Source organism: Bacillus sp. S2(2024) (genome assembly GCF_050474045.1).
Classification (GTDB): Bacteria; Bacillota; Bacilli; order Bacillales; family Bacillaceae_G; genus Bacillus_A; species Bacillus_A yunxiaonensis.
The window spans coordinates 3,307,914-3,365,584 of the sequence record NZ_JBFLUS010000003.1 but is presented as its reverse complement, the minus strand read 5'-3'; the positions used below and the strand labels follow the sequence as shown (position 1 = coordinate 3,365,584).

General features: G+C 36.6%; 59 protein-coding genes, 1 pseudogene and 2 other annotated features (2 of these 62 cut by a window edge). Of the genes and pseudogenes, 45 read left to right on the top strand and 15 right to left on the bottom strand.

The window, feature by feature from the left end:
• On the top strand, positions 1–1,524 hold the 3' portion of the coding sequence (locus AB1284_RS17080; RefSeq protein ID WP_429753775.1) for a peptidoglycan D,D-transpeptidase FtsI family protein. 231 nt of this gene lie to the left of the window's left edge; 1,524 of the gene's 1,755 nt are visible here — the last part of the coding sequence; its start codon lies off the left edge, out of view; its stop codon occupies positions 1,522–1,524.
• Positions 1,525–1,624: 100 nt separating this feature from the next.
• Positions 1,625–2,245: a YrrS family protein gene (locus tag AB1284_RS17075; protein ID WP_429753776.1), complete on the top strand. Its 621-nt coding sequence runs from the start codon at positions 1,625–1,627 to the stop codon at positions 2,243–2,245.
• Positions 2,246–2,277: 32 nt separating this feature from the next.
• Here AB1284_RS17075 and AB1284_RS17070 read toward each other — a convergent pair whose 3' ends face one another.
• Complete coding sequence (locus AB1284_RS17070; protein WP_429753777.1) at positions 2,278–2,493, bottom strand: YrzA family protein; 216 nt, start codon at positions 2,491–2,493, stop codon at positions 2,278–2,280.
• Positions 2,494–2,629: 136 nt separating this feature from the next.
• On the opposite strand from AB1284_RS17070, the gene AB1284_RS17065 reads away from it, so the two are divergent.
• From AB1284_RS17065 to AB1284_RS17040, 6 genes are all read left to right on the top strand, one after another.
• Entirely contained in the window at positions 2,630–3,268 is a 639-nt protein-coding gene (locus AB1284_RS17065) for a class I SAM-dependent DNA methyltransferase (RefSeq protein WP_429753778.1), read from the top strand.
• Between the two features lie 14 nt (positions 3,269–3,282).
• Complete coding sequence (gene mtnN, locus AB1284_RS17060; RefSeq protein WP_429753779.1) at positions 3,283–3,978, top strand: 5'-methylthioadenosine/S-adenosylhomocysteine nucleosidase; 696 nt, start codon at positions 3,283–3,285, stop codon at positions 3,976–3,978.
• 85 nt (positions 3,979–4,063) lie between these two features.
• The gene (locus AB1284_RS17055) at positions 4,064–4,987 is read left to right on the top strand and encodes an O-acetylserine dependent cystathionine beta-synthase (RefSeq protein WP_429753780.1); all 924 of its coding nucleotides are present in this window, start codon (positions 4,064–4,066) and stop codon (positions 4,985–4,987) included.
• Positions 4,988–4,989: 2 nt separating this feature from the next.
• A complete protein-coding gene (locus tag AB1284_RS17050; RefSeq protein WP_429753781.1) occupies positions 4,990–6,123 on the top strand; it encodes a bifunctional cystathionine gamma-lyase/homocysteine desulfhydrase in 1,134 nt (377 codons plus the stop codon).
• A gap of 263 nt (positions 6,124–6,386) precedes the next feature.
• Positions 6,387–8,990, top strand: coding sequence for a bifunctional acetaldehyde-CoA/alcohol dehydrogenase (gene adhE, locus AB1284_RS17045; RefSeq protein ID WP_429753782.1), 2,604 nt, complete (start codon positions 6,387–6,389; stop codon positions 8,988–8,990).
• A 125-nt stretch (positions 8,991–9,115) separates the two neighbouring features.
• Positions 9,116–9,352: a YrhC family protein gene (locus AB1284_RS17040; RefSeq protein ID WP_429753783.1), complete on the top strand. Its 237-nt coding sequence runs from the start codon at positions 9,116–9,118 to the stop codon at positions 9,350–9,352.
• 185 nt (positions 9,353–9,537) lie between these two features.
• On the opposite strand, the gene AB1284_RS17035 is transcribed toward AB1284_RS17040, so the two are convergent.
• Entirely contained in the window at positions 9,538–10,293 is a 756-nt protein-coding gene (locus AB1284_RS17035) for an HAD family hydrolase (RefSeq protein ID WP_429753784.1), read from the bottom strand.
• A gap of 106 nt (positions 10,294–10,399) precedes the next feature.
• Between AB1284_RS17035 and AB1284_RS17030 the strand changes: the two genes are divergently transcribed.
• Both AB1284_RS17030 and AB1284_RS17025 read left to right on the top strand, forming a co-directional pair.
• The gene (locus AB1284_RS17030; protein WP_429754436.1) at positions 10,400–11,407 is read left to right on the top strand and encodes a LacI family DNA-binding transcriptional regulator; all 1,008 of its coding nucleotides are present in this window, start codon (positions 10,400–10,402) and stop codon (positions 11,405–11,407) included.
• The gene (locus tag AB1284_RS17025; RefSeq protein ID WP_429753785.1) at positions 11,376–11,891 is read left to right on the top strand and encodes a GNAT family N-acetyltransferase; all 516 of its coding nucleotides are present in this window, start codon (positions 11,376–11,378) and stop codon (positions 11,889–11,891) included. Before AB1284_RS17030 ends, AB1284_RS17025 begins: the two co-directional genes overlap by 32 nt.
• 37 nt (positions 11,892–11,928) lie before the next feature.
• Here the strand turns inward: AB1284_RS17025 and AB1284_RS17020 are convergent, their stop codons facing one another.
• Both AB1284_RS17020 and AB1284_RS17015 read right to left on the bottom strand, forming a co-directional pair.
• Complete coding sequence (locus AB1284_RS17020; protein ID WP_429753786.1) at positions 11,929–12,399, bottom strand: CPBP family intramembrane glutamic endopeptidase; 471 nt, start codon at positions 12,397–12,399, stop codon at positions 11,929–11,931.
• Between the two features lie 423 nt (positions 12,400–12,822).
• A complete protein-coding gene (locus tag AB1284_RS17015; protein ID WP_429753787.1) occupies positions 12,823–13,368 on the bottom strand; it encodes a helix-turn-helix domain-containing protein in 546 nt (181 codons plus the stop codon).
• 157 nt (positions 13,369–13,525) lie between these two features.
• Between AB1284_RS17015 and AB1284_RS17010 the strand changes: the two genes are divergently transcribed.
• On the top strand, positions 13,526–13,930 hold the full coding sequence (locus AB1284_RS17010; RefSeq protein WP_429753788.1) for a DoxX family protein: 405 nt from the start codon (positions 13,526–13,528) through the stop codon (positions 13,928–13,930).
• Between the two features lie 389 nt (positions 13,931–14,319).
• Here the strand turns inward: AB1284_RS17010 and AB1284_RS17005 are convergent, their stop codons facing one another.
• Together AB1284_RS17005 and AB1284_RS17000 are read right to left on the bottom strand one after the other, a co-directional pair.
• Positions 14,320–14,628, bottom strand: coding sequence for a 4a-hydroxytetrahydrobiopterin dehydratase (locus tag AB1284_RS17005; RefSeq protein WP_429753789.1), 309 nt, complete (start codon positions 14,626–14,628; stop codon positions 14,320–14,322).
• On the bottom strand, positions 14,612–16,366 hold the full coding sequence (locus AB1284_RS17000; protein WP_429753790.1) for an aromatic amino acid hydroxylase: 1,755 nt from the start codon (positions 16,364–16,366) through the stop codon (positions 14,612–14,614). Before AB1284_RS17000 ends, AB1284_RS17005 begins: the two co-directional genes overlap by 17 nt.
• Before the next feature lie 160 nt (positions 16,367–16,526).
• Positions 16,527–16,752 (bottom strand) — a binding site (T-box leader).
• Positions 16,753–16,801: 49 nt separating this feature from the next.
• Positions 16,802–17,026: a binding site (T-box leader), on the bottom strand.
• 199 nt (positions 17,027–17,225) lie between these two features.
• On the opposite strand from AB1284_RS17000, the gene AB1284_RS16995 reads away from it, so the two are divergent.
• Together AB1284_RS16995 and AB1284_RS16990 are read left to right on the top strand one after the other, a co-directional pair.
• Positions 17,226–19,298: a peptidoglycan D,D-transpeptidase FtsI family protein gene (locus tag AB1284_RS16995; protein WP_429753791.1), complete on the top strand. Its 2,073-nt coding sequence runs from the start codon at positions 17,226–17,228 to the stop codon at positions 19,296–19,298.
• A 422-nt stretch (positions 19,299–19,720) separates the two neighbouring features.
• Complete coding sequence (locus AB1284_RS16990; protein WP_429753792.1) at positions 19,721–20,944, top strand: TolB family protein; 1,224 nt, start codon at positions 19,721–19,723, stop codon at positions 20,942–20,944.
• A 451-nt stretch (positions 20,945–21,395) separates the two neighbouring features.
• Here the strand turns inward: AB1284_RS16990 and AB1284_RS16985 are convergent, their stop codons facing one another.
• Entirely contained in the window at positions 21,396–21,890 is a 495-nt protein-coding gene (locus tag AB1284_RS16985) for an N-acetyltransferase family protein (RefSeq protein WP_429753793.1), read from the bottom strand.
• Between the two features lie 168 nt (positions 21,891–22,058).
• Between AB1284_RS16985 and AB1284_RS16980 the strand changes: the two genes are divergently transcribed.
• The 3 genes from AB1284_RS16980 (at position 22,059) to AB1284_RS16970 (ending at position 24,710) form a co-directional block, all read left to right on the top strand.
• Complete coding sequence (locus AB1284_RS16980; protein WP_429753794.1) at positions 22,059–23,126, top strand: aminoglycoside phosphotransferase family protein; 1,068 nt, start codon at positions 22,059–22,061, stop codon at positions 23,124–23,126.
• Between the two features lie 82 nt (positions 23,127–23,208).
• Positions 23,209–23,784, top strand: coding sequence for a histidine phosphatase family protein (locus tag AB1284_RS16975; protein WP_429753795.1), 576 nt, complete (start codon positions 23,209–23,211; stop codon positions 23,782–23,784).
• A gap of 425 nt (positions 23,785–24,209) precedes the next feature.
• On the top strand, positions 24,210–24,710 hold the full coding sequence (locus AB1284_RS16970) for a DoxX family protein (protein WP_429753796.1): 501 nt from the start codon (positions 24,210–24,212) through the stop codon (positions 24,708–24,710).
• An 86-nt stretch (positions 24,711–24,796) separates the two neighbouring features.
• Here AB1284_RS16970 and AB1284_RS16965 read toward each other — a convergent pair whose 3' ends face one another.
• The 3 genes from AB1284_RS16965 to AB1284_RS16955 all read right to left on the bottom strand — a co-directional run bounded on the left by AB1284_RS16965 (position 24,797) and on the right by AB1284_RS16955 (position 27,043).
• Entirely contained in the window at positions 24,797–25,243 is a 447-nt protein-coding gene (locus AB1284_RS16965) for a hypothetical protein (protein WP_429753797.1), read from the bottom strand.
• A gap of 66 nt (positions 25,244–25,309) precedes the next feature.
• Entirely contained in the window at positions 25,310–26,188 is an 879-nt protein-coding gene (locus tag AB1284_RS16960) for an alpha/beta fold hydrolase (RefSeq protein ID WP_429753798.1), read from the bottom strand.
• A gap of 15 nt (positions 26,189–26,203) precedes the next feature.
• Positions 26,204–27,043 carry a GNAT family N-acetyltransferase gene (locus AB1284_RS16955; protein ID WP_429753799.1) on the bottom strand — a complete coding sequence of 280 codons (840 nt, stop codon included), beginning with the start codon at positions 27,041–27,043 and terminating at the stop codon, positions 26,204–26,206.
• Positions 27,044–27,318: 275 nt separating this feature from the next.
• Between AB1284_RS16955 and AB1284_RS16950 the strand changes: the two genes are divergently transcribed.
• Positions 27,319–28,704 (top strand): alkaline phosphatase, encoded by a 1,386-nt coding sequence (locus tag AB1284_RS16950; protein ID WP_429753800.1) that lies wholly within the window; start codon positions 27,319–27,321, stop codon positions 28,702–28,704.
• 63 nt (positions 28,705–28,767) lie between these two features.
• Positions 28,768–29,235 (top strand): hypothetical protein, encoded by a 468-nt coding sequence (locus AB1284_RS16945; protein WP_429753801.1) that lies wholly within the window; start codon positions 28,768–28,770, stop codon positions 29,233–29,235.
• Between the two features lie 61 nt (positions 29,236–29,296).
• Here AB1284_RS16945 and AB1284_RS16940 read toward each other — a convergent pair whose 3' ends face one another.
• On the bottom strand, positions 29,297–29,947 hold the full coding sequence (locus AB1284_RS16940) for a GTP pyrophosphokinase (RefSeq protein ID WP_429753802.1): 651 nt from the start codon (positions 29,945–29,947) through the stop codon (positions 29,297–29,299).
• Positions 29,948–30,144: 197 nt separating this feature from the next.
• Between AB1284_RS16940 and AB1284_RS16935 the strand changes: the two genes are divergently transcribed.
• From AB1284_RS16935 to AB1284_RS16915, 5 genes are all read left to right on the top strand, one after another.
• On the top strand, positions 30,145–30,372 hold the full coding sequence (locus AB1284_RS16935; RefSeq protein ID WP_429753803.1) for a hypothetical protein: 228 nt from the start codon (positions 30,145–30,147) through the stop codon (positions 30,370–30,372).
• A 107-nt stretch (positions 30,373–30,479) separates the two neighbouring features.
• A complete protein-coding gene (rpmG, locus tag AB1284_RS16930; RefSeq protein WP_001265619.1) occupies positions 30,480–30,629 on the top strand; it encodes a 50S ribosomal protein L33 in 150 nt (49 codons plus the stop codon).
• A gap of 308 nt (positions 30,630–30,937) precedes the next feature.
• Positions 30,938–32,407 (top strand): YcdB/YcdC domain-containing protein, encoded by a 1,470-nt coding sequence (locus tag AB1284_RS16925; protein ID WP_429753804.1) that lies wholly within the window; start codon positions 30,938–30,940, stop codon positions 32,405–32,407.
• Between the two features lie 142 nt (positions 32,408–32,549).
• Complete coding sequence (sigK, locus tag AB1284_RS16920; RefSeq protein ID WP_230574839.1) at positions 32,550–33,263, top strand: RNA polymerase sporulation sigma factor SigK; 714 nt, start codon at positions 32,550–32,552, stop codon at positions 33,261–33,263.
• A 216-nt stretch (positions 33,264–33,479) separates the two neighbouring features.
• Positions 33,480–34,259: a phosphatidylserine decarboxylase gene (locus tag AB1284_RS16915; RefSeq protein ID WP_336481729.1), complete on the top strand. Its 780-nt coding sequence runs from the start codon at positions 33,480–33,482 to the stop codon at positions 34,257–34,259.
• A gap of 206 nt (positions 34,260–34,465) precedes the next feature.
• Here AB1284_RS16915 and AB1284_RS16910 read toward each other — a convergent pair whose 3' ends face one another.
• Positions 34,466–34,621, bottom strand: coding sequence for a sporulation histidine kinase inhibitor Sda (locus AB1284_RS16910; RefSeq protein ID WP_141524996.1), 156 nt, complete (start codon positions 34,619–34,621; stop codon positions 34,466–34,468).
• A 396-nt stretch (positions 34,622–35,017) separates the two neighbouring features.
• Between AB1284_RS16910 and AB1284_RS16905 the strand changes: the two genes are divergently transcribed.
• The 8 genes from AB1284_RS16905 to AB1284_RS16870 all read left to right on the top strand — a co-directional run bounded on the left by AB1284_RS16905 (position 35,018) and on the right by AB1284_RS16870 (position 40,123).
• The gene (locus AB1284_RS16905) at positions 35,018–35,530 is read left to right on the top strand and encodes a YqeG family HAD IIIA-type phosphatase (RefSeq protein ID WP_429753805.1); all 513 of its coding nucleotides are present in this window, start codon (positions 35,018–35,020) and stop codon (positions 35,528–35,530) included.
• A gap of 3 nt (positions 35,531–35,533) precedes the next feature.
• A complete protein-coding gene (gene yqeH / locus AB1284_RS16900) occupies positions 35,534–36,640 on the top strand; it encodes a ribosome biogenesis GTPase YqeH (protein ID WP_429753806.1) in 1,107 nt (368 codons plus the stop codon).
• 14 nt (positions 36,641–36,654) lie between these two features.
• Positions 36,655–37,488, top strand: a complete 834-nt coding sequence (gene aroE / locus AB1284_RS16895) for a shikimate dehydrogenase (RefSeq protein WP_429753807.1) — start codon at positions 36,655–36,657, stop codon at positions 37,486–37,488.
• Positions 37,489–37,492: 4 nt separating this feature from the next.
• Positions 37,493–37,792 (top strand): ribosome assembly RNA-binding protein YhbY, encoded by a 300-nt coding sequence (yhbY, locus tag AB1284_RS16890; protein WP_429753808.1) that lies wholly within the window; start codon positions 37,493–37,495, stop codon positions 37,790–37,792.
• 103 nt (positions 37,793–37,895) lie between these two features.
• Positions 37,896–38,465 carry a nicotinate-nucleotide adenylyltransferase gene (locus AB1284_RS16885; protein ID WP_429753809.1) on the top strand — a complete coding sequence of 190 codons (570 nt, stop codon included), beginning with the start codon at positions 37,896–37,898 and terminating at the stop codon, positions 38,463–38,465.
• The gene (gene yqeK / locus AB1284_RS16880) at positions 38,455–39,024 is read left to right on the top strand and encodes a bis(5'-nucleosyl)-tetraphosphatase (symmetrical) YqeK (RefSeq protein WP_429753810.1); all 570 of its coding nucleotides are present in this window, start codon (positions 38,455–38,457) and stop codon (positions 39,022–39,024) included. The genes AB1284_RS16885 and yqeK overlap by 11 nt, the downstream gene beginning before the upstream one ends.
• Positions 39,021–39,377 carry a ribosome silencing factor gene (gene rsfS, locus AB1284_RS16875; RefSeq protein ID WP_429753811.1) on the top strand — a complete coding sequence of 119 codons (357 nt, stop codon included), beginning with the start codon at positions 39,021–39,023 and terminating at the stop codon, positions 39,375–39,377. The genes yqeK and rsfS overlap by 4 nt, the downstream gene beginning before the upstream one ends.
• The gene (locus tag AB1284_RS16870; RefSeq protein ID WP_429753812.1) at positions 39,374–40,123 is read left to right on the top strand and encodes a class I SAM-dependent DNA methyltransferase; all 750 of its coding nucleotides are present in this window, start codon (positions 39,374–39,376) and stop codon (positions 40,121–40,123) included. The genes rsfS and AB1284_RS16870 overlap by 4 nt, the downstream gene beginning before the upstream one ends.
• Before the next feature lie 156 nt (positions 40,124–40,279).
• Here the strand turns inward: AB1284_RS16870 and comER are convergent, their stop codons facing one another.
• Entirely contained in the window at positions 40,280–41,104 is an 825-nt protein-coding gene (comER, locus tag AB1284_RS16865; protein ID WP_429753813.1) for a late competence protein ComER, read from the bottom strand.
• 79 nt (positions 41,105–41,183) lie between these two features.
• Here comER and AB1284_RS16860 point away from each other — a divergent pair, with 79 nt between their 5' ends.
• From AB1284_RS16860 to AB1284_RS16850, 3 genes are all read left to right on the top strand, one after another.
• Entirely contained in the window at positions 41,184–41,783 is a 600-nt protein-coding gene (locus AB1284_RS16860) for a helix-hairpin-helix domain-containing protein (RefSeq protein WP_429753814.1), read from the top strand.
• A gap of 64 nt (positions 41,784–41,847) precedes the next feature.
• Positions 41,848–42,405 (top strand): ComE operon protein 2, encoded by a 558-nt coding sequence (locus AB1284_RS16855; protein ID WP_429753815.1) that lies wholly within the window; start codon positions 41,848–41,850, stop codon positions 42,403–42,405.
• A 19-nt stretch (positions 42,406–42,424) separates the two neighbouring features.
• On the top strand, positions 42,425–44,788 hold the full coding sequence (locus AB1284_RS16850) for a DNA internalization-related competence protein ComEC/Rec2 (protein WP_429753816.1): 2,364 nt from the start codon (positions 42,425–42,427) through the stop codon (positions 44,786–44,788).
• Here the strand turns inward: AB1284_RS16850 and AB1284_RS16845 are convergent.
• The gene (locus AB1284_RS16845; protein ID WP_429753817.1) at positions 44,769–44,903 is read right to left on the bottom strand and encodes a YqzM family protein; all 135 of its coding nucleotides are present in this window, start codon (positions 44,901–44,903) and stop codon (positions 44,769–44,771) included. The genes AB1284_RS16850 and AB1284_RS16845 overlap by 20 nt on opposite strands.
• Before the next feature lie 410 nt (positions 44,904–45,313).
• On the opposite strand from AB1284_RS16845, the gene holA reads away from it, so the two are divergent.
• Positions 45,314–46,327: a DNA polymerase III subunit delta gene (gene holA / locus AB1284_RS16840; protein WP_429753818.1), complete on the top strand. Its 1,014-nt coding sequence runs from the start codon at positions 45,314–45,316 to the stop codon at positions 46,325–46,327.
• Positions 46,328–46,411: 84 nt separating this feature from the next.
• Here the strand turns inward: holA and rpsT are convergent, their stop codons facing one another.
• The gene (gene rpsT, locus AB1284_RS16835) at positions 46,412–46,669 is read right to left on the bottom strand and encodes a 30S ribosomal protein S20 (RefSeq protein ID WP_336481714.1); all 258 of its coding nucleotides are present in this window, start codon (positions 46,667–46,669) and stop codon (positions 46,412–46,414) included.
• A gap of 182 nt (positions 46,670–46,851) precedes the next feature.
• Here rpsT and gpr point away from each other — a divergent pair, with 182 nt between their 5' ends.
• The 10 genes and pseudogenes from gpr to prmA all read left to right on the top strand — a co-directional run.
• Complete coding sequence (gene gpr / locus AB1284_RS16830) at positions 46,852–47,955, top strand: GPR endopeptidase (RefSeq protein ID WP_336481713.1); 1,104 nt, start codon at positions 46,852–46,854, stop codon at positions 47,953–47,955.
• A 21-nt stretch (positions 47,956–47,976) separates the two neighbouring features.
• On the top strand, positions 47,977–48,318 hold the full coding sequence (locus AB1284_RS16825; protein ID WP_429753819.1) for a YqxA family protein: 342 nt from the start codon (positions 47,977–47,979) through the stop codon (positions 48,316–48,318).
• A 211-nt stretch (positions 48,319–48,529) separates the two neighbouring features.
• Positions 48,530–50,353: an elongation factor 4 gene (gene lepA, locus AB1284_RS16820; RefSeq protein WP_429753820.1), complete on the top strand. Its 1,824-nt coding sequence runs from the start codon at positions 48,530–48,532 to the stop codon at positions 50,351–50,353.
• A gap of 217 nt (positions 50,354–50,570) precedes the next feature.
• A pseudogene (locus tag AB1284_RS16815) lies at positions 50,571–50,912 on the top strand (winged helix-turn-helix transcriptional regulator).
• An 83-nt stretch (positions 50,913–50,995) separates the two neighbouring features.
• Positions 50,996–52,135, top strand: a complete 1,140-nt coding sequence (gene hemW, locus AB1284_RS16810; RefSeq protein WP_429753821.1) for a radical SAM family heme chaperone HemW — start codon at positions 50,996–50,998, stop codon at positions 52,133–52,135.
• A gap of 233 nt (positions 52,136–52,368) precedes the next feature.
• Positions 52,369–53,400 carry a heat-inducible transcriptional repressor HrcA gene (gene hrcA, locus AB1284_RS16805; protein WP_429753822.1) on the top strand — a complete coding sequence of 344 codons (1,032 nt, stop codon included), beginning with the start codon at positions 52,369–52,371 and terminating at the stop codon, positions 53,398–53,400.
• Between the two features lie 119 nt (positions 53,401–53,519).
• Positions 53,520–54,089, top strand: coding sequence for a nucleotide exchange factor GrpE (grpE, locus tag AB1284_RS16800; RefSeq protein WP_429753823.1), 570 nt, complete (start codon positions 53,520–53,522; stop codon positions 54,087–54,089).
• 25 nt (positions 54,090–54,114) lie between these two features.
• Positions 54,115–55,950, top strand: a complete 1,836-nt coding sequence (gene dnaK, locus AB1284_RS16795; RefSeq protein ID WP_429753824.1) for a chaperone protein DnaK — start codon at positions 54,115–54,117, stop codon at positions 55,948–55,950.
• Positions 55,951–56,165: 215 nt separating this feature from the next.
• On the top strand, positions 56,166–57,278 hold the full coding sequence (gene dnaJ / locus AB1284_RS16790; protein ID WP_429753825.1) for a molecular chaperone DnaJ: 1,113 nt from the start codon (positions 56,166–56,168) through the stop codon (positions 57,276–57,278).
• Positions 57,279–57,306: 28 nt separating this feature from the next.
• Positions 57,307–57,671: the start of a 50S ribosomal protein L11 methyltransferase gene (gene prmA / locus AB1284_RS16785; RefSeq protein ID WP_429753826.1), read on the top strand. 574 nt of this gene lie beyond the right edge of the window; 365 of the gene's 939 nt are visible here — the first part of the coding sequence; its start codon is at positions 57,307–57,309; the stop codon falls past the right edge of the window.

The following is a 57,671-nucleotide window of genomic DNA, read 5'->3' as shown; positions in this document are numbered from 1 at the left end:
ACGGTTTTAATTTTATTTCCATTATTGCGAAGTACGGACTGGCCGGTGCAAAAGATTGCCAATATCATTGGAGTACGAGAGAAGGAATTAGAGCAGCAAATACGAATAGCAAACAAGCCCGTTATATTTCAACAAGATGAAAAGCCGTTGAAATTAACGAAAGAACAAATGCAGCAAATTAATCATTTAAAGATTTCAGGTATTTTGGCAGTCCATGCAAGATTGAAGCAAAATGGGATTATAGCAGAACATCTCATCGGTATTACTGGGGAAAATGAGGAGCAGTTTGTAAAGCGGTATGGGGAAAAAGAAAAGAAGAAAACACCAATCGGTATTTCAGGGCTACAACGCTCGTTTGATGAGTTTTTATTATCAGATGGAGAAACAAAAATACTATATCATGTTGATGGGCAAGGAGAACCAATTTTCGGAAAAAAAGTTAAGTATACATATCCTGCTAATCCTTTTTATCCACTTGTTATAGAAACAACATTGGATAAAAGTTTACAAGTGAGAGCAGAGGAAGTTATCAATCAGTACAAACTTGTAAAAGGCGGTCTTATATTACTTGATATTCAAACAAATGAAATTTTAGCAATGGTGAGTAAGCCGTCTTTACATACAAACAACAAGGAAGCGTATAAGCAAGGTGCAAGTAATCAAATGCTTATTCCACATTTTCCAGGGTCTGTTTTTAAAACTGTCATTGCAGCTGCTGCTATTGAGGAAGGAATACTTACAGCAAAGCGAAGATTTGACTGCGATATGGATCTTTACGGAGAAGGGAAAGCAGATAGGCTGATGGGGAAGCTATCTTTTACAGAAAGCTTTGCTCGCAGCTGTAATCGCACGTTTGCAGTGCTTGGGCGTGAACTCTTACAAAAAGATAGAATGGTGATTGAGAAGTATGTAGACGCGTTAGGGGCAGCAAGCAGCGTTGGATGGAAAGGATCTATTTTTCATACATCTTCATTGCAGCAGCTCATAGAAGAAAAAGAGGGAACAATTTGGCGTGATGAAAGAGATAAAACCGTTCGAAAAGCAATTACACAAACTGCAATCGGTCAAAAAGATGTTCGGTTATCACCGCTAGCTGTCGCCAATATGATGGCAACAATTGCAAGAGGGGGCGAAAAGAAAGAAGTGAAAGCTGTGCGGAGCATTACATATAAAAATGGAACGAAATTATTTCATTTTGAAGATCATCTACTACGAGGGAAAACACTCAAAAAAAATACGATAAAGCAAATGCAGCAATTGTTAAGAGGTGTTGTAACGTCATCGAATGGTACAGGTTCCGCCTATCAATCATTACCATTTACAATAGCAGGGAAATCAGGAACTGCACAAACAGGGAAAGAGAATCGTGAAAATCGGTGGTTCGCTGGTTATTTTCCGTATGAAAACCCTCGCTATGCTTTAGTTGTTGTTGATTTAGAAACGAATAGGAAAGACAATATCGTAACACACATTTTTGCTGATTATGTGGAATCCATTGCTAAGTGGGAAAACAAGAGAAACTGATAAGAAATATTTTCATTTTGTGAAAAAGTAGCCCTACTCCTTCAACCTTTGTGCATTTGATGTTACAATAACAAGTATGAAAAATGTCATGGAGGTTTGAATGATGGCAGGAACTAGATTTCAACAAAAACAACAAAGGCGTCGTCAAAATGGTGTTTTGAATATTGCAATTGGTATCGTGTTATTAGCGGTAATAATTGTAGCATATCAATTATTCTTTACTTCTGATAAAACAGAGCAAGTTGCGTCTGGTGATAAAAAGGTAACGCAGCAAACTGAAAAAGAAAAAGAAGCAACAGCTAAGAAGAAAGAAGACGCGAAAGCAGCCGAGCAAAAGAAAAAAGACGAAGAAGCAAAGAAGAAAGCGGAAGAAGAAGCGAAAGCAAAAGAAAATGAAAAAGTATCCGCAGAGAAAACAATTGCAACAGCGACAGAAGCGTATACAAAGCCAGGTTGGAAGCCAGTTGGTACAGAGCAAGGTCAATCACCAGCAATGACATTCCAAAAAGGAAGTACTGATTGGAATGAGATGATAAAGGCGATTGCGTATGCAATTGATATCCCAGCAGATCAGTTGGTGCTTAACCGTATTGGAAATAATGGGAAACAGAAAGCATATGGTAAAGTAACAGATAAACAAACAGGTAAAAAATATCAGGTGAATATTGATTGGGTAGAAAATGAGGGCTGGAAACCAACGCTTGTTCAAACCCTAAATTAAAAAAGAGAGAGGTGATAAAGCCTCTCTCTTTTTTAGCGCAATTTTTTCAATTTAAAATGAACAACAGCGCTATAATATGGTCGTTTGCTTTCAGGATCCATAATCATTTGATGTGAAACGTGATGTACTTCCATCATAAGTGCCTTATTATTATCGATTTGTTCATGGATTTTCTTTTCTAGCGATGCTAAGCTAGCTGCTTCAAAAAATTCAACTTTATCTTCCATCATTTCAAATGTAAACGACATGAAGCACACCTCTTTCCGCATGTTCATAATTTAGTGTATCAAAGAAGGCTAAGAAATACCATGTGCATTTTTGTTGACTTTTTAGCGTATAAGGCATATTATACTGATAAATCCGATAAGAAAAAGGGGAATTTTTATGGGTACAGAATTTAATGAACTATTCGATGAATGGGCTCAAACGTATGATTCTTTCGTACAGGGCGAAGATATACAATATAAAGAAGTTTTCGCTCATTATGAGGAGATTTTGGAGGATGTAGTAAATAAATCTTTTGGAAATGTTTTGGAATTTGGTGTTGGTACTGGCAACTTAACAAATAGATTATTAGATGCCGGTTACAATGTTTATGGTATAGAACCGTCACAAGAAATGCGGGCGATTGCGAAACAAAAACTTCCGCAAGATGTATCGATTATAGAAGGTGATTTTCTAAACTTTGTTGCTCCTTCGCATGTTGATACGATTGTTAGCACGTATGCTTTTCACCACTTAACAGATGAAGAAAAAAATGTTGCAATTGCGAAGTATAGTCAATTGCTAAATAAAGGTGGTAAAATAGTGTTTGCTGACACGATATTTGTAGATCAAGAAGCATATGATAAAACTGTTGAATCTGCACAGGAGCAAGGATTTCATCAGTTAGCAAATGATTTACAAACGGAATATTATACACGTATTCCAGTCATGCAATCTATTTTTGAAAACAATGGCTTTCAAGTCACATTCACCCGTATGAATCATTTTGTTTGGGTAATGGAGGCAACGAAGCAATAGAAAGAGGGATTAGATTGAGAATTGCTGTAATCGGAGCAATGGAAGAAGAAGTACGTATTTTACGTGACAAGTTAGAGCAAGCAGAAACGGAAACAGTTGCAGGCTGCGAGTTTACGAAGGGTACACTAGCAGGTCATGAAGTGATTTTGCTGAAGTCTGGTATTGGTAAAGTAAATGCAGCAATGTCAACAACGATTTTATTAGAGCGTTATAAGCCTGAAAAAATTATTAATACAGGTTCAGCTGGTGGATTCCATCATTCTTTAAATGTAGGGGATGTTGTGATTTCAACAGAAGTTCGTCATCATGACGTAGATGTAACGGCATTTGACTATGAATATGGTCAAGTACCAGGAATGCCGGCAGGATTTCCAGCGGATGAAGAACTTGTTGCATTAGCTGAAAAATGTATGCAAACAGCAGATGGCATTCAAGTTGTAAAAGGTATGATTGCAACTGGAGATTCTTTCATGAGCGATCCAAGCCGTGTTGCATTTGTTCGTGAGAAATTTACTGATCTGTATGCAGTAGAAATGGAAGCAGCAGCAGTTGCACAAGTTTGTTATCAATATAAAGTGCCATTTGTAATCATTCGAGCACTTTCTGATATTGCTGGTAAGGAATCGGATATTTCGTTCGATCAATTTTTAGATCAAGCAGCTCTTCATTCTACAAACTTTATTGTAAAAGTATTAGAAGAGTTAAAGTAATGTAGCAAAAAGGCAACTGTTTCATATATAAGATATACATACAGTTGCCTTTTTCTTTTGAGGTATTAGGTAAGGAGGAAATACGATGAAAGTGTATCGCAGTGTTCATGACCTAATCGGACATACACCGCTTGTTGAAATTACGCACTTTTTACTTCCAGAAGGTGTTCGGCTTTTTGCGAAGCTTGAGTTCTATAACCCAGGAGGAAGTGTAAAAGATCGGTTAGGGCGAGAATTAATTGAGGATGCTCTTGCTAAAGGACTTGTTACGCCAGGTGGAACAATTATTGAACCGACAGCTGGCAATACAGGAATTGGACTGGCACTTGCAGCACTTGAGCATAATTTACATGTTATCGTTTGCGTTCCAGAGAAATTTAGTATTGAAAAACAAGAACTTATGAAAGCTCTTGGGGCAACGATTGTTCATACACCAACTTCAAAAGGTATGACAGGTGCGATTGCAAAAGCAGAAGAGCTTCTTAAAGAAATTCCAAATTCATATTCTCCATGTCAATTTGCTAATGAAGCAAATCCACGTGCATATTATAAAACATTAGGTCCTGAACTGTGGGAAGCACTAGACGGAAACATTAACATATTTGTCGCTGGTGCTGGTACTGGTGGAACATTTATGGGAACAGCGTCATATTTAAAAGAGCAAAGTCAACAGATTAAAACAGTAATTGTTGAACCAGAAGGCTCAATTTTAAATGGGGGCGAAGCCGGCTCTCATGAAACTGAAGGAATTGGACTTGAATTTATACCACCGTTTCTGAATCAATCATACTTTGATGCCGTTCATACAATTTCAGATCGTGATGCATTCTCACGTGTGAAACAATTGGCACAAAAAGAAGGACTTCTTGTTGGTAGTTCTTCGGGTGCAGCGCTTCACGCAAGTTTATTAGAAGCAGAGAAAGCAAAGCCAGGTACAAATATTGTAACAATTTTTCCAGATAGCAGTGAACGCTATTTGAGTAAGGACATATACAAAGGATGGGAATAAAAATGAGAAAAAAAACAAAATTAATTCATGGTATTCATATCGGAGAACCTTCAACTGGAGCTGTAACAGTACCAATTTATCAAACGAGTACGTACAAACAAGAAGGTGTAGGGAATCATAAAGGGTACGAATATTCACGTACGGGAAATCCAACTCGTGCAGCCCTTGAAGAAACAATTGCTGTTCTTGAAAATGGTCATGCAGGATTTGCATTTGGATCAGGTATGGCAGCAATTACAGCAGTGATGATGCTTTTCTCTAAAGGGGATCATGTTGTTTTAACAGATGATGTATACGGCGGAACATACCGTGTCATGTCAAAAGTATTAAATCGTTTTGGAATTGAACATACATTTGTTGATACAACAAACTTAGAAACGGTAAAAGAAGCAATTCTTCCAAATACAAAAGCAATTTATGTAGAAACACCGACGAATCCGCTTTTAAAAATTACAGATATTAAACAAATTGCAGCACTGGCTAAAGAACAAGGCTTATTAACAATTGTTGATAATACATTTATGACACCGTATTGGCAAACACCAATCTCCCTTGGTGCAGATATTGTACTTCATAGTGCAACAAAATATTTAGGTGGTCATAGTGATGTTGTCGCTGGAGTAGTAGCTGTAAATAGTGCAGAATTAGCAGAGGAGCTTCATTTCATACAAAATTCAACGGGTGGTATTTTAGGACCACAAGATAGCTTCTTATTACTACGTGGTTTAAAAACGTTAGGAGTACGCATGGAAGAGCATGAGGCAAATGCCCGTGAAATCGCCGAGTTCTTACAAAATCATCCGAAAGTAAACAAAGTGTATTATCCAGGACTTAGCAGTCACTATAATCATGACTTAGCAGCAGAGCAAGCAAATGGTTATGGCGCAATTATTTCATTTGATGTAGATAGTAAAGAAACATTAAACGCTGTCCTTGAGAAAGTACAGTACTTTACACTTGCTGAAAGTCTAGGTGCAGTAGAAAGCCTAATTTCAATTCCTTCTCAAATGACACATGCTTCTATTCCAGTAGAGCGCCGTGCAGAACTAGGAATTACAGATACATTAATTCGTATTTCAGTTGGAATTGAAGACGGAGAAGATTTAATTGAAGATTTAGCACGAGCATTAGCATAATGGAACAAGCACTACTGAATGAAGTAGTGCTTGTTTCTTATTATCGGCATTTGTGAAATATTTCACAAATCAGACACACACAAATAAAAATATCTCGTGTATAGTAAGAACATGAAACAAGATACTTTACACATATTTATGTGAAATATTTCACAAACAATGGGATTCATGTAGAAAAGGTAGTTCTATTTCTTTAGCTAACAGGGACGAATAAGGACTCTGAAGGGTGATTTTTGTCCAACAGCAAAATAGGAGGAAATTACATGGCAGTCAAAGAGAAAGTTGTAAATGAAATGCAAGACGTAACAGAGATGATTGAGGCGTTAGTAAAGAACGGTCAAAAAGCTTTACAAGCATTGGAAGGATTTACACAAGAACAAATTGACAACATTGTACACGAAATGGCACTTGCGGGTGTGGACCAACATATGCCACTAGCAAAAATGGCTGTTGAAGAAACGGGCCGCGGTGTGTATGAAGACAAATGTATCAAAAATATTTTTGCAACTGAATACATTTGGAATAGTATAAAAAACGATAAAACAGTGGGGATTATTCGTGAGGATCCACATGAGGAAGTTATAGAAATTGCAGAGCCGGTTGGTGTAGTTGCTGGGGTAACGCCAGTAACAAATCCAACTTCAACAACGATGTTTAAAGCAATCATTGCGATGAAAACGAGAAACCCAATTATTTTTGCATTCCATCCTTCAGCGCAGCAATGTTCTATCGCAGCTGCTAAAACAGTGCGTGATGCTGCAGTAAAAGCGGGAGCACCAGAGAATTGCATTCAATGGATCGAAAGACCTTCTGTTGAAGCGACAAAGCAACTTATGAATCATGAAGGGGTGGCACTTGTTCTAGCGACAGGAGGCGCAGGAATGGTGAAATCAGCATATTCAACTGGTAAACCAGCTTTAGGGGTAGGACCAGGTAACGTTCCTTGTTATATAGAAAAATCAGCACATGTGAAGCGAGCTGTAAATGATGTAATCTTATCGAAAACATTTGATAACGGTATGATTTGTGCTTCTGAACAAGCGATTATTGTAGATAAAGAAATCTATAATGATGTGAAACAAGAAATGATAGCGAACAATTGTTATTTTGTAACAGCAGAAGAACGAAAAAAATTAGAGAAACTTGTTATTAATGAAAATACATGTGCAGTAAATAGCGATATCGTAGGGAAATCCACTCATTATATTGCAGCTTTAGTTGGGATTACAGTACCTGAAGACACAAAGATTCTTGTAGCTGAAATTAAAGGAGTCGGCGCGGATTATCCGTTATCTCGTGAAAAATTAAGTCCAGTATTAGCTTGTATAAAAGCAAATTCATTAGAAGAAGGACTGCAGCATTGTGAAAATATGTTAGAGCTTGGCGGGTTAGGACATTCTGCAGTCATTCACTCTACAAATAAAGAAGTACAAAAACAGTTTGGACTACGTATGAAAGCATGTCGTCTTATTGTAAATGCTCCGTCAGCACACGGCGGAATTGGTGATGTATATAATGCTTTCATTCCATCACTTACACTTGGATGTGGATCATACGGAAAGAACTCTGTTTCTCAAAACGTAACGGCAACACATCTACTGAATATAAAAAGACTTGCAAACAGAAAAAAGAATATGCAGTGGTTCAAGCTGCCGCCAAAAATTTATTTTGAAAAACATGCAACGCAATATTTAGCAAAAATGCCGAACATTTCACGAGCATTTATTGTAACAGATCCTGGAATGGTGAAACTTGGATATGTTGATACAGTAACGCATTATTTACATCAACATATGAATGATGTAAAGGTAGAAGTATTTTTTGAAGTAGAGCCAGATCCATCAGATGAAACGGTATTTAAAGGAGCGGAAATGATGCGAAGCTTCAAGCCAGACGTGATTATTGCTCTTGGCGGTGGATCAGCGATGGATGCAGCAAAAGGAATGTGGCTATTTTATGAGCATCCAGAAACAGAATTCTTTGGCATTAAACAAAAGTTTTTAGACATTAGAAAACGTACATGTAAATATCCAAAACTAGGAACTAAAGCGCAGTTTGTTGCCATTCCGACAACATCTGGAACAGGGTCAGAAGTTACTCCATTTGCAGTTATTACAGATAAAAAGAACAATATCAAATATCCGCTAGCTGATTATGAATTAACACCAGATGTTGCAATCGTTGACCCGCAGTTTGTTATGACAGTACCGCCGCATGTGACTGCTGACACAGGAATGGACGTATTAACACATGCAATTGAAGCGTATGTATCTATTATGGCAAACGATTATACAGATGGATTAGCCTTAAAAGCAATTGATCTTGTATTTAAATATTTACCATGTGCATATAAAGATGGAAATGACGAAGAGGCGCGTGAAAAAATGCATAATGCTTCAGCAATTGCTGGGATGGCATTTGCCAATGCGTTTCTTGGTATTAACCATAGCTTAGCACATAAAATTGGACCGGAGTTTCATATTCCGCACGGACGTGCTAATGCAATCTTAATGCCGCATGTTATTCGCTATAACGCAATTAAACCGAGAAAACATGCGCTATTCCCTAAATATGAGTACTTTGTTGCAGATGAGCGTTATGCACATATCGCAAGAATGCTTGGCCTTCCAGCAAGCACAGTAGAAGAAGGTGTGGAATCATTAGTACAAGCCATTATCGCTCTTGGAAAAGAATTAAATATTAATATGAGCGTTGCTGGTCACGGTGTTGAAAAAGAAGCATTTGAAGCGGTTGTTGATGTACTTTCTGAACGAGCATTTGAAGATCAATGTACAACAGCAAATCCGAAATTACCGCTTATTTCAGAATTAAAAGAAGTATATATGCAAGCATATAAAGGTGTGTAATGAAAGAAAGAGCCGCGTGTATTGCGGCTCTTTTCCTTTTGGAAAACTTCTCCCTCATTGGTTGTATTTACTTGCCTACGAAACGATGAAAATATGATACAGTGAAAAGGAGGAGTGATTAAAGAATGAAAGAATTACAGCAAAAAATTGCTGATTATATTCGTTTCGGTCAAGTCATGTTAGCACTAAGTGCATTTTTGATGCTCGGTTTATTACTCCCAAATGGACACAAAGAAATGGTGCAAATGTTTGCCATGATGGGTGTGATTGCTGCTTTTTTAGGCGGTTCTTTTTATTTTTTCTACCGTGCAAAAGAGCTGCGTGACAAGTTAGAGGAGAACGAACATGAACAGATGTTATAGATAGAAAAGCTACTTAAAGAGTATATATCTTTAAGTAGCTTTTTTTGCTGAAAATATTGCGAAATGGGTGCTAAGTGTAACAAAGCTGGGAGCATATGAGCACTGTTTTTTACATTCTTTATTCTACATCGCCCGATTCGATTTCTATATATTAATTATGATATGAATGCAGTAGGCAGTTTTGTCTACTGCGTTTTTTTAGTTAAAACTTGAATGTCAGTGTAAGCTGTAATGATGAAATCAGCATATGGTGTTAATTCTTCTATTGCATGTTCGTGATTTGCAATCCCTACAGCAATACTGCCTGCATCTTTGGCCATTTTTACATCAACAACAGTATCACCAATCATAATGAGTTCATTTGTTTGAATCCCAAGTTGTTTACATGTTTTTATAATCATCTCCGGGTTCGGCTTCCCGTATGTTACATCTTCTGGAGTGAGAAGAAAATGCAGAGGTGATACGGGAAGAAGTTCTATACACTTTTTTGCTCGTAATTTAGTATCTGATGTTAAAATCCCTGTATAAATTCCTTCACTTTGCAAGAAATTTATGCAGTCAGCCGCTCCTTGAATCGGATGAAAAGCATTTTCAATGCATAACTCTTCATCGCTTTCTTTAAAAATAGCAGAAGCAAGTTCTTTACAGCGATGCCATGGATATTTTGTTATTTGATATAACAGGCTTGCCGTAACAATTATTTCATCCTCTTCAGGTGCAACTGCTATTAACCCTTTAAAATCAACTTGATCAGGATGTACGAAGCCAACTGCTTTTTCCCAAAGCGATTCGTATCCTTCGCCAACAATTTGTAAAAATTTATATTTTCGTAGTCTATCAATTTCATACCAAAAAGGGATAGCTTGAAATAACGTACCATCCTTATCAAAGGCAACTGCTTTTGCATTAATAGTTTCTCCTAAAATTTGAATTTTTCCCATATTTAAGGTCACCTCATTTATAATAGATATATAACTTACTATATACTGTACATTCTGAAATGCGTTACAGGTCAAGGGGGGATTTACGATTTTTACAATTGAAGATATCGCTAAATTAGCTGGAGTTTCTAAAGCGACCGTTTCCCGTGTACTCAATCATCATCCGTATGTTCGTACAGAATTAAGAGAAAGAGTGCAAGCGATTATTGATGAAAAGAATTATGTTCCCGTGGCAGTAGCAAAAGATTTACGGCGTCTGCAAACAAATTTAATCGGTGTAGTAGTACCAAATTTACATCATCCATTCTTTAGCCAACTTATTCAAGAAATAAGTGATATTTTAAAAGAAGATCGTTATGATGTTGTGATATTACAATCAAATTATGATATGAAAAGGGAAAGAGAGTTTATACAGTACGTAAGAACGAAGAAGTTAGATGGGCTTATTTTTACTACACTTTCTTTACCAATAGAGGAGATAGAGTGCGCAATAACTTCAGGCACAATTGTTATATGCAATGAGCATGTAGAAACAGAATTGATATCAACGGTTCAATTTGATGAAGAACAGGCAGGGTATTTAGGAACAAGGCATCTTTTAGAAAAAGGATATACACGCATTGGATTTTGTTACGATACATTAAAAAGTAAGGCGCAGCGGAAAAGATACCAAGGATATAAAAAAGCTTTATGTGAGTACAAACTATCGTTGCAACAGGAATGGGTATTTCCGAATTGTTATGGATTAAAGGATGGGAAACGCATTGTACATACTATGCAATCCATGAAAAATGCTCCTGATGCAGTTTTTACAGGTAGTGACGAAATAGCTGCAGGGGTGATTATGGAAGCGCAGCGAATGGGAATTTGTGTTCCAAAAGATTTTGGTGTGATTGGATTCGATAATCAGGAAATTTCGATGATGATGAATCCTAATATAACGACCATCCATACCTCGATTGCAAGTATGGCGAAGAATGCTATCATTTTATTGCATAAACAATCAACAGGAGAACGTGTGCAACGAATACAATTACCTATTTCAGTTATAGAAAGAGAATCGACAAGAAAGGGGGAAGACCGTGTTTCACACGAACCGTTTACAAATTCGTAAATATACAATGGATGATTTAGATTTTTATGCTTCTTTATGGGGAAACGAACAAGTGATTCGCTACATTGGGAAAGGAACTCCCAAAACGTATGAACAATGCAAAAAAAGTCTTGAAAGCTGGGTTCTTCCAGGATATGAGCGTGGACTTGGCTTATTCATGATGTTACATAGAGAGACAGGAGAACCAATCGGTCATGCAGGACTTGTTCGTCAGCGTGTCGATAGAAAAAAAGAAATTGAAATTGGATATTGGCTTCTTCCCAAGTATTGGGGAAACGGATATGCGAAAGAAGCTGCAGCTGCTTTTCGTGATTACGGCTTTCAAGTACTTCAACTTCAGAAACTTATTTCTCTTATTAATCCCAATCATCCAGCTTCTATTTTTGTGGCAAGAAAAACAGGGATGGTTTATGAGAAGACGGTGTTATTTCATGATATGGATGTTCTCGTTTATTCAATGAGAAGAGCAGGGATAGGAAAATAATAACCTGCTCCTTTTTATTCTAGTATATAAAAGATAGTTATAAAATCATCCCGCTGCATACCATTAATAGATTCAGAGCAATGTGCCATATAACAGCTGGAAGGATACTATTAGCTTTTACGGTAATTCCTCCATAAAAAAATCCACCTATACTAAAGCTAATACAAACAATCCAAGGAAAACCTAGAGAATAATGTTGTAAGCCGAATCCGACGCTGGTTAGGACAACAGCCCACTTTTCTCCCGTTTGTTTTGTGAAATTTGTAAGTAAAATTCCTCTCCAAATCCATTCTTCTAAAACCGCATTTATAATAGAAAATAAAATAGCAAACAGAAAAACATGTTGAATATAGGGTAGTCCTTTTAAAAATAGAAATGGTATAAAAACAATAATATTGATGCTGGTAGCAATGATGAGAAACAGTTGTATTGTGATTTCTTGAGGACCTCTCCATATAAATGGAGCGTAAAGTGTATTTTTCCATTTTGGTTTTTGCCAATATGACATGAATGTCTGTTTATATCGACGTGAAGCAGTGAGAAATGGAATAAAGACAAGCAGTAGACAAAGACGTCTTATTAAGATTGTTGTTTCTTTAGAGGGAAATGAAATCGTATGCATTGCAAATAAGTATAGAGCAAAACCAAGGGCAAATAATATATTTGTTACTGCAAATGATTGATATGCTTTTTTTCATAGTAAAACAAGTGTAGATCCTATCCATATAGCAACAAGTACAGGATTTTGTAGTTGCAGTGTAATGACAAGAAGTACGAACGAAGCGAGGGATATAAAATAGTACATATTCTGTATTCTCCTATCTTTAAAATCCAAATTTATCCTTATGAGGAATATTATACGAGAACATAGAAGAGAGAAATATGTTTATTTCATAAAGAAAGCACTGCAAACAAATTTGTTCACAATGCTTCAATAAATGCGTTTTCGATCTTCAGCATGACTTGAAATAAGAAGTAAAGCTGGTTCTTCACTAATATTACGAACGATATGCGGTACACAAGCACTCCAAGAAAACGAATCTCCTTCTTCTACAATGGCAATATCTTCTCCATGTTGAACCTCTAATTTTCCGCGCAAGACAAGATGACATTCTTCCCCTTCATGAGCATTCGGTGTGTTTTCTTTCGGAAAGCCGGGAGGAATTTCTACTAATGATAAACGCAGTCCTCCTTGTTCAGATACATGCTCAATTTTTTGTTGATCTTTTCCGTAAATACTATATTTCCGTTCTTCTTTTTTTACAATTTTCATGCGATCTTTTTTCTCTAACAATAAATAAGGGAGAGGAACATTTAAAAAATGAGCGATTGTTTCTAGAGTAGAAATAGATGGAGATGTTTTATTGTTCTCCACTTGGCTCATAAATCCTTTAGAAAGCCCTGTTCCTTCACAAATTTGCGCAATTGTAATGCCTTTGCGCTGCCGAATTTCACGTATTGTCGAACCAATATTCATAATGCTCGATCTCCTTTTTCCAAACAGATATTTGTATCATAGCAAATCTTTTTTACTTTTTCTCAATAAAAATCAATTGACGAATAAAAAATTTTATTGTATGTTTTGTATTGTAAATAAAAGTTTCATATAACAAAACAATAAAGGAGAACGAACGATGAATCAATATATTGGTAATTTAATTATTCGAATTGTGTTAGGAGTTACGTTTTTTGCTCATGGTTTAGCAAAGTTCCAAGCAGGAATCGATAACATAGCAGGTTGGTTTACAAGTATTGGTTTACCAGGTGGTCTTGCATATGGCGTTGCGACAGTAGAATTAGTTGGTGGTATTTGTTTAATTATCGGTTTAGGTGTAAGATATGTCGGACTATTATTTGCACTTATTTTAGTTGGAGCAATTGTAAAAGTGAAATGGTCAGCTGGTTTATTAGGAGACGGAAAAAATCCTGGATATGAAATAGATCTTGCATTATTAGCAATGGGCCTTTACTTATTTGTTGTAAAAGCAGAAGGATTTGTAGATCGTTTCTTAAAAGCAACAGTATTGAAAAAAGACTAGTACTACTTCACAACAATTGATTTGAAATAGTTCATGATTGGAACATCTGTTATGTAGGAAAATGAAGTGTATCATATTCATTCTCGTGTGAGATAGAAAAAGGAAGCCTAAATAGTGGCTTCTTTTTTGTCTTTTTCTAATGTAATAAGCAATAAGCAGAAGTACGAGATGTTATCCCTTATTCTTTCCGATTTGATACCCAGAAATTGCACCTAGTATGAAAAGAAATAAACTACCCGAATTGTAATTGTTTGTGAAGAAACTAATGATTAGTCAAGCAACAAAGGAACCGAGTAAAAGTTGAATGAGGTGTTTCAATTATGTTCCTCCTACATGTTTAGTTATATGAAATGAACCAGCAGAAAAGTTTCTGGCTGGTTCATTTCATGTTATCTTACAATTGCTTTTTCATTTTGCAAAAACATCTCATCAAACTGTTTTGCCATTTCAAAATCAAGTTTTGTCAAACCTTTTGCATTCCATGATGACAACGTGATAATAACTGCTTTATACTGGATAAGGATAAATGGATGGTGATTGTGTTCTTCTGATAGTTTGGCCGCTTCAGAAACAAATTCGACACCTTTTAAGTAGTCGGAGAACATGTATTTTCGTTCAATCCATTTTTCGTCTTTTATTGTCCATTTATCCAACTTCATTAACTCTTCTTGTACTTCTTCGTTAGTTAATCGTTGCATTGTTTGTCACATCCTTTATTGGGAGTAAGGCAAGCCCGTTATTGATTAAACGCTGAACTTCTTCATTATTTTTAAAGGAAGAAAGTTGTTGAAACAATGCTGCACGTTCTGGAATCTCCACTTTATACTCCAGTAATAATTCTAAAATTTCAAGGCGCAGTAGCCATTCCTTTTCATAAAACTTATCTAATACGTGATGGATTGCTACAAGCTGTTCTATAAGCTGTTCGTGTAATGAACCTTCGCTGCGAATATCGCGAACAGTTTCGTACATTTTTTCAAGCTCTGTTCGTGTGCGCGGTGCAGGTATAACTTCTTCTTCTTCTGCTATTGGGAAGAATGCTGCTGGATCAGCTGCACCAGGGAAAACAGAAGGAATTGCTGAACCAACTGCCATATCAAATGTACCCCATGCTGTATCGAATAATAAGCGATCTTTTAAAGTGACTGTACAATTTGTAAATGAAATGACGGCGACTTTTTCCTCATTTCTAATAATGTCGGTTACTGTTCCTGTCACATGTACACCGCTTGTAAAGGTAAGCTCAGCTTTGTTACCAACAGAGATTCCTAATGTACTTAATTCTTCGTCTGTGCAAGACTCTAATGCGACATTATTTTGTAACAACCCAATTGGCGTACCAAACCCATCTTGGTGCACAGTTGTAGAATGATTTGGTAATTGTGTATGATTGATAGCTAGTGCAGTTGGACTGCCTGTTTTTATATAAATAGCCTCACCGCTTTCATCTTTTACTACTTCAACTAGTGTTCCTGTAATTTGTAATCCGCTGTTTAAAGTAACTGTCGCTGTATTTTCAGAACGCAGTGCTTTATCTAAACCTTTTGTACCGCCTGATTTGAATGCCATTGTTTCTGAGAATTTTTCAAGCGCTTCAATCAGTTCTTCGAAAGAGCCGCATACAAAAAGCTGAGGCTGCATTTTTGTTACATCGTAGCTCGTTTGAATACATGATTCAATGGAGAACGGTACTTTTTTGACAGCGTCAGTTAAACAATGCTTGCTTTCACCTACAGAGGAAAGTAGTCCAGCACCGTAAATTTTCGGATTTTGTATATCGCCAATCAATCCGTATTCCACTGTCCACCAGAAAAGACGGGAAATTTGTTCGGCTTCTGATAGGCCAGAAACATGTTTTTGTTTTTCTTCCACTTCTTTCTCTGCAGCAATAATTTCTTCTGGAGTAGATGTACGGCTTTCTTTTACAATCGTTAATTGACGAACTGCTTCAAACAATTCGTGTTCTTCTTTTGTAGAAAAAGCTTTTGCTCCAATCTTTCCGAACAACTTTACATATTTTGCATATGTAGGGTCGAGTAAAATTGGGGCATGACCAGCTGCTTCATGAACGATATCCGGAGCTGGTGTATATTCAATATTTTCCACTTTGCGAATATCTGTCGCAATTGGCAGGAGACCATGTCCTTGGAAATCAAAGAATGCTACGCCAGGAATCAATCCGTCAATTGTAACAGCCCCCCAACCGCTCGGTGCTAAACAATCGTTCATTTCTTCCACTTTTGGAATGGCATCTATATTAATACCGGAAGATTGCAATCCGTTTACGTATGCTGGATGTGCAACGTCTTTTAAAAAGTTATGATTTTGTCTCATAATGTAGCGCCATACAGCGTGATCAATGGGTGTGTATTGGTCGTAATGCTGCTTTGATACATAAGGTTTTAAATGTGATGGAATTTCTGTTGATCTTGTCATATAGATATCCTCCTTTTATGTAAAAAAATGCTATGTGTTATTTTTTTATGTGCATCACTCCTTTCAAAAAATGTAAGCGCTTCTAAAATTTTATCATAAAATTCAGAATTATTTAACGCTTGTTTTACTGCAAATAGAAAAAATCCCTATCGGATTTTCCGATAGGGACGATAAAAATCGCGGTACCACCCTACTTGTAAACAAAAAACTGTTTACCACTCTCTTAAGATAACGGAAGGATCCGTCTTTCCCTTCATGAAAGATTCACTACGAGAAAGAAGCTCCAGAATTGTAATTCATGTTTATATATGTACTGATTTGCACTAATCATCAGCTCTCTGAAACAGGGATATAAGCCACTACTATTATTCTATCAACGCGTATATATGAAATTGTTTAAAGGGGGGAACGCAAAAAAGCCCCTATCGGAAATCCGATAGGGGCGATAAAAATCGCGGTACCACCCTACTTGTAAACAAAAAACTGTTTACCACTCTCTTAAGATAACGGAAAGATCCGTCTTTCCCTTCATGAAAGGTTCACTACGAGAAAGAAGCTCTGGAATTGTAATTCGTGTTTATATATGTACTGATTTCCACCAACCATCAGCTCTCTGAGACAGGGATATAACTACTACTATGATTCCTTCAATGCCTATATGTTTCGTCCAAATAAACTTTATTTTGTATTATAAAACTACCACTTCGAAATTGTCAACAATAATTATAGTGGAAATATACAAAAAGTAAAATTTGAAAATTATTATTTTCTAGAATTGTAAAAAAATGTTGTTTGGGAAACATTTATATTTTATTATATTATATGGATGTTCTTGTCGTAAAAGAAAAGGGTGAGAGGGATGGCAAAGAAGGAAAAGAAAAATTATACGCACCTCAGACTGAATCTTCTGTTTTTTGTGGTGTTTATAGCGTTTTCAACACTTATTTTTCGTTTAGGTTTTTTACAGATTATTAAGGGGGAGAGCTATAAGCAAGAAGTGGCGAGAGTAGAAAATGTAACGACAAATGTTTCTGTACCACGGGGAAAAATATATGATCGTTATCATCGTGTTATTGTAGAAAATAAGCCGCTGCGAACAATTAGTTATACGAGATCTAAAAGTTCCAAAAAGGAAGATCGTTTAGAAGTTGCAAGGAATTTAGCGAAGTTAATTGAAATGCCAATAGATAAAGTTACAGAGCGTGATAAAAAGGATTTTTGGATAGAGCTGAATCCAAAGCAAGCTGAAAAGAAAATAACAAAAGAAGATTTACAATTACTAAAAGACAAAAAAATTAGTGATAAAGATCTTTATAAGAGACAGTTAGAACGTATTACGGAAGAAGAGTTATCAAAGTTTACTCCAGAAGACATTGAGGTTTTGGCAATTAAGCGTCAAATGGAAGGTGGACATGTTTTAACTCCTCAAACAATAAAAAATCAAGGGGTGACTGATCAAGAATATGCAATTGTAAGCGAAAGGTTAGCAGAACTTCCCGGAGTAGATATTACAAGTGATTGGGATCGCAGCTATCCATATGAAAATACGTTTCGAACGGTACTTGGCAGTGTTACAAATAGTAATGAAGGGTTACCGAAAGAGAGACTGGATTATTACCTTGCCCGGGGATATAACCGGACGGATCGAGTAGGAAAAAGCTATATTGAGCAAGTACATGAAGATGTCCTTCAGGGTAAAAAATCGCAAGTGAAAAATGTGACAGATGAAAACGGTGCTATTATGGAAACGATATATCTTTCTAAAGGTGAACGTGGCAAAGATTTGTCTTTAACAATTGATATGGAATTGCAAAAGCAAGTAGAGAAAATTATAGAAGAAGAATTACAGGCTGCGAAGCGAAATGGGGAACATCTCATTGACCGAGCGTTTGTCGTTATGATGAATCCGAAGAATGGTGAGATTTTGTCTATGGCGGGAAAACAGTTTGTCGAAAATGAGGAGCAAATACAAGACTTCGCACTTGGAACAATGACGAGCTCTTATCCAATGGGGTCTGTTGTAAAAGGGGCAACATTATTTACAGGGTATCAAGAAGGTGTCATTCAACCTGGTACGTCATTGTTAGATGAGGAGATTTTAATTTATAAAACACCAGTTAAAAAGTCGTATAAAGTATTTGGGAACATTACGGATTTACAAGCATTACAAGTATCGTCCAATGCGTATATGTTTAAAACAGCAATGAAAATTGCCGGGACTGATTATAAAGCAAATATGAAGTTGAATGTAAAAGAAGAGGCATTTCGCAAGATGAGAAGTTCATTTGGTCAGTTTGGGCTTGGTGTTCCAACTGGTATTGATTTACCGAATGAAGCAAGTGGTTTAAAAGGGCTTGCTGATAAACCAGGTTTTTTATTAGACCTTGCGATTGGTCAGTATGATACATATACGCCTCTGCAATTAGCGCAGTATGTTTCTACGATTGCAAACGGAGGATATCGATTAAAGCCACAATATGTGAAAGAAATTCGTAAACCAACAACGAAGGAAGGAGAAATAGGTGCTGTCGTTCAATCCAATGTACCAGTCGTATTAAACAGCATTGGTATGAAAGATAGCTCTTATCTCAAGCAAATACAAAAAGGATTTCGTATGGTAGTGGAAGCGCCTCCGGGAACAGGATATTCGAATTTTGGACAAGACAATCCTTATATGCCAGCAGCAAAGACAGGAACAGCCGAAATTTACTATGATGGTCCTAATAAGGAACTGCGAAAATCTGGTTCAGATGGAAAAAGTCCCAAATGCTACAACTTAACGTTTGTTGGGTATGCACCGTACGACAATCCAGAAATTGCATTTTCTGTTGTTGTACCATGGGTTGTGAATGATACAGAAAATCCGGTGAATAAAAAGATTGGAAAGCGCATTTTAGAAGCATATTTTGAATCACAGAAAGTGAAAAAATAAGAAAGAAGGCATAGAGTGTGCCTTCTTTTTATTTTTTACTTTTTGTATACTCTTTGGTTGAGTAGCGAAATGCTATAAGAAAAAGGTAGGAAGGAAAAGTTTATGGAAATGGAGCAAGGGATATTACCATTATTAATACACGGGGCAACAATCTTTTTATTGATTTCTTTTGTTATTGCTGCACTGCTATGGTAGAAAACAAAATGTGGTGTATATGGCTGTTTTTTAGTCATCTTATATTTCTAAGTTTTGGAATTGCAGCTTGGGTACATATTTTACAAGAGCCACCTGTTAGAGAGGGATTTGAGTCGGAATATAATTCGCTTTATATTGGAATTGCCAACTTATCGTGGGGAGTTAGCATGCTATTTTTCATAAAAGGAATGCAGAGAATTGCGAAGCTTGTAAAGTGAGGTGTTCATATGTTTAAGTTGTTCATATTTATTTGTTTTTTCTTTAGTGCAGTTTCAAGTAGTTATGCGGAAAATGTACCAATACAAGTTGCTTTTATTCGTAACCATAATCTCTGGATAAAAATAGATGGGAAAGAAAAGCAGATAACAAAAGGAGAACGTATTGTGAATCCAAAGTGGTCATATGATGGAATGTGGCTTGCTTATACAAAAGGAAAAGAAGCAAATCGGCTTGAATTATATCGAATTTCAGATGGGAAAAAGGTGACGCCTTTTCTAGCGGATGCAACAAACTATCAATGGTCACCAAAGCAAAACATCATCGCCTTTCAATTTGGTGAAGTTTTAAACATATACGATGTAGAGCACCCGCAAAAAGGTTTTGAGAATGTATCGGTTGGTGTGGGAGATTATGGATGGTATCCTGATGGAAAGAAATTTCTCGTTTCTTCTATGTCTCATTTACTGCCAACAGGATGGACAGGTGCTGAATTATTTCAAGTGCCACTTGATGCAAATTTAGATCGTAGTAAGATCAAACATTTTTACACCTTACCAAAAGAATCACCACAATTTTTTGCAATTGTAGCAAGTTTGTTCCAATGGTCACCTGACAGAAAATGGATTTCGTTTTTAGCAACGCCAACTGCCTCTTGGTCGATGGACAGTAACACATTATGTATAATTGGAGCAGATGGAAGCAGGTTTGAAGCAGTTGATCACATGTTGATTCAACCAAAATGGTTTCAATGGGCACCGTCAAAAAATATTCTTGCATACATAGAAGGAGAAGGACGCTTTACCGTCGAAAATAAACATTTAAAATTAAAAGAACTTCCTGTTTTTCAGCAAGCTACTTTCACTCCAAAAGGTTATGTTGATTGGGATTTCACTTGGAACAGTAATACGTTGATTACAATTTCTAGAGCAAAGGAAACGGAATGGTCCAATGATCCGAAGCAACGTCCGCAGCCCTCACTATATCAAATCAATGTTGCGAATTTACAGCAACGTCAAATGACAACCCCGCCAAAAGGGTACGGAGATTATTATCCGTACTATGTAAAACACACAAATCAACTTTTATGGATGCGCTCTAATCGAAAGCAAACCGATATGTGGATCGCAAATGCAGACGGTTCACAAGCGAGAAAATGGATTCAAAATATAGACGAAGCCGCAAATTATTATGAGAAACGAGATTGGGAGCATGTTGTATCCGTAAAGGAATAAAATATGCGTTCTCTGTTTGTAGAGACGCATATTAAAAGGGTGTATAGTTTGTGAGAGATTTTTCGGCATTTGTGCAGCGTTGTATCCATTGAACTTCATATTGTGAATGAAGTAAAATTCGATGCTGTAAATGACCGATATGAAAAATCTTTTCTGATAGACACCAATCTACACATAATTTATATAAGTCATAATGTAATGGATCATCATCCCAATAGACGGAAATCTCTTTTATATTTGCTTGCCAATATAAATATGCACGCGTATGACCATCTGTAAAAATATTTTATCGTCTAATTTTTTTACGGGTAATGGCGCGTGTAAAGCAAATGCAGATGGTAAAAAAGATTGTTGTAATCTCATCATTTTGTCATTGCTTAGAAACAATTGACTTGGCTGCACTTTAAATATATCGATAAAAAAAGAATTCATTTAGGATCCCCAAAATCTTTTATAAGATTTTTGCCATATAATATTCGTTTCTTGGTTGTCCATTAACAATCACACCATGCACTGCTTCACCTTCGATAACAAAACCTATCTTTTTATATAACGCAATGGCTCTTTCATTATGAGACATGACTGTTAATTCTAGACGCAGTAATTGTTGTTTGCGTGCCCATCGTTCAATTTCATGAAGTAATTGTTTGCCGATTCCTTGACCTGCATATTGCTGGAGCACCCCAATTGCTAAATATGCAGCGTGTTGCTTTCGTTTTACTGCTCCGCCGCGAGCTATTATGTAACCAACAAGTTGCTCATCTTTCTCCGCTACTAAAAGTGTTGAATTATGAGGAGAGAGAAGTGCTTGAATCATAGATTTTTGTTTCTCTATTGTAAAGTCTCGCTCATTAGGCTCAAACAACATAAAATCTGTTTCTTGATCAATTGTTTGACATAGCTTTAAAAACGGAGCTGCATCTGCTTCAGTAATTTCACGAACCATCATAATCACCTATTTCTATTTTTGTATAACATATGATATTCGTTATGTAGATGCTGAACTCCTGTAAGGAAAGGGTCATATTACTTTGTTTCCCCCTTAAATTTAAATATATGTGGATCCTCTCTTTTACATAAAGAGAGGATTTTTTTGTAAAGAAGAGAAGCTTCTATGATTGAGGGTTTGTTTATTGTCGTTATTGTAGAGGAGGAAACGATGGATAGTGTAGATATTTACAATCATGTGAAACAACTAATTCAAAAATATAATGGGATAGACACAGATATTGAAATGCATAATTTGAAAATGAACAAAGATGGTTTTAATAACAATATAGCTATGTTTCATCTTACATTGCTTAAAAGTGAAGAAACATTCTCTAAGGGTGTTGTCTTGAAGGATTTTTCAGGAGATCACAAAGAAGGACCTAAAAATACGAAATTTACAAAAGAAACAGCGCTATTGAGAAATGAGTCTATTAGAAAGTACATTGATATTCCAAAAGTATATTTTGTGGATGAAGAGAAGAGAATCATACTTATGGAAAAAATAGAGGGAGTGACACTCGATAAGCTTTACTTAACGAAACCAGAAAAAATGATATGGGCTTTTGAAAAATTTGGTGAGACACTTGCACATATCCACTCAATTGATATGAAAACTATTGAGATGTATTTTAGCGATAAGCATTTAGGAAAAGAGGAGTATTATAAGTCGTACATCAACAATCTAAAGAATAGAATAATAGAGTTCGAAGAGCCCGAATATTTGCATATTCTCGAGTCTATCTCAGAGAGATTTAAAGCTGTTGAATTTAATGAATCGCTTAATCATGGTGATTATCATTTTTGGAACGTCATATTAACAAATGAAGATAGATTATTCGTCTTAGATTGGGAAAAAGCTAGAATAGCTGATTATCGTTATGATATCGCAAACGCACTTATATTAGGTTATTCGTGGTTTGGAGTTCATCTCAAAAAGCATATGCTAGCTGCATATCAGCATGTTACTAAAAAAGAAATTGAACATCTTGATTGTTTTGAAGCGTTGTTAAGTTTTGACTCATTTACAAAAATGATTCCCTTAATACAAGGAGGAGATGATTCGTATATTCGGGATAAATCATTTAATTGGTTAAAGAGGCGATATGAATTATTCGTCATACATAATGGACATAGAATGAAGAAAGTTGAAGATTACTTAAATGCTAAAGGATTTTCAACATTAAATGTCTAGATGCTGTTAGATTGACCTTTATTTAATATGAACAACTGCACGTTAATGCGAAAAAAAAGAGAGAAAAGAAAGGAATTCTAATATGAAGCTTATTTTTGTCAGACATGGAGAAGGAGAGCATACAACAAATCTGCCGGATAGTTTACGGACGAATCATCCATATCTCACAAATAAGGGAAGAGAACAGGCATTATTACTGCAAGAAAACTTACCTCTACGTGAGAGCGATGTATTGATTGCAAGTCCAACGGTACGAACAATACAGACAGCTGCGTTATGGAGCGGGCAAGTTGCTTGTATGAAAGTGGTTCATCCGTATATTTCACCTCGCATTTTTCCATATCGAGAAGGAGCAAGAACGTTGCCTTGTGACAAAATGTTAGATCAAAAGAACATTCAGCAGTTATTCCCCCAATTTTTATTAGCAGAAAAACACAATGAAGAGTTATGGAGTAATGGGATCAATACGATTTCAGAGCCTGAATTTTGCACAGCTGCCTATAGTTTCATAGAATGGTGTAAACCGTTACAAGTTTCACGCGTAATGATCGTTTCTCATGATGGAACGATTACAGCATATAGGCAATATGTAATGAAACGAGTACTAACGAGGGAAGACTTTTTAGAGGAAACAGGAATGTATGAAATTCAATTATAGTAGAAATAAATATTGCATGAGTAAGAGGGAATAACTGTGTTTTATATAGGGATATTCTTATTCTAATGAGCAGACCTTCACCTGAAAATAGAGAGGGACCAAAAAAGACAGGTGGGGGGAGAAATGTCTATAAGAACCTGGTCGGCTATACTAATGATAAGTAGGGGTCTACTTATCTAAAAAGATAAAAATATGCTTTTAACATTGAGAAAATAAATTTTTTACAAATAGTAATGAAAATCATTATCATTTGTGTTATTATATGTTCAAGTTTTTATTTGCAAATAAAAGTGGTTATATAACGTACGTTTGAAGTATTTTGTGCAAAGTGATAAAAAGCATTCATAATGAATGAAACGAAAACCAGTTACGAATGCTTGATGTATTCATGTGATTTATTTAATTACAAAAATCAGGAGGAATGTATGGTTATTCAGTTTTTAAGAGAGAACAAAGCAGTTTCCTTTTTACTAGCAGCGGTGCGTATTTATATTGGATATACGTGGCTTATGGCAGGGGTGAAAAAACTAACAGGTGGCGGATTTGACGCAACAGGTTTTTTAAAAGGAGCAATTGAACAAGCATCAGGATCTCACCCAACAGTGCAATCATGGTGGGCATCCTTTTTAAAAGAAGTAGCAATTCCAAATGTAGAGCTATTTAATTTTTTAGTTACATGGGGAGAAATTTTAGTTGGAATAGGGTTAATTGTTGGGTGTTTAACGAAAACAGCTGTATTTTTTGGTCTTGTAATGAACTTTTCCTATATGTTTAGTGGTTCAACTGGCGTGAATCCACAATTAGTAATCTTGTCTATGTTGATTTTAGTTTCAGGTTATAATGCTGGCAAATTTGGTGTAGATGGACTTATCTTATCAAAAATTTCCAATAAAAAATCACTTAATTATAAAAAACAAGCCGCTTAGCGTATAGAGTGAAACTTCCATCAGTGGGGGGCTTACTGCTCGCGAATAGCGGGATAAAAGGGGTATCTCATCATGAGATACCCCTTTTAACGAATTTGAGGTGATTTTGCTATAAATAAACTAAGCATGAGCATCGTAATTGCTGATAGAAAGAAAATCGGGATTCCTAAAAGGGCTGCACCGAAACAAGATTCATCATTTTGGAGGTTCATAAAATAGCCGGAAAAAATAAGATTGGGAATCACGCCAATTACACCGATAATAAACATATTCCAACTCGGTTTGTGTGTAACATATTGGCGATACTTCTTTAATAATTGAATCCATAATATAAAGTAACTAATCCCTGACAAAAGTAAGAAGAGTATCATAATCGGACCAAATAGAAGAGTAAAACTACTTTTTACTTCAATGGAGCTAAATATCCAACCAAGTCCAATTAATAGAGCGCCTGATCCAAGCATATAGCATAAGTTATAAATGCTTAAATACAATCCATTTTTATATGAATTATTTTTATCAGGTCTGAGCAATATATCTCCTCCTTTTTCCCTGATTGTATTATAATTTCCCTTTGATTAGGAATTTTTTGTAAAAAATTATGACTTAGTAGGATACTTCTTGAAAAACTCATCAACATACTGCATAAACTCTTTCGGTTGTTGACGAAACGGTGCATGTTCGCCTTCCTCGATAATATGAAATGTACTATTTTTTAAGAATTGATGATACGTTTCACCATTTTTCCAAGAAACGCTTTTATCATTTCTTCCCCAAATAATTAATGTTGGCACTTTGATTTCATCAGCATTGATGCGTAAACGGCGCGGCCTCATTTTACTTAATTCTGTATAATGCTCCGTATCTTCACGTGTATACTTTACTTCATTCTTACGATATTCTTTCGGAGTAGAGACAGTACTCAAATCAGTTGATAAATTTGGTTTTGGAGATCCTTTCCCTTGTTGCAAAGATTCAGCCCCTGTTGCATCCGCTAAAATAAGGTGGCTTACTGCATTCGGATATAAGTATGTTAAGTTTAAAGAAATTTCTCCGCCCATTGAGTGTCCTAGTATGGCGAATGTATCATATCCTAATTTTTTCATTAATTTATAATATAAGTTTGCTTGATTTGGAAATGAATAGTGAAAACCCATCGGTTTAGAAGAATGACCGAAACCTAAAATGTCGACAGCGATAATGGTATGGTTTTTTGCTAAATCGGGATAAATATCGCTAAAGCCATTTGATGAACCTCCAAAGCCATGAAGCATAAGTAAAGGTGGTTTATTTTTACCAATTTGTTTGAAGTAAATGGTTTGTCCATCAATTTCAATCATTTTTTCATCTGTCTTCAGTTTTGTTGTAACTGTTTCTTTTACTTGTGTTGCTTTTTTTGTTTGCTTCTCAATTGTGCTGCAGCTTGTTAGTGTTGTCAGAGCAAAGCAACTAATAATATAAAGTTTCCAGCGCTTCAAAATGGTTTCTCCTTTCTAACAGAGTGCTGCGTCCATCATAGCAAAGATAGAATCACGTTTACCAGGAAGGTGTTTTCCGTTTTTTATCATGAGCGGAGAAACGAGTGTTACTTGAAATCCATACGATTGTAGTTTATTTCTAAAGGTTGTTTGTGAATAAGGAATGTCGATACGAACAACTCCATCCCATTGATTACATATGGATAGTAGTAAATGCATGGCATTCTCTTCATTGTTAGCGATAAGGGGAGTAACACATAAGATATCTCCTTTTCGTATACATAGCGCAAAAGCCTCTAGTCTATCGTTTTTTTCTATTTTTAATGCAAGATATGCTCTATTTAAAAGTATTGAATACAGATCGGGACGATAAGCGCCGCTTGCTATGTAATCGAGTTGAATGAGTGTATTAAGATCCTGACTTGTGATTTGACTAGTAGAAAAGGAGTTGTTTTTTGTAGCTGTGCGATTTCGTTCTAGTCGATGAATAGAAGTAATTGTGTTAAACCCATATGTATGATATAACGGCGTACCAGCATCTGTTGCAATGAGAGTAAAAGGTTGCAATTGCGAAGCGTTTTTTATACTAACGTATAGCAAAGAGCGTGCTAATCCTCTTCGTTGAAAATCTGGATGAACAATAAGCATACCAATAGAAGTAAATCCTGTTTTATATGGAAAAACAGCGATACAAGAGATAAGCTTACCTTCGTTATCATGGCCAAACAAGGTACCGATAGAAAAGAAGGTTTCAAATTGTTCTTTCATAGATGAAACGTTATGTAACCAACCTACTGCATCGCAAAGAGATAGAAGTTGTGAGATATCAGAGGTACTTAGTGTTTTTATTTGCATATATTACACTCCTCGTGTTTCTTTAGTAGATACATTTTATCATGGAAAATCAAAATATTACGTCTTATTGTGCGTTAAGGAAAGAGAGAGGGTTTACAAACATGCTGAATTTAGAAGGATCATATACGTCGATAAGTAAAACGACAAAGAAATACAGCTTGCAACAATATTACCTTAAATTAACAAAAAATTTACATATTTCCAATTCTCTCTTAACAGTTTTCTAGTACATTTGGTAGTAGGGATAGAATTAAGAATTTAGGGGGACTTATAAGATGAAAAGATTTATGAAGAAAGCTTGGCCGTTTGCGGTTGTTTCGTCGTTAGCACTTACTTCAATTGTAACGTGGAATGTTACGCGTTCAGATGTTATTAAAGCAGATGAAAAAGAAGACAATGCAAAGATTAAAAATGTGATTGTCTTAATCGGAGATGGTATGGGCCCTTCTTATATGACAGCGCATCGTTATATGAAGGATAACCCAAAAACATTTGAAATGGAGCAAACTGAATTTGATAAGCATCTCGTAGGAACACAGGTTACATATCCAGAAGATGAGCATCAAAATATTACAGACTCAGCTTCTGCAGCAACTGCAATGTCAGCAGGGGTTAAAACATATAATGCAGCCATAGCAGTAGACAATGATAAATCAAAGGTAACAACAGTATTAGAGCAAGCAAAAGAACGCGGAAAATCTACAGGTTTAGTTGCAACTTCGGAGATTACACATGCAACGCCAGCTGCGTTTGGAGCACATAACATTGATCGGAAAAATATGGATCAAATTGCTGATGACTATTTTAACGAGAAAATTAATAGGAAACATAAAGTTGACGTTCTCCTTGGGGGAGGATTAAAGAACTTTGATCGAAAAGATCGCAAACTTACAGAAGAATTTAAAAAAGATGGTTATAGTCTTGTAACGGATCGTCAGCAATTATTAAATGATAAAAATGACCAAATTCTTGGATTATTTGCGCCAGGTGGTCTTGATAAAATGATCGACCGCAATGACAGCACACCTTCTTTAGAAGACATGACAAATGCAGCGATTAATCGCTTAAATAAAAACAAAAATGGTTTCTTCTTAATGGTAGAAGGCAGCCAAATTGACTGGGCTGGTCATGATAATGACGTTGTTGCAGCGATGAGTGAAATGGAAGACTTTGAAAGAGCGTTTAAAGCGGCAATTGAATTTGCGAAAAAGGATAAGCACACGTTAGTAGTGGCAACGGCTGATCATTCTACTGGTGGTCTGTCTCTTGGAGCAAACGGAGTATATAATTTTGATGTGAGTCCAATTAAAGCAGCAAAACGTACACCTGACTTTATGGCAGCTGAAATCGCTAAAGGTGCAAACGTTGAAGAAACATTGAAAAAGTATATTGATTTACAATTAACACCTGAAGAAATTAAACCTGTGAATGATGCTGCAACGTCAAAAGATGTAACAACGATTGATAATGCAATTGAAGCGATCTTTAATACACGCTCTTACACAGGTTGGACAACTGGTGGTCATACTGGTGAAGATGTTGGTGTATATGCATTTGGACCAGGAAAATACTTATTTGCTGGCGTTCAAGAAAATACAAACTTAGCAAAACAAGTGTTTGATATTATTGGGGGCGGCGATCCAAATAAAGGTAGACGCTAATATGAAGAAAAAGCGGGGCTTCTTTGCCTTGCTTTTTTCTTTTTAATTTTGGAGGATAGATATATGAAACGATTTTTAAAGAGATTAGGGATTTTAGGAATAATAAGTTTTCAATTATGTGGATGTAGCTCACAAGAAAAAGTGCAAAAAGACACAACGGAAAAGGAAGAAACAATTCGTAAAGAAGGGGGAAATAAGCCTATACAAAAGGAAGAAGAGCAAGCGATTAGAAAGTTAATAGATTCCTATATTCAAACAATAAATGAGAAAAACTTTGAGGGGCATATGGCACTTTTTTCAACGAAGTCATTAGGACTAGAAGATACAAAAGCACAAAAAGAAGCAGAATTTAAAAATAAGAATAAAAAAATTGAACTATTGGATTTTAGTGTAAGAAATTTTGAAGGAGAGTATGCTGTGATAGAAACGAAAGAGAAAGAAGAATCTGCTGAAAAGAAAGTTCGTTACACCGCAGGAAAAGAAGATGGTGTATGGAAGATAGAAGAAGTACGTGTCATTGAAAAAGGATAAAGTGAAACTTCCATCAGTGGGGCGGGATAAAAAAGAAGTTCTCTTGCATAGAGAACTTCTTTTACACAGGTAATAGAATGCGCTCTGAACATGATTCAATTTCATCAATATCTTGACGGATGGAGGCCATCTTATTGTCAAGTTCTTCAGCTTTCATAGCAGCATCATGTAATTCCTGCTTTAAATATTCAGGGATATTTCCTTCATATTTATAATACATTTTATGTTCTAAACTTGCCCAGAAATCCATTGCTAACGTACGTAATTGAATCTCTGCAAAAACGTTTTGTGTTCCTGCATTTAATACTAATGGATACTTAATAATCATATGGAGACTTTTATAGCCATTTGGTTTTGGCGTTGCAATATAATCTTTAACTTCTATGATTTCCATATCTGTTCGTTTTTCTATCAAATTTTTCAAATAGTAAATATCTTCCACGAAACAACATGTAATTCGAATACCGATAATATCGAATAAATGTTGTTGGGCATTTTCGACAGTTGGAGCTATGTTTTTTCGTTCTAACTTTTTAATAATACTTTTTGGTTGTTTTAATCGTGTTTTTATATGTTCAAACGGGTTGTAGTCTTCTAGAAACTGAGCTTCCCGGTTCATAATTTCAAATTTTGTTTTCAGTTCTTCAAGAGCAAATGTATAAGGTAATACAAATGCTTTCCAATAATCAACTGTTGTTTGGTTAAATTCCATTATATACACACCTTTTTCTTATTTGGAAAGTAAGGCTGCTTAAACTAAATACCAAATCATATAAGCAAACGCCGCCACAGATGAAATCATAAAGCGATAGCGTGTTTTCATTACATGTTCCTCCTTCCCCACATAGTGTTTATTGTATGATATAACTATGTACATTTTCTATACTAATTGATTGATGTGAATTCCGTATGAACAAATTGTTTCAGTTTTTTGTCTTTTTCATACCGCTTACAAAACATATAGATGGAATCTATTTAGGTGATAAAGTAAAGGTATTTGGACAAGTAGGATTTGTGACAGGATTTACGGGGAAAATGGTATACGTACAAGATATAGATGGACAATATATACAAAATCCATCTATATCCTATAAGCAAGTAAAGATGGGGACTTCTTTCGGAAATACGTTAAATTAAGAAATTTTTATGATGAAATTGACAAAGTGAATGGCAAAGTTTATGATATAAATCGTAACAATTACGTTTTGTGTTCGCGAAATTAATTTACTAGGAGGTATAAACTTATGCGTGTAAATATTACGTTAGCTTGTACAGAGTGCGGTGATCGCAATTATATTACAAAGAAAAATAAACGAAACAATCCAGAGCGTATTGAACTAAAAAAATATTGTCCGCGATTAAAGCGAGTAACATTGCATCGTGAAACGAAGTAAACGACTAGAAATTCTAGTCGTTTTTTGTTGCTAATGAAGAAAATCAAGGAGAGAAATGGGTGATGAAATTCCTTTTTGTATCGTCATTTATGGTTTTATTCTTTCATTTACATTCTCCTTAGTTGGCCCGGAAAAATAGTTTTGTGGGGTTCCGGTATAGTGCTAATAGTGATTACGATATTTTTTGTACGGGGATTTTTTTGGAGTCAGCCATAACTTCATAAATTATGAATAATCCAATTTATACAAAATAAAGATAATTTTGTGTGATATGATATAGACGTATTTTTTACCATAGGGGGAATATGATGAATCAAGTAGATAGGAAGAGAGTGCAACAGGTAGCTCATATTGTTGAAATTCCACATGATTATACACTTGTTGTTGATGATGAAAAAGTAAATGAAGATGTTCATTTATTATGGTGGGAGAAACAGGGGAATCCTGAAGAATACATTCAAGCCTGTTTACGAAAAGAAACAGGAGAGTTAATGGAATTATCCATACATAAAGAGTGCGTCCAAAAGCGGCTAAGTGTAAGTGAAGAGCAAGGAAAAAGCATTGCGGATGCATTTTTGCAGCAGCATGCCCCGCATACATATAAAGAATGTACAATTATTTATATAAATGAAAGAAAAAAGAGTATAGTGTTTGAATATAGGCAGGAAGTAAATGGCTATTCGTTGCCTCGAACAGGTTTTGTAGTCGAAGTTGATGTAGATGGGAATGTTATTAAATTTAGAAACGAGGGCATAAAGGAAAAGCCAATGTGGCCGAGTTCTATTGTAGAGAAAGAAAGTGTGACAAGGCAATTGAAGCAAAGGCAGAGTATGGAGCCTGTCTTTACACAACTTTCGAATTCGTTGTTTGAATGGGAGGATGGCGAAATAGAAGAAGGCTATTATCTTGTATATGAACCAATTCCTGCACATGCTTTTATTGAGGTACATACTGGAGAAGACTTGCATGATCGTAGTCATTATGTGATTGAAACAAGAGAATTGCCAGCTTTAAGTGAGGAGCCACAACTAGAAGCAAATATTGAACGTTTATTTCATATTGATAAAAACGTCATGAAGAAAGTACACGAAGAAGAGAGAGAAACAGAGAAGATAATTATTTTGGCAAAGTTACCAGATAAACAAGAGAGTGCTGAAGAATATGACAAATCTTTCGATGCGTACTGGAAGAAACACTTTCATATGTTCCAGTATGAAACGTCAATTACTGTGAAAATGGATAAAGAAACAAATGAGTTGCTTGGATATTATGAACGAGGAAACCACCAGGGAAAACCTGTATTAACCCGTGAACAATGTTTTGAAAAAGCGCTGCAATTTTTAGGAAAGGTATTTCCAAATTACGAACAACATCTTCGCGTTTGGAGCAATCAAGATGATCCGGATGAAGAAGATCCAGGACACTTTAATTTTTATGTATATGTAAATGGTGTTCGGATAGAAGGTGAGTTGGTGCGCGTCATTGTGGATGGAGAAACCGGCGACATAAGAACATATAGTGGTACGTCGCAAAGTCTTATTCAAAAGTTGCTCACTTATGACAAGGAAGTGAAAGTGAGTGAAGAACAAGCGTTAGAGCAGTATTGTCAATCGCTTCGTGCAGAATTAAGGTGGTTTGAAGACGTTGAGCAAGAGCCTCCTCAATATCAACTTGTTTATAGACAAACAACGGCAGAATATAATGGAGATTATAGCGATAGACGAGAAATTCGCTATATAGATGCGAGTACGGGAAAAGCGATTTGGTGGAAAGCTTGAAATGATTTCATCTAGAAAGTGAATAGACAAAACAAACTATTAAGGAATGTTTTTCGTTTTGTCCATAAAGCTGTACAGACACAAACAATCACCTGCCCACATACACATAGTAAAGACCACTATTTTTGCGGGGGTGAAGAGGTTGAGTCTGTTCGCCGCAATTGGATATATGATTCGTGAGGTTTTTATTTTCGTATCGTATGTCAAAAATAATGCATTTCCACAGCCGTTGTCGCCTGATGAGGAGAGAAAGTACTTGGAGCTTATGGAGCAAGGAGATGCACACGCAAGAAATCTCCTCATCGAACATAATTTACGCCTTGTGGCACATATTGTGAAGAAATTTGAAAATACAGGAGAAGATGCGGAAGACTTAATTTCCATAGGTACGATTGGTTTAATTAAGGCGATTGAAAGCTATTCGCAAGGAAAAGGAACAAAATTGGCAACGTATGCAGCTCGCTGTATTGAAAATGAAATTTTAATGCACTTACGCGTATTAAAGAAAACGAAAAAAGATGTTTCTCTTCATGATCCAATTGGGCAGGATAAGGAAGGGAATGAAATTTCTTTAATAGATATTTTAAAATCAGAATCAGAAGATGTGATTGATACCATTCAACTGAGTATGGAGCTTGAGAAAATTAAAGAGTATATCGACATATTAGATGAACGGGAAAAAGAAGTAATTGTAAACCGATTTGGTCTTGGTATGGAGAAAGAGAAAACGCAGCGAGAGATTGCGAAAGCACTTGGTATATCGCGGAGCTATGTATCGCGTATTGAGAAGAGGGCATTAATGAAAATGTTTCATGAATTTGTTCGTGCAGAGAAAGAGAAGAAGGGGAAATCTTGAAGATGGAAAATGCCTGATTTTATTCAAAAGCAGGCATTTTTCTTTTTCGGTAAAATGAAACTCCTTTGATAAATCTATGTTCACGGTTGAAAATGATGGGTTCTATCTGTAATATTAAAAGGTGCTAATAATTTATGATATAGAAACAAAAATAGGAAAAACTACATGTAATAGTCTTATTACAAAAGAATATATCATAGTAGGGGGTTTCGCAGTTTGCGACGTACGTTATATCGATTATTGATTGAACTTACAAATGGTCGTTTTACGTCCTATGTATTGCGTAAATTTGCGCAGTCGCGTTTAAGCTCGATTATTATTCCGTCTTATGCAAAAGTATTTCACATTAGACAAGATGAGATGGAGAAGGATTTAAAAGAGTACGGAACGCTTCATGAATTATTTACGCGTAAATTAAAAAAGGGAAAACGATCGATTGATACAGAAGTATCTAGCATTGTGAGTCCGGTTGATGGTGTTTTTGCAGATCATGGTCCTATTGATCAAGCGAAAATGTTTGAGATTAAAGGAAAACAATATTCTATTGTAGATATGCTTGGTACGGAAGAAAGAGCAGCGCGCTACGCAGGTGGTACATACATGGTTATTTATTTAAGTCCAAGCCATTATCACCGTATTCATAGCCCGCTCTCAGGTACAGTGACAGAACGTTTTGTACTTGGAAGGAAATCATATCCTGTTAATGCAGCAGGTATGAAATATGGAAAAGATACGTTATCCAAAAACTATCGCTCTGTAACTGAAATAGAGAGTGAAGGAGAGCGGTTGGCTCTTGTTAAAGTAGGTGCAATGTTTGTTAATAGTATTGAACTGCTGCATGAGAGAGAAGTTGTTCAAAAAGGTGAAGAGATGGCTTACTTTACATTTGGCTCTACAGTCGTTTTATTATTTGAAAAAGATATGATTGAAGTAGTTCAATCATTAACTAGTGGACAAGAGGTTCGTGTTGGTGAAAAAGTCGCAACTCGGTTATAAAAGAAGCAGCTTTTATATAGCTTGTTTCACTTTATAATAAAAGAGCCGTCTTCTAGATGGCTCTTTTTACAGGTGAAGCAGTATTTGTCCCGCACTGAATGGGCAGTAAATTTCTAACCTTAATATACAGGGCTTATTAAGGTGATCTGGTCAACTAATCATAAGCGGGTAAAAGGTCACTTATAGAAGTTTCACTGTATATGTACTCAAGACGATTTCAAAAGCTTGTCCTCTAGTGAGCGTCTAATGATTTCTTGTTTAATAAGTAAAATGAAGTCGGGATTTAATTTTAATTCTTTTGCTTTATAATAAGACTCAGTGAGTAATTCGGTAGATAACTTTTCCATATGTTTTGCCGTCAAGGCGATCCACCTCCTGCGAAAAAGGTAAATTTGTCACATTTAATGTACCAAAAATTGTCTTATGCCACAATCTGTTGGTTATCCACATGTTACCGTGGATAAAATGTGTAATAATTGTTGGTAATTTCGGAATTAACTGAAACTTAAGTGTGGAAATTGTGTACAAGTTTATCCACAGGTGCGTAATCGAAAAATGCTGTCGAAAAATTTCGTCCAAGTTTAACGGACAGTAGCCGTTAGATGATCTATTCTGCTACTAGCGGGCATTAGTAGTGGAAGTTTCGTGAAGAATAACTGTCTGTAAGAGCCCGATAAGTTCAACTAACCATTTTGAGAGAAAATCACTTTCAAAATGGAAGTTGAACTTTACAAAACTCCTCAAAGAGGTGAAAGAGATTGAGTTTATTTTTACCAAATGAATATGTAAAAAACGTGTATCATATTCAACCTGAAGAATTGGAAAACCGAGGTATAAAAGGGATTATTACTGATTTAGATAATACCTTGATTGAATGGGATCGTCCGAATGCGACACCGCAATTGGAAGAATGGTTTACAAAAATGAAAGAACATGGCATTCAAGTGACAGTTGTTTCGAATAATAACGAACAGCGTGTAAAAGATTTTGCTGATCCACTTGGTATTCCGTTTATTCATAGTGCACGTAAGCCGCTTGTTCGTGCTTTTAAACGAGCGATAACGAAAATGAATTTGCGTGCGGAGGAAGTAGTTGTAATTGGAGATCAATTATTAACAGATGTGCTTGGCGGTAACCGTGTTGGGCTATACACAATTTTAGTTGTTCCAGTTGCACAAACGGATGGGTTTATGACTCGTTTTAATCGAAAAATTGAGCGTAGAATTATGCGTAATATGAAGAAAAAAGGTTTAATTAATTGGGAGGAATAAAGCTTGACTGAGACGTTTAAATGTATTGGATGCGGTGTTGCAATTCAAACAGAAAATAAAAGTGAAGTTGGTTATGCACCAGCTTCTTCGTTAGAGAAAGAACATATCATTTGTCAGCGTTGTTTTCGCTTAAAGCATTACAATGAAATTCAAGATGTGTCGTTAACAGATGATGATTTTTTACGCATTTTAAATGGAATTGGACAATCTGATGCATTAGTTGTTAAGATTGTTGATATTTTTGATTTTAATGGAAGCTGGCTGCCTGGTTTACACCGCTTTGTTGGAAATAATAAAGTACTTCTTGTCGGTAACAAAGCGGACTTAATTCCAAAATCTGTAAAACCAGAAAAGCTAACACATTGGATGCGCTATAGTGCAAAACAACTCGGCTTAAAGCCGGAAGATGTTTTCTTAATTAGTGCAGCAAAAGGTCAAGGTATTGATGAACTTGCAAGCGCAATTGAACAATATCGTGATGGAAAAGATGTTTATGTTGTTGGATGTACAAACGTTGGGAAATCAACGTTTATTAACCGTATTATTAAAGAGTTTAGTGAGGAAACGGAAAATGTGATTACGACATCACATTTCCCGGGGACAACGTTGGATTTAATCGATATTCCATTAGATGAAAATTCATCTTTATATGATACACCAGGTATTATTAATCATCATCAAATGGCGCATTATGTTGGAAAGCAAAGCTTAAAAATGATTACTCCAACAAAAGAAATTAAGCCGATGGTATTTCAACTCAATGAAGAACAAACGTTATTCTTTGGTGGATTAGCACGATTTGATTATATAAGCGGCGGTCGTCGTTCGTTTACTTGCCATTTATCCAATCGTCTTACAATTCATCGCACGAAGCTTGAAAAAGCAGATGCATTGTATGAAAAGCATGCTGGAGAATTATTAAATCCACCAACACCAGAAGAACTTGAGAACATGCCAGAGCTTGTAAAATATGAGTTTACAATTCATGAACCGAAAACCGATGTTGTATTTTCGGGTTTAGGATGGGTAACAGTGAATGAAGCTGGCGCAAAAATTGCAGCGCATGTACCAAAAGGAGTTAGTGTTTCATTACGTAAATCTTTAATATAAAGTGGTGAGGACTTGTGAAACAATTATATGGGGTAATTGGGAATCCAATTGGACATTCCTTATCACCGCTCATGCATAATGATGCATTTACACATTTAGAGATCGATGCACATTATCATGCTTTTCTTGTTCAAGAGAGCGAATTAGGTGAAGCGGTGAAAGGATTAAAGGCACTTGGGGTTGTTGGGTTTAATGTGACAACTCCGCATAAAGTTTCTATTATGCAGCATTTAGACGAAATTGATCCGTTGGCAGAGAAAATCGGTGCGGTAAATACAGTGCTTCATAAAGAAGGAAAACTAATTGGGTATAATACAGATGGAGTTGGGTATGTTCGTTCATTGCAATCTATTAGTAAAGAGCCATTAACGAACAAACGTATTTTACTGCTCGGCGCTGGCGGAGCGTGTCGTGCGATTTATTATTCACTTGCAGATGCTGGTGTGAAAGAGATTGACATTGCGAATCGAACAGTAGAAAAGGCAGAACAGCTTATTGCTGACTGTGAAAGTGAAGTCGTGTCCTTAGCGCTTTCAATAGAAGAAGCAATAGACAAACAAGCACTGTACGATATTATTATCCATACAACGACAGTAGGTATGCACCCGCATGTAGAAGATACACCACTATGCATTCGAGATTTGAAAAAAGGAAGCATTGTGTCTGATATTATTTATAATCCGTTTGAAACGAAGTTGCTGCAAGATGCGAAGGTGCATGGAGCAATTGTGCAAAATGGCATTGATATGTTTGTATTTCAAGGGGCGCTTGCATTTGAAATTTGGACAGGACGCTTACCGGATATAGAGCGAATGAAACAAATAGTAATGAAAAAGCTTGGAGGCTAAATACATGTTAACAGGAAAACAAAAACGATTTTTACGTGCTGAGGCACATCACTTAACACCAATTTTTCAGGTTGGTAAAGGTGGAGTAAATGAAAATATGGTAAAGCAAATTGCAGAAGCGCTAGAAGTGCGTGAGCTAATGAAAATTAGTGTACTGCAAAACTGTGAATTTGACCGTCATGAAGTAGCAGAAGAGCTTGCAGAAGGTGCAAAAGCAGAGCTTGTACAGGTAATCGGAAGCACAATCGTCTTATATAAAGAATCAAAAGAAAATAAACGTATTGTGTTACCAAAAACAAAGTAACGATTTCTAAAAGTTAGTTGAACCAATCGAGTTCGTATAGGTATCTCACTTTTTCATGAATGAGAGCTATCACCTATAAGGACAAGGTAAAGGGGCGTTTTCTTTGAAGAGAATCGGGATTATTGGCGGGACATTTGACCCGCCTCATAATGGACATCTGTTAATTGCAAATGAAGTGTATGATGCATTGCAACTTGATGAGGTTTGGTTTCTGCCAAATCAAATCCCCCCTCATAAACGAGATAAGGAAGTCACAAGTGTACGTAATCGTTTAGAAATGATTCATTTAGCAATTGAGCAAGACATGCATTTCTCTATTTGTTTAGCGGAACTGGAACGAGAAGGTCCGTCTTACACTTATGACACTATGTTACAATTGACAAAGGACCATCCAGACGTTCAATTTTATTTTATTATTGGTGGAGATATGGTGGAATACTTACCAAAATGGTATAACATCGATGAGTTGTTAAAGCTCGTTACGTTTGTCGGTGTTTCTCGTCCTGGTTATACACTTTCTACGCCTTATGATATTGTAACGGTAGAAATTCCGGAATTTGCTGTCTCTTCTTCGCTTCTGCGCGAACGTTTTACAAAGAAGAAGACATGCAAATATTTGCTTCCTAAAGGAGTACAGGAATACATTGAGAGGAATGGACTATATGGATCGTAAACGAGCACTTGAAATTGTGAAACAACAAATGCATGAAAAGCGTTATATTCATACAATTGGTGTTATGGAAACGGCTATCGAACTCGCAAAGCAATATGGTGTTGACGAGAAAAAGGCCGAGATGGCAGCGATTTTTCATGATTATGCAAAATGTAGACCGATTTCAGAAATGGAAGAAATTATAAAACGAGAAAATTTACCAAAAGACTTGTTGTATTATAATAAAGAATTATGGCATGCACCAGTTGGGGCATATTTAGTAGAAAAAGAAGTCGGTATTACAGATACTGACATATTACAAGCTATTACGTATCATACGAGTGGACATGAACAAATGACGATGCTTGATAAAGTGATTTACGTGGCGGATTATATTGAACCTGGCCGTAAGTTTCCTGGCGTTGAAGAAGCGAGAAAGCTGGCACGAGAAGATATTAATCAAGCGTTATTATATGCTTTAAAGCATACAATACAATTTTTAATGGAAAAAAACCAAACGATCTATCCATTAACATTCCAAACGTATAATGCAGTCATTAAGGAGGACTTTACGAAATGAAAGATCGAGAATTATTAGTATTGGCAGCACGAGCAGCTGACGATAAAAGAGCAGAAGATATTGTTGTTTTAAATTTGCAAGGGATTTCACCGCTTGCGGATTATTTTGTAATCTGCCATGGTAACTCTGATAAACAAGTGCAAGCAATCGCTCGCGAGATTAAAGAACAGGCACATGAAGTGCAAATTGATGTAAAGCGCATGGAAGGTTTTGAAGAAGCGCGTTGGGTGTTAGTTGACCTTGGGGATGTTGTCGTACACGTATTCCATAAAGATGAGCGTGATTACTATAACTTAGAACGTCTTTGGGGCGATGTACCACGTGAAGATATCACAGAAGAGTTAGGTCAATGAGATACGAACAATTTGCATTATTGTATGATGAGTTAATGAATGATGTCCCATATGAAAAATGGGTAGAATTTACGGAACAAAGCTTAGAGCAAATTGGTAAAACAGATGCGAAAATTCTGGATGTGGCTTGCGGAACGGGCAATGTCACATTGCCTCTTGTGAAAAAAGGATATGATGTAACGGGAGTAGACCTATCAGAAGAAATGTTAACAATCGCTCAGCAAAAGTTATGTGAAGAAGGTCATTTTATTCCTTTTTATCAACAAGATATGCGCGAGTTGGATGTTCCGGGTGAGTTTGACTGCGTCACGATTTTTTGTGATTCGTTAAATTATGTGTTGCAAGAAGACGGCATTCAAGAAACATTTCGACGTGTGTATCATCATTTACATCAAGATGGTTTATTTTTATTTGATGTTCACTCTCTTTATAAAATTCATCATGTATTTCAAAATGAAACGTATACAGTCAATGAAGAAGAAATTTCTCTCATCTGGAACTGCTTCCCAGGTGAAGAAACAAACAGTGTCGAGCATGATTTAACATTTTTTGTACGAGACGAAGAAGAGGATGTGTATCATCGATTTGATGAGTTGCATATGCAGCGTACATATCCTGTTGAAGTACTAACGAAATGGCTTGAAGAAGCTGGTTTTACCGTTCTTCGCGTAACGGGAGACTTCGAAAGAACTGAAGTAACAGAACAAACAGAGCGTGTCTTCTTTGTCGCTAAAAAGAATGCATAGTAAAAAAGCAACCGTATGAATGGTTGCTTTTTTACTTATAAAGTGAAACTTCCATCAGTGAGGGGCTTACTGCCCGCGAATAGCGTGATAAAGGTAGACAGCAAAAAAATAAAGTATTTATGAAGGAATATAGTAGTTTTTGTCGTAAGAGATATATTAATGCTTTTTAAATTGTTGTTCCACATGCTCAACATCCTCTTCATACTTCTCATGTGTTCGTTTTAACATCTTGTTAAACATATCTCCAACATGTTCTTCTAAAACGCGAATCCCTTCTCCTGTTATACCACCTTTTACACACACTTTCTCCTGCAAAGTCGGCAAGGTGAAAATTTGTTTTTCTAACAGTTTTCCCATCCCGATAATCATTTCGCTCGTTAAAATAGTAGCTTCTTCACGTGTAATGTTTGTTTCTTCTACAGAAGCATCAATAAAGCGCTGTAACAAATAGCTGAAAAATGCAGGGCCGCAGCTTACGATATCGGATGCCACTCTTGTAATATTTTCTTCAATAGTAATAGGTTTAGATATTTTTTGAAACAAGTTTAGTACATGCGTTTGCCATTCTTCTGAGCAGTTTTTTCCGAATGTACATAGGGAGACACCAGCTAATGCGCGATTTGTAATACTCGGGATAATACGAGCAACATGGCAGGATACGATTGTTTCTAATTGTACGGTAGATATGGGGCTTGTAATCGAAACTAGGCATTTGTCATTTGTAAGAATAGGAGCATGATTTGTCAAAATAGGATATATATCTAATGGTTTTACGCAAATAAAAATCAGCTCAGAGCGTTCAATTACTTCTTGAATTGTTTTTGCTATATGAATAGAAGGATACTTCTCTTTTATATGATATGCTTTTGCGAAAGTACGATTAATGATAGTAAGACACGAAGGTTTGACAGCCCGGGCTTCGATACATGCATCAATGAGTATATTCCCCATATTCCCTGTTCCTATTATTCCTATGTTCAATGTTTCATCCCCTCCTTCGTAACATCTTTCTCCTAAACAATATGAAGTTTATTTTGAATTTATGAATTAGAGGTGCAAAATGATGATGAATTTGCCTAGAAAGTGGCTCGTTTTATTTGCGGCAATTGGTGTTGTCGGTATTTTATTTGTATGGCAAACAAAAAATGGGCAAGAACAGCCCGCAGTGAAAGTGGAAGCGAATTCTAAGGTGGAAGAAAGGAAAGAGAAAACAAAAGTAACAGATTCTAAACCGCAATCAAAAGCGATTATCGTTGATGTTAAAGGAGCTGTACATCATGAAGGGGTGTATGAATTACAAAGCGGAGCGCGGGTGAAAGATGCTGTTGAAAAAGCAGGAGGATTTTTGCCAGAAGCAGATGTGACGAAGGTAAACTTGGCTCAGATTGTACAAGATCAAATGATGATTTATGTGCCAAAAAAAGGAGAACAAACAGTTTCTGTAAATGGATCATCCTTGCAAGAAGGAAAAATACAAATTAATACAGCAACAAAGGAACAACTTGAAAAAATATCCGGAATTGGCCCTAGGAAAGCAGAAAATATTATGAAATATCGTGAGCAGCATGGACCGTTTCAAAAAGTAGAAGATTTATTAGAAGTTGATGGGATTGGAGAAAAGTCGCTAGAAAAAATAAAAGATGAAATAATTGTTCCATAAATGATTGACGACTTTTTTCTTCTTTCGCTACACTAGTAAGAAGATTAAAAAGTAGGTGAAGATAATGGAACGAGTTTCTTGGGATCAATATTTTATGACACAAAGTCATTTGTTATCACTGCGCAGTACGTGTACAAGGCTTGCAGTTGGAGCGACAATTGTACGGGATAAACGCATTATTGCTGGTGGTTATAATGGCTCGATTGCCGGCGGTGTGCATTGTATAGATGAAGGGTGTTATGTGATTGATAATCATTGTGTGCGCACAATTCATGCGGAAATGAATGCACTACTGCAATGTGCGAAATTTGGTGCGAAAACAGATGGAGCGGAAATTTATGTTACGCATTTTCCGTGTTTACATTGCTGTAAAGCAATTATTCAAAGTGGTATTACAGCAGTGTACTATGCGCAAGATTATAAAAATCATCCGTATGCACTTGAGTTATTTGAGCAAGCAAATGTTAGAGTAAAACATGTTCCTCTTGCATTTGACGTAACAACATTAGAAGAACAACAGAAAATGCAGGAGCTAAAACAGGTTTTGTCTTCGTTAGAAACAGATGAAATGACATTGGAACAGTTGCAACAAGTATTATTGCATGCAAAAAATATGGTATAAACCGTGAGGTGAGTACGTGTTGCGTGGGCAATGGAGCTACGTTGCAATCTCAGTTATCTTTGGGATTGCAACAGCTTACTCCTCTTTTTCTATCGTTCCTTTTCTTATATTCGGTTGCTATTGCTTCGTTTGTTTTTCTCGTACCTCTCTTCCGATATTCTCCTTGATTGTCCTCGTATTTGGTCTTACGTATGTATACGCAATCTACGTAGACAAACAAAATGATTCTATGCTCTCTTTTCGTAAGACAGATATAACAGGTACGATTCAAAGTACTCCGCTTATAAATGGAGATCGCCTTTCTTTTCAGTTAGGAATGGAAAGTAATGAAACAGTTCAGTTGTTTTACAAAATTCCGTCTCGTAAATTAAAAGAAGAATTGAAGCAATTGCACCCTGGTATGGTGTGTACGTTTACTGGTGCTTTGAAAGAGCCGCCACTTCCTCGAAATTTTTATGCGTTTAATTATAAGGATTATTTATATAAACAGCATATTCATGCTCTTTTTGAGACAGAATCAATCTCTAATTGTGTACAAAAAGATATTTCGTTTGTTCATTGGTTATTTTCGATGCGACAAGCAGCTGTTTCTTATATAGGAGAGACTTTTTCCGGACAGTCAGCGGCCTTTATGAATGCTTTATTGTTTGGTGATCGCCAATATATGACGTTTGAGGTGGAGGAACAGTATCAACAATTTGGACTTGTGCATTTGTTGGCAATATCAGGATCGCATATTGTTCTGTTAACTGCGATATGTTATTTCATATTACTGCGAACTAGGATGACACGTGAAAGTACGACGATGCTCCTGCTCGTTTGTATTCCGCTATATATGTTTTGTGCAGGGGCTTCGCCATCGGTTGTGCGAGCATCTATAACAGCTGTTATTGTGCTAGGAGCGCTCACGCGAGCAATCCGAGTCTCAGGAATGGATGCTTTAAGTATGACGTTGATGATTATGCTGTTTTATGATCCGTATGTACTATTTGATATTGGATTTCAGTTTTCGTTTGTAGGAAGTTTTTCCCTTTTGCTATCTTCGTCACGGCTTCTAGCTAGTGAAAATGGCGTGTTAAAAAACTCCATATATATTTCAGTTATTTCTCAGCTAACGAGTACGCCTATTTTACTTTATCACTTCGGTTATTTTTCTCTTTACAGTATTCTTCTAAATATGATCTATGTCCCGTTTTTATCTTTAGTTGTTTTACCTGTGTGCATTGTTCTTCTTATATGTATGATATTCCTCCCAATTGTGTCGCAGTGGTTGGCCCACATATTGTCTTTATGTATACATGCTTCGAATGTGATGCTACAAATGTGCGAAGCTTTACCGTTTGTGCGTCTTACCTTTGGACAAACACCGCCATTTATTGTTGCGCTATATTGCATGAGTATTGTAAGTGTCCTTTTATCATGGGAGGGGCTTATTTGGAGAAAATATCGCACGTTGTTCCTATCGAGCTTTTTTCTGCTTAGTATATGTCATTATGCATTCCCATATGTGAACGCAAACGGAAGTATTACTTATATTGATGTTGGACAAGGGGATGCTATTTTGATTCGTCTCCCATACAATCAAGGAACGTATTTAATTGATACGGGTGGGACACTTCCAGTAAAGAAGGAAGAATGGCAGCGAAAAAAACATGAATTTTCTGTTGGACATGATATTCTCATTCCATTTTTACAAAAAGAGGGTGTGCGAGTGATTGATAAATTAATTGTGACACATGGAGATATGGATCACATGGGAGCAGCTAAAGAAGTAATGCAATCCATTGCTGTGAAAGAGGTTGTTTTAGGTAAAAAGAAAAAATTCTCCTTACCTGAACAACAAATAAAGCAGCTTGCTGTGCAAAAGAATGTGCCCATTCGAGTTGTAGAAAAAGGAGACAGCTGGACGGCTGGTGAGGTGGTGTTTTCGGTATTATCCCCAGGAGGAGAAGAAAAGGTAGATAATGATCAATCTATTGTGATTTGGACAAAAATAGGAGGCCTGACATGGTTATTTACAGGTGATTTAGAAGAAATAGGTGAGAGGCGTCTTATACAATGGTATCCAGAGTTGCATGCAGACGTTTTAAAAGTTGGACATCATGGTAGTAAAACGTCATCTTCACAACAGTTTTTGGATATTGTGAAACCAAAAACAGCCATTATTTCTGTTGGAGAGAACAATCGTTATGGGCATCCGCATACTGAAGTGTTAGAGCGTCTAAGGGATCGCGACATTGAAATATGGAGAACGGATGAACAAGGAGCAGTTTCTTATGTTTTTCAAGGGGAGACGGGAACGTTTCGCAGTAAGTTAACATATGATGAAACACAGAAAAAAAGAAGACTGCCACATGCAGTCTTTAAGAACCGATCAATTTAATGACTGTTGCGATGATAAATAATGTGGTAAAAAATCCAAATGAAACTATAAAGCCTACTCCTGAATCGGTAGCGTCATTACGCTTACTTTGAACGTTTTTTTCAAATTCATTCATCTTTGAATCCCTCCCAACATTCCATTTTAGTATAAAATATTGTCAGAAAAAAATCTACAATTTATCCTGTTATTCGTGGGCAGTATTCCAAACTCAAAATTCTGAGAGCTGGGAATACTGCCCGTAAAAGTCCGATTGTGTTTCCATTAGTGGAAAACACCCTCCGCTGATGGAAGTTCCACTTTATCAATGCTTTTCCAAGTGTGCTAACAGTTGTCATTCATAGTTGGTAAGGCAGGTGCAAATAATAAAACCAAGGTAATTACCGTTACAAAATAAGATTCCCGGGGTTTATTTTGTAACGTTTTATATAGATCAAGGAACGGGTAGCTGCCTGTTCCTTTGCACTTGTAAAACGGTGGCTGCCACATTACTATAAGTATATAAAGTGTTAGGGAGTAGGAAGTTACATGAGTGATATACATAAAAAAATAAAGAAAAAGCAATTTTCCACGTTATATTTGTTATATGGAACAGAGGCATATTTTATAAATGAAACGCTTCAGCTTTTGACATCAGAAGCATTACCTGAAGAAGATCGTGAGTTCAACGTTGTTACGTATGACTTAGAAGAAGCGTATATAGAAGAAGTAGTTGAGGATGCAAAGACACTTCCTTTTTTTGGGGAACGTAAAATCATCGTTGTGAAATCACCGTTATTTTTAACATCTCAAAAAGCAAAAATTGAGCAAAATGTAAAAGTGTTAGAGGAATATATTGCTGAACCTTCACCATTTTCTATTCTTGTATTTATCGCCCCGTTTGAAAAATTGGACGAGCGTAAAAAAATTACAAAGCTCTTGAAGAAAACAGCAGATGTGGTAGAAGCAAATGCGATGCAAGTGCAAGATGTGCGTAAATGGATCGTAAGCCGTGCAGAAGAAATGCATATTCATATAGAGGATGGGGCAGCTAGTTTGCTATTAGAACTTGTTGGAAGCAATGTGACGATGCTTGCGCAAGAAATGGATAAGCTCACATTATACGTCGGACTAGGCGGTGAGATTACTACAAGTCTTGTAGCAGAACTTGTTCCAAAATCTGTTGAACAAAATGTGTTTGCCTTAACAGAAAAGGTGATAAAAAAAGATATTGCAGGTGCAATGCGTATTTTAGAAGGATTGTTTACGCAGCAAGAAGAGCCGATTAAATTACTTGCGCTTCTTGTAGGTCAGTTTCGTTTATTATATCAAGTGAAAGAACTTCAGCAGCGCGGTTATGGGCAAAATCAAATTGCATCGCATATCGGTGTGCATCCGTATCGCGTGAAATTGGCCATGAATCAAACAAATTTCTTCTCATTTGAAGCGTTAAAGCGGGTGATTCATGAGCTTGCTGAAGCAGATTATAATATGAAAACAGGAAGAATGGATAAACGACTTGTGTTAGAATTTTTTCTAATGCGTTTAAATCATATTGGATAGTGGAAAAATGTTCATGTAGACAACTACATGAACATTTTTTTAGGAAAATAAAAAACGACCCAGATGGATCGTTTTTTTAAACGCTTACGCGTTTACTTGTTTCGCTAAGCGAGATTTTTGACGAGATGCAGCGTTTTGGTGGATAAGACCTTTACGAGCTGCTTTGTCAAGTTTTTTAGAAGCTACTTTGTATGCTTCTTTTGCTGTTTCAAGATCGTTATTGTTAACTAAAGCCTCTACAGTTTTAACAGCTGTACGCATGTCAGATTTGATAGAAGCGTTATGTGCACGACGCTCTTCGCTAAGTTTAGCGCGTTTGATAGCAGATTTAATGTTTGCCATATATTTCACCTCCCTGGTGCGATCGAGTGACTCGATACTTACATAGAACAAGTGATATTCTATCAAACGGAGAAGAGAATTGCAATAGTGAGATCGATGAAATTTCAATATAGGAAAAGAATGGCTAAAAAAAGTTTGGGGAATTCTAATGAATATTTATTATAAGTAGTGGAGGAGATAGTATGCGTGAACCGCTTGATTTAAGTAAATATGCGATAAGAACAGATCTTGCATTAGAAGCCCATCAAATGCTGCAAGAGCAGCAAGAAGAAAAAACTGCTATCCAAGGTGTAATTGTAAAAGAGCGCGAAGAAGATGGTATTACAATTACGAAGGTGACGATTGATGAAAGTGCTGCTCCGGCGATGGGAAAGAAACCAGGAAATTATTTAACTTTAGAAGTGCAAGGGATTCGTCAGCAAGACACAGAGTTACAACAAAAAGTAGAGAATATTTTTGCGAAAGAATTCTCCTACTTCATGGAGGAAATTGGGATAGATAAGGAAGCGAGCTGCTTAATCGTTGGTCTTGGTAACTGGAATGTAACGCCGGATGCATTAGGTCCAATTGTTGTGGAGAATGTACTTGTCACACGTCATTTATTTAAGTTGCAGCCGGAAAGTGTCGAGGAAGGTTTTCGTTCTGTCAGTGCGATTAGACCGGGAGTTATGGGTATTACAGGTATTGAAACGAGTGATATGATTTATGGGGTCATTGAAAAAACAAAGCCAGACTTTGTGATTGCAATTGATGCGCTTGCTGCCCGGTCTATTGAACGAGTGAATAGTACCATCCAAATTTCGGATACTGGTATTCACCCTGGTTCTGGTGTCGGTAATAAACGAAAAGAGTTAAGTAAAGATACACTAGGTATACCAGTTATTGCAATTGGTGTTCCGACTGTTGTAGATGCGGTTTCGATTACAAGTGATACAATTGATTTCATTTTAAAACATTTTGGGCGTGAGATGCGAGAGGGCGGAAAGCCAGCCCGTTCTTTACTTCCGGCCGGCTTTACATTTGGTGAGAAGAAAAAATTGACAGAAGAAGATATGCCGGACGAAAAAAGCCGCAATATGTTTTTAGGGGCTGTTGGTACGCTCGAGGAAGAAGAGAAGAGAAAGTTAATTTATGAAGTGTTAGCGCCGCTCGGACATAATTTAATGGTCACACCAAAAGAAGTTGATGCGTTTATTGAAGATATGGCCAATCTCATTGCGAGTGGTTTGAATGCAGCGCTTCATCATCAAATTGATCAGGATAATACAGGGGCATATACGCATTGATTGTAAAAGGAGAAATAAGAGTTGGGGCAGTTTACACGCAAATGTATTCTTCTCGTTATCAGTTTATTTCTTATAACGTTAGCGGGTATGCAAGTTGCTAATAGCGGTTTAAAACAGATGAAAGGTTATAATAATCCAACATATGAGCAAATTGCTCATATAACAGGAACAGACCACGGGGATGTAGAAAGAACAATTCTTGGAGAAACATTTTCCATTGAGGAAAAACAAAAACAGCTAGAGGAATTAAAAAGTTTTAATATGCTAGAGACCATGGGAAGAGGATTGACTTTATTTGTACAAAATGTAGTTCGCAACGTAACATATACCGTTGTAGATAAAATGAAACGTATATTTCGTTAATTTGGAACGTAAAGAAGCGGCTATCTTACTTAAGAGTAGGGTAGCTTTTCTTCATGATAGAAAAGGTTTGTCTATTGTTTACAGATTGCATATGATAAAAGTAAGAGCACTTGCTTATAACACTGCACCAGTTTTCATTGAATCTTTTCCCTTGTATTGATATAATCAGTGCTAGTGTATATTGGCGAGATTAGTAGGAGTGAGAAAATAGATGAATAAAGAAGAAAGAGCAAAAAGGCAGTCTAAAATTCGTAACTTTTCCATTATTGCTCACATTGACCACGGAAAGTCAACGTTGGCAGACCGCATTTTAGAGAAAACAAATGCGTTAGCACAACGCGAAATGAAAGCACAGTTACTTGACTCTATGGATTTAGAGCGTGAGCGCGGAATTACAATTAAATTAAATGCAGTACAATTAACGTATAAAGCGAAAGATGGAGAAGAATATATTCTCCACTTAATTGATACACCAGGGCATGTCGATTTTACGTATGAAGTATCTCGTAGTTTAGCGGCTTGTGAAGGTGCGATACTTGTTGTTGACGCAGCGCAAGGGATTGAGGCGCAAACATTAGCAAACGTATATTTAGCACTAGATAATAATTTAGAAATTTTGCCGGTTATTAATAAAATTGACTTGCCGAGCGCTGATCCAGAGCGTGTTCGTCAAGAGGTAGAGGATGTAATTGGCTTAGACGCATCAGAAGCTGTGCTTGCTTCTGCAAAAGCGGGGATTGGTATTGAAGAGATTTTAGAACAAATCGTTGAAAAAGTGCCAGCTCCAGCAGGTGATTCGGAAGAACCATTACAATGTATGATTTTCGACTCTTTATATGATCCGTACCGCGGTGTAATTGCTTATATTCGTGTTGTAAACGGTACAGTAAAAGTTGGCGATAAAGTACGTATGATGGCAACAGGTAAAGAGTTTGAAGTAACAGAAGTAGGTGTGTTCACACCGAAAACAACACAGCGTGAAGAATTAACAGTAGGTGATGTAGGCTTCTTAGCGGCATCAATTAAAAATGTTGGTGATACGCGTGTAGGTGATACGATTACACATGCAAAACGTCCAGCGGCAGAACCTTTACCAGGATATCGTAAGTTAAATCCAATGGTATTCTGTGGTTTATATCCAATTGATTCTGCGCGTTATAATGATTTACGTGATGCATTAGAAAAGCTAGAATTAAATGACTCTGCTCTTGAATTTGAACCAGAAACGTCTCAAGCACTTGGATTTGGTTTCCGCTGTGGTTTCTTAGGCTTACTTCATATGGAAATCATTCAAGAACGTATTGAACGTGAATTTAAAATTGATTTAATTACAACAGCACCAAGTGTTATTTATAAAGTATATTTAACAAACGGTGAGGACATGACAGTTGATAATCCATCTAACATGCCGGATCCGCAATCTCTTGATCGTGTGGAAGAGCCGTATGTAAAAGCATCTATTATGGTTCCAAACGATTATGTTGGGGCAGTTATGGAAATTTGCCAAGGGAAACGTGGTACGTTTATTGATATGCAATATTTAGATGAAACGCGCGTTACTTTGACATATGAAATTCCGCTTTCTGAAATCGTATATGATTTCTTCGATCAATTGAAGTCGAATACGAAAGGATATGCATCCTTTGATTACGAGCTAATTGGTTATAAACCGTCTAAGCTTGTGAAAATGGATATTTTATTGAATGGTGAGCAAGTCGATGCGCTATCTTTCATTGTACATCGTGACTCAGCGTATGACCGTGGAAAAGTAATTGTAGAAAAGTTAAAAGAGTTAATTCCAAGACAGCAGTTTGAAGTGCCAATTCAAGCAACAATCGGAAATAAGGTTGTGGCGCGTTCTACAATTAAAGCGATGCGTAAAAACGTATTAGCAAAATGTTACGGCGGTGACATTTCTCGTAAACGTAAACTTCTTGAAAAACAAAAAGAAGGTAAGAAGCGTATGAAGTCCGTTGGTTCTGTAGAAGTACCGCAAGAAGCATTCATGGCTGTATTGAAAATGGATGATAACTAATAACAAAAAGAAGCCGTTTGTACGGCTTCTTTTTCTTTAAGAAATCAGAAATGGTAGTCTGTAAGGATTCGGTTAATATTTAGACATCTTTGTATCTGTCCTTTACAATAGTGGTGATGCTTTTTATTGTAAAAAGCAAAAATTGTTTGGAAAAGGATGTGCTATTTGGTGAAGAGTAACCAAATAGTACCTATTGATTAAAAGTTAGGAGATTGTCGTGTCTGAGAACATCCGAAAAGAAGTTCAAGAAAAATACAAAACGGTGATTTAAATTGTGAAAAGGACCTTCCACTTTCTATCATTAGTGGAAAGTGGAAGGCCTGCATCGTTTCAGTGAATTTTAGCGTCTATTTCCTAATATTTCTCATGAAGTCTTGTCTAATCAATTAAAAGAATTGATTGAAGATGGAATCAATAATCGAACTGTATACCCAGAGGTACCTCCGCGTGTAGAATACTTTATGACGAAACTCGGTATGCCGCTTTTACCAATCGTTGAAATGATGTATGATTGGGGGAAATGCGAATGGGCCGAATTCGTATAGGGTTACAGAAGTAAATAATTACAGAAGTAAATAATTACAGAAGTAAATAAACCTCCGAAGTGCGGGGGTTTTCTTTTTAGAAAGGTAGGAACAGACTTTGATACAAGCTGCGTATATTCATATTCCGTTTTGTCAGCATATTTGTCACTATTGTGATTTTAATAAAGTATTTATTGAGCGTCAGCCAGTTGAACAATACTTACAATATTTAGAGAAAGAAATTGTGAATACAATCAAAAAAACGCCTTTTGAACAAATGAAAACGATTTTTGTTGGTGGAGGAACACCGACAGCACTAAATATGGAACAAACAGAGTATTTGCTAGATATTATTAATCGTCGTTTACGTCCGTTTGCACCAAATTGTGAACTAACTTTTGAAGCCAATCCAGGAGATTTACCTAAAGAGAAATTGAATCTTCTACTAGAAGGTGGTGTAAACCGGATTAGTTTTGGTGTTCAAACATTTCGAGATGAATTATTGCAAAAAATTGGGCGCAAACATACGAGAGAAGATGCATTCGTAGCGATTCGTGAGGCACAGGAAGTTGGTTTTACAAATATTAATGTTGATTTAATTTATGCATTGCCAACGCAAACGATAGAGGATGTAAGAGAAACGCTAGATATTGCTTTTACACTTGGGGTTCAACATTTCTCTGCGTATTCTTTAATTGTCGAGCCGAAAACGGTTTTTTATAATTTAATGAATAAAGGAAAACTGAGACTTCCAGGAGAAGATCATGAAGCAAGAATGTATGAAATTGTGATGGATGAAATGGAGAAGCATGGTTATAAACAGTATGAAATTAGTAATTTTTCGAAAGAAGGCTATGAAAGTAAACATAATCTAACATACTGGAATAATGAAGAATATTATGGTTTTGGAGCTGGGGCTCATAGTTACGTAAACGGCGAACGAATTCAAAATGTAGGTCCATTAAAACAATATTTCGCTAAAATTGATGAGACAGGTTTGCCATATTTAGATGTTCATCAAGTGACAAGGCAAGAAAAAATGGAGGAAGAGTTATTTTTAGGGCTGCGAAAAACAGCAGGTGTTTCAAAAGTAGAATTTAGAAAAAAATTCAGTGTAGAGATGAGTGAAATCTTTGCAAAGCAGTTACTTCATAATAAAGAACATGAATTGCTTCAAGAAACGAATACTCATATTTGTTTAACAAGAAAAGGGAAGTTATTAGGAAATGAAGTATTTCAATCATTCTTGGTGGATTAATTTCATATAAAGTTTCGTTGTATCCCGCTAGAGGGTACGTAGAGGTGAATCAAAGAGGGGAACGAACCGCCTGTAAGAGCCCGATTGGTGGGACTAATTAGCAGCGGAAGATCATGCTGCTAAAAGTTTCATTATCTCATCACGTTTCCGTTGACAATTCAATATCAATTTTGGTAAGTTAGTAATAGATTTAGCACTCGAAACATAAGAGTGCTAACAGAGGTGATGATGAAATGCTTACGGAACGTCAGCTCTTAATTTTACAGACAATAATTGACGATTTTATTGGATCTGCACAACCTGTTGGATCAAGAACTTTATCTAAAAAAGAAGAAATTACATTTAGTTCAGCGACAATTCGAAATGAAATGGCTGATTTGGAGGAGCTTGGGTTTATTGAAAAGACACATAGTTCTTCAGGGCGCGTTCCCTCTGAAAAAGGATATCGCTTTTATGTAGATCATCTTCTTTCACCGCAGCTTTTGCCAAGTGAAGATGTTGTACAAATTAAAGACTTGTTTGCTGAAAGAGTTTTTGAAGCGGAAAAGCTTGCACAGCAATCCGCACAAATTTTATCAGAACTCACGAGTTATACGGCGATTGTTCTTGGGCCAAAAGTGAGTGCGAATAAGCTGAAAAATGTACAAATCCTTCCGCTTGATCGTAAAACAGCGGTCGCGATTATTGTAACTGACACAGGACATGTGCAAAGTAAGACCATCACTGTTCCGGAATCTGTTGATTTATTAGATTTAGAAAAGATGGTTAACATTTTGAATGACAAGTTATCAGGTGTACCGATGTCAGAGCTTCACAATAAAATCTTTAAAGAAATTGTAATGGTTTTGCGTCAGTACGTTCATAATTATGATAGTGTCATGAAAATGTTAGACGGTACATTCCAATTTCCGTTATCCGAAAAAATATATTTTGGTGGAAAAGCAAATATGCTTGCTCAGCCAGAATTCCATGACATTCAGAAGGTTCGATCATTATTCACTATGATTGAAAATGAAGATGCGTTTTATGACATCTTGCAGAGTAAACAAATTGGTATTCAAGTGAAGATTGGGCGTGAAAATTCTTCTGCTGCCATGGAAGATTGTAGCTTAATTTCTGCGACATACTCGATTGGGGATGAGCAGCTTGGAACAATTGCGATTTTAGGACCGACGAGAATGCAATATTCTCGTGTCATTAGTTTGTTGCAATTGTTTACAAAGCAATTTACAGATGGACTGAACGGTTTATATAAACCGAAATAATAAAAAACTTCCATTTGTGGCGGGGATATCCCCGCTGCTGATGAGTAGTTGGATACAAATTAGATAGCTGGGTTAGTGCTGAGCTGTGTTGGCCCGGCCTTTTTAAGGAGGTGAAAGTTGTGGAAGAGCGTAATGAACAAGTGGTAGAAGAAGTAAAAGAAGCACAAACAGAAGAAGCTGTGGCATCAGAAAATAGCGAAGAAACTGTAGTAGAAGAAAAAAGCGAAGCTGCTCTTTTGCAAGAAAAAGTAGATGGATTACAAGCGAAATTGACGGAAACGGAAGGTCGCATGCTTCGTCTACAAGCTGATTTTGAAAACTATAAGCGCCGCGTTCAACTAGATAAGCAAGCGGCTGAAAAATATAGATCACAAAGTCTTGTATCAGATATTTTGCCAGCTCTTGATAATTTTGAAAGAGCAATGCAGGTGGAAGCAAATGATGAGCAAATGAAATCCTTATTACAAGGGATGGAAATGGTATATCGTCAATTGTTAGAAGCGCTGACAAAAGAAGGTGTTGAAGCAATTGAAGCTGTTGGAAAGCAGTTTGATCCGCATGAACATCAAGCTGTTATGCAAGTAGAAGACAGTGAGTTTGAATCAAACGCGGTTGTAGAAGAATTCCAAAAAGGTTACAAGCTAAAAGATCGCGTGATTCGACCATCAATGGTAAAAGTAAATCAATAATTACATAAATATAGGAGGTTTCGTCATGAGTAAAATCATCGGTATTGACTTAGGTACAACAAACTCTTGTGTAGCTGTTATGGAAGGCGGGGAACCAAAGGTTATTCCAAATCCAGAAGGTAACCGTACAACTCCTTCTGTTGTAGCTTTCAAAAACGAAGAGCGTCAAGTTGGGGAAGTAGCAAAGCGTCAAGCAATTACGAACCCAAATACAATTATCTCTATTAAACGTCATATGGGTACAGATTACAAAGTAGAAGTAGAAGGTAAAGAATATACACCTCAAGAAATTTCTGCGATTATTTTACAAAACTTAAAAGCGTCTGCAGAGGCATATTTAGGTGAGCCTGTAACAAAAGCTGTTATTACTGTACCAGCATACTTCAACGATGCAGAGCGTCAAGCAACAAAAGATGCAGGCCGCATTGCTGGTTTAGAAGTAGAACGTATTATTAATGAGCCAACAGCAGCAGCACTTGCTTACGGTTTAGAAAAACAAGACGAAGAACAAAAAATCTTAGTGTATGATTTAGGTGGCGGTACATTCGACGTATCTATCCTTGAATTAGCAGATGGAACATTTGAAGTTATTTCAACTGCTGGTGACAACCGTCTTGGTGGTGACGACTTTGACCAGGTAATCATTGATCATTTAGTAGCTGAATTTAAAAAAGAAAATAACATTGATTTAAGCCAAGATAAAATGGCACTTCAACGTTTGAAAGATGCAGCTGAAAAAGCGAAGAAAGATCTTTCTGGTGTAACGCAAACACAAATTTCATTACCATTCATTAGTGCAGGTCCTGCAGGTCCATTGCACTTAGAGTTAACGTTAACAAGAGCGAAATTTGAAGAGCTATCAGCGAACCTTGTTGAAAGAACATTGGAGCCAACTCGTCGTGCGTTAAAAGACGCTGGTCTTTCTCCAAGCGAACTAGATAAAGTAATTCTTGTTGGTGGTTCTACTCGTATCCCGGCTGTACAAGAAGCTATTAAGCGTGAAACTGGTAAAGAACCATATAAAGGTGTAAACCCTGATGAAGTTGTAGCATTAGGTGCTGCAGTACAGGGTGGTGTACTTACTGGTGATGTAAAAGGCGTTCTATTATTAGACGTAACTCCGCTTTCTTTAGGTATCGAAACAATGGGCGGCGTGTTCACAAAATTGATCGAGCGTAACACAACAATCCCAACAAGTAAATCACAAGTGTTCTCAACGGCTGCTGATAACCAACCAGCAGTAGATATTCACGTACTACAAGGTGAGCGTCCAATGGCAGCGGATAACAAAACGTTAGGTCGTTTCCAATTAACAGACATTCCACCAGCACCACGCGGCATTCCGCAAATCGAAGTAACATTCGATATTGATGCGAACGGTATTGTAAACGTACGTGCGAAAGATTTAGGAACAAGTAAAGAACAAGCAATTACAATCCAATCTTCTTCAGGTCTTTCTGATGAAGAAGTAGATCGTATGGTAAAAGAAGCAGAAGCAAATGCTGATGCTGACCAAAAACGTAAAGAAGAAGTTGAACTTCGTAACGAAGCTGACCAACTTGTATTCCAAACAGATAAAGTTGTAAAAGATTTAGAAGGTAAAGTAGATGCAGCTGAAGTAGCGAAAGCGACAGAAGCGAAAGATGCATTACAAGCGGCAATCGAGAAAAACGACCTTGATGAAATCCGTGCGAAAAAAGATGCACTTCAAGAAATCGTACAACAATTAACTGTAAAATTATATGAGCAAGCTCAAGCTGCTGCAGGATCACAGCAAGCAGAAGCCGCACAAGGCAACGCAGGCGCGAAAAACGACAATGTAGTCGATGCTGAGTTTGAAGAAGTAAAAGAAGATAAGTAATAAAATAAGTAAGATGACAAAAAGTCAAAGTCAAGCGTGCCTTGGCTTTGACTTTTTTCACGAGTGAAGAAAAGACTGGGTGCACACGGAGTTTTTTGTGTGAGAGTCCAATGTTTTTCTTCTTGCATACTGTAAGTGAGGAAACAGTGTTGCAAAGCACTTTCTTTCGATGTTAAAATTACGTTTATGTGAAAGGATTCGGGGGTTGCAAATTTATGAGTAAACGAGATTACTATGAAGTACTTGGCGTTAGCAAAGGCGCTTCAAAAGACGAGATTAAAAAAGCATACCGTCGTTTGGCGAAAAAGTATCATCCAGATGTAAGTACAGAAGAAAATGCAATTGAAAAATTTAAAGAAGTGCAAGAAGCATACGAAGTATTAAGTGATGATTCAAAACGTGCACAGTACGATCAATTTGGTCATGCTGATCCAAATCAAGGATTTGGTGGTTTTGGCGGAGGCGACTTCGGTGGAGGGTTCGGTTTTGAAGACATCTTCAGTTCATTCTTTGGTGGCGGAGGCGGCAGACGTCGTGATCCAAATGCGCCGCGTCAAGGTGCAGATCTTCAATATCAAGTTTCTTTAAATTTTGAAGAAGCAATTTCTGGTAAGGAAATGGATATTGAAATTCCAACTGAAGATCCTTGTGATACATGTAACGGTAGCGGAGCGAAGCCTGGAACTTCGAAAGAAACATGTAAACATTGTTCTGGAACAGGTCAAATTAGCGTGGAGCAAAACACACCATTTGGTCGTATTGTGAATCGTCAAGCTTGTAGACAGTGCTCTGGAACAGGTCAAATAATTAAAGACAAATGTACAACATGTCATGGATCTGGAAAAGTACGTAAACGTAAAAAAATTAACGTTAAAATTCCAGCTGGTATTGATAATGGTCAACAAATTCGCGTATCTGGTAAAGGGGAAGCTGGTATAAACGGCGGCCCAGCAGGAGACCTGTATGTAGTAGTTCGTGTACAAGAGCATGAATTCTTCCATCGCGAAGGTGATGATATTATTTGTGAAATGCCATTAACATTTGCACAAGCAGCACTTGGAGATGAAGTGGAAGTTCCGACTGTGCATGGAAAAGTAAAATTAAAAATTCCAGCAGGAACACAAACGGGAACAGAATTCCGTTTAAAAGGAAAAGGCGCTCCAAATGTACGCGGATATGGGCAAGGTGATCAATATGTTGTTGTTCGTGTTGTTACACCAACAAAATTAACATCACACCAAAAAGAATTGCTGAGAGAATTTGCAGGTCAAGAAGACCATGATGATAGCCTATTTAAAAAGCTTAAGCGAGCTTTTAAAGGGGAATAATGGAAATAAAAAATGGAGTTGGTAAATTGTGAAATGGTCAGAAATTAGTATTCATACAACAGAGGAAGCTGTAGAAGCAATCTCGCATATTTTACATGAAGCAGGAGCAAGCGGTGTTGCGATTGAAGACCCTGCTGAATTAACGAAAGAGCGTGAACAACAATTTGGTGAGATTTATGCGTTAAATCCAGCTGAATATCCAACAGAAGGTGTACTTGTAAAAGCGTATTTCCCAAAGAATGATACTTTGCAGGAAACAGTTACAAGTGTAAAATCATCCATTGATCTGTTGCCTTCTTATGGAATTCAGATTGGAGCAGCAACTGTATCTGTTAATGAGGTAGATGAAGAGGATTGGGCAACTGCTTGGAAAAAGTATTACCATCCAGTGAA

Bases quoted from the DNA above. Each gene is read 5' to 3' on its own strand.
- AB1284_RS16945 (WP_429753801.1), top strand. From the start codon at position 28,768: ATGAAACGATTTTTAAAGAGATTAGGGATTTTAGGAATAATAAGTTTT.
- AB1284_RS16970 (WP_429753796.1), top strand. From the start codon at position 24,210: ATGGTTATTCAGTTTTTAAGAGAGAACAAAGCAGTTTCCTTTTTACTA.
- dnaK (WP_429753824.1), top strand. From the start codon at position 54,115: ATGAGTAAAATCATCGGTATTGACTTAGGTACAACAAACTCTTGTGTA.
- AB1284_RS17010 (WP_429753788.1), top strand. From the start codon at position 13,526: ATGAATCAATATATTGGTAATTTAATTATTCGAATTGTGTTAGGAGTT.
- AB1284_RS17055 (WP_429753780.1), top strand. From the start codon at position 4,064: ATGAAAGTGTATCGCAGTGTTCATGACCTAATCGGACATACACCGCTT.
- AB1284_RS17020 (WP_429753786.1), bottom strand. From the start codon at position 12,399: ATGTCATATTGGCAAAAACCAAAATGGAAAAATACACTTTACGCTCCA.
- AB1284_RS16955 (WP_429753799.1), bottom strand. From the start codon at position 27,043: ATGCAAATAAAAACACTAAGTACCTCTGATATCTCACAACTTCTATCT.
- AB1284_RS16935 (WP_429753803.1), top strand. From the start codon at position 30,145: ATGAACAAATTGTTTCAGTTTTTTGTCTTTTTCATACCGCTTACAAAA.
- rsfS (WP_429753811.1), top strand. From the start codon at position 39,021: ATGAAAGATCGAGAATTATTAGTATTGGCAGCACGAGCAGCTGACGAT.
- AB1284_RS16950 (WP_429753800.1), top strand. From the start codon at position 27,319: ATGAAAAGATTTATGAAGAAAGCTTGGCCGTTTGCGGTTGTTTCGTCG.
- AB1284_RS16845 (WP_429753817.1), bottom strand. From the start codon at position 44,903: ATGAATGAATTTGAAAAAAACGTTCAAAGTAAGCGTAATGACGCTACC.
- AB1284_RS17040 (WP_429753783.1), top strand. From the start codon at position 9,116: ATGAAAGAATTACAGCAAAAAATTGCTGATTATATTCGTTTCGGTCAA.
- rpmG (WP_001265619.1), top strand. From the start codon at position 30,480: ATGCGTGTAAATATTACGTTAGCTTGTACAGAGTGCGGTGATCGCAAT.
- AB1284_RS16980 (WP_429753794.1), top strand. From the start codon at position 22,059: ATGATTGAGGGTTTGTTTATTGTCGTTATTGTAGAGGAGGAAACGATG.
- AB1284_RS17035 (WP_429753784.1), bottom strand. From the start codon at position 10,293: ATGGGAAAAATTCAAATTTTAGGAGAAACTATTAATGCAAAAGCAGTT.
- AB1284_RS17075 (WP_429753776.1), top strand. From the start codon at position 1,625: ATGATGGCAGGAACTAGATTTCAACAAAAACAACAAAGGCGTCGTCAA.
- AB1284_RS16995 (WP_429753791.1), top strand. From the start codon at position 17,226: ATGGCAAAGAAGGAAAAGAAAAATTATACGCACCTCAGACTGAATCTT.
- AB1284_RS17070 (WP_429753777.1), bottom strand. From the start codon at position 2,493: ATGTCGTTTACATTTGAAATGATGGAAGATAAAGTTGAATTTTTTGAA.
- AB1284_RS17050 (WP_429753781.1), top strand. From the start codon at position 4,990: ATGAGAAAAAAAACAAAATTAATTCATGGTATTCATATCGGAGAACCT.
- AB1284_RS16975 (WP_429753795.1), top strand. From the start codon at position 23,209: ATGAAGCTTATTTTTGTCAGACATGGAGAAGGAGAGCATACAACAAAT.
- AB1284_RS17005 (WP_429753789.1), bottom strand. From the start codon at position 14,628: ATGCAACGATTAACTAACGAAGAAGTACAAGAAGAGTTAATGAAGTTG.
- AB1284_RS17015 (WP_429753787.1), bottom strand. From the start codon at position 13,368: ATGAATATTGGTTCGACAATACGTGAAATTCGGCAGCGCAAAGGCATT.
- AB1284_RS17065 (WP_429753778.1), top strand. From the start codon at position 2,630: ATGGGTACAGAATTTAATGAACTATTCGATGAATGGGCTCAAACGTAT.
- gpr (WP_336481713.1), top strand. From the start codon at position 46,852: ATGCGTGAACCGCTTGATTTAAGTAAATATGCGATAAGAACAGATCTT.
- rpsT (WP_336481714.1), bottom strand. From the start codon at position 46,669: ATGGCAAACATTAAATCTGCTATCAAACGCGCTAAACTTAGCGAAGAG.
- yhbY (WP_429753808.1), top strand. From the start codon at position 37,493: ATGTTAACAGGAAAACAAAAACGATTTTTACGTGCTGAGGCACATCAC.
- AB1284_RS16990 (WP_429753792.1), top strand. From the start codon at position 19,721: ATGTTTAAGTTGTTCATATTTATTTGTTTTTTCTTTAGTGCAGTTTCA.
- AB1284_RS16870 (WP_429753812.1), top strand. From the start codon at position 39,374: ATGAGATACGAACAATTTGCATTATTGTATGATGAGTTAATGAATGAT.
- AB1284_RS17000 (WP_429753790.1), bottom strand. From the start codon at position 16,366: ATGACAAGATCAACAGAAATTCCATCACATTTAAAACCTTATGTATCA.
- yqeK (WP_429753810.1), top strand. From the start codon at position 38,455: ATGGATCGTAAACGAGCACTTGAAATTGTGAAACAACAAATGCATGAA.
- lepA (WP_429753820.1), top strand. From the start codon at position 48,530: ATGAATAAAGAAGAAAGAGCAAAAAGGCAGTCTAAAATTCGTAACTTT.
- AB1284_RS16925 (WP_429753804.1), top strand. From the start codon at position 30,938: ATGAATCAAGTAGATAGGAAGAGAGTGCAACAGGTAGCTCATATTGTT.
- AB1284_RS16940 (WP_429753802.1), bottom strand. From the start codon at position 29,947: ATGGAATTTAACCAAACAACAGTTGATTATTGGAAAGCATTTGTATTA.
- hrcA (WP_429753822.1), top strand. From the start codon at position 52,369: ATGCTTACGGAACGTCAGCTCTTAATTTTACAGACAATAATTGACGAT.
- AB1284_RS16855 (WP_429753815.1), top strand. From the start codon at position 41,848: ATGGAACGAGTTTCTTGGGATCAATATTTTATGACACAAAGTCATTTG.
- AB1284_RS16860 (WP_429753814.1), top strand. From the start codon at position 41,184: ATGATGATGAATTTGCCTAGAAAGTGGCTCGTTTTATTTGCGGCAATT.
- AB1284_RS16985 (WP_429753793.1), bottom strand. From the start codon at position 21,890: ATGGTTCGTGAAATTACTGAAGCAGATGCAGCTCCGTTTTTAAAGCTA.
- holA (WP_429753818.1), top strand. From the start codon at position 45,314: ATGAGTGATATACATAAAAAAATAAAGAAAAAGCAATTTTCCACGTTA.
- adhE (WP_429753782.1), top strand. From the start codon at position 6,387: ATGGCAGTCAAAGAGAAAGTTGTAAATGAAATGCAAGACGTAACAGAG.
- dnaJ (WP_429753825.1), top strand. From the start codon at position 56,166: ATGAGTAAACGAGATTACTATGAAGTACTTGGCGTTAGCAAAGGCGCT.